This is a genomic window from Psychrobacter sp. H7-1 (genome assembly GCF_904846585.1).
GTDB lineage: Bacteria > Pseudomonadota > Gammaproteobacteria > Pseudomonadales > Moraxellaceae > Psychrobacter > Psychrobacter raelei.
Genome location: NZ_CAJHBH010000004.1, coordinates 57,672 through 115,342, shown reverse-complemented (window position 1 = coordinate 115,342; position 57,671 = coordinate 57,672). Strand labels below are relative to the sequence as shown.

At 45.7% G+C, this 57,671-nt stretch carries 51 protein-coding genes and 2 tRNA genes (2 of these 53 cut by a window edge); 23 read left to right on the top strand and 30 right to left on the bottom strand.

What is annotated here, in order from left to right:
- A protein-coding gene (locus JMX92_RS02770) for a cryptochrome/photolyase family protein (RefSeq protein ID WP_201543790.1) crosses the window boundary here: on the bottom strand, positions 1–293 show its start. The gene continues 1,366 nt to the left of window position 1, outside the view; 293 of the gene's 1,659 nt are visible here — the first part of the coding sequence; the start codon lies at positions 291–293; its stop codon lies off the left edge, out of view.
- A 281-nt stretch (positions 294–574) separates the two neighbouring features.
- Here JMX92_RS02770 and JMX92_RS02765 point away from each other — a divergent pair, with 281 nt between their 5' ends.
- From JMX92_RS02765 to JMX92_RS02715, 11 genes are all read left to right on the top strand, one after another.
- The gene (locus JMX92_RS02765) at positions 575–1,234 is read left to right on the top strand and encodes a phosphoribosylanthranilate isomerase (protein ID WP_201543788.1); all 660 of its coding nucleotides are present in this window, start codon (positions 575–577) and stop codon (positions 1,232–1,234) included.
- Between the two features lie 127 nt (positions 1,235–1,361).
- Positions 1,362–2,609 carry a tryptophan synthase subunit beta gene (gene trpB, locus JMX92_RS02760; protein ID WP_201543786.1) on the top strand — a complete coding sequence of 416 codons (1,248 nt, stop codon included), beginning with the start codon at positions 1,362–1,364 and terminating at the stop codon, positions 2,607–2,609.
- Positions 2,610–2,680: 71 nt separating this feature from the next.
- Positions 2,681–3,508 carry a tryptophan synthase subunit alpha gene (gene trpA / locus JMX92_RS02755; RefSeq protein WP_155586953.1) on the top strand — a complete coding sequence of 276 codons (828 nt, stop codon included), beginning with the start codon at positions 2,681–2,683 and terminating at the stop codon, positions 3,506–3,508.
- Positions 3,509–3,699: 191 nt separating this feature from the next.
- Positions 3,700–4,680 carry an acetyl-CoA carboxylase, carboxyltransferase subunit beta gene (gene accD, locus JMX92_RS02750; protein ID WP_227675236.1) on the top strand — a complete coding sequence of 327 codons (981 nt, stop codon included), beginning with the start codon at positions 3,700–3,702 and terminating at the stop codon, positions 4,678–4,680.
- 134 nt (positions 4,681–4,814) lie between these two features.
- A complete protein-coding gene (locus JMX92_RS02745) occupies positions 4,815–6,170 on the top strand; it encodes a bifunctional folylpolyglutamate synthase/dihydrofolate synthase (RefSeq protein WP_201543830.1) in 1,356 nt (451 codons plus the stop codon).
- A gap of 279 nt (positions 6,171–6,449) precedes the next feature.
- Positions 6,450–8,054 carry a TolC family protein gene (locus tag JMX92_RS02740; RefSeq protein WP_011960034.1) on the top strand — a complete coding sequence of 535 codons (1,605 nt, stop codon included), beginning with the start codon at positions 6,450–6,452 and terminating at the stop codon, positions 8,052–8,054.
- 54 nt (positions 8,055–8,108) lie between these two features.
- Positions 8,109–10,712, top strand: coding sequence for a type I secretion system permease/ATPase (locus tag JMX92_RS02735; RefSeq protein WP_201543784.1), 2,604 nt, complete (start codon positions 8,109–8,111; stop codon positions 10,710–10,712).
- 2 nt (positions 10,713–10,714) lie between these two features.
- On the top strand, positions 10,715–11,884 hold the full coding sequence (locus tag JMX92_RS02730) for an HlyD family efflux transporter periplasmic adaptor subunit (RefSeq protein WP_011960036.1): 1,170 nt from the start codon (positions 10,715–10,717) through the stop codon (positions 11,882–11,884).
- A gap of 214 nt (positions 11,885–12,098) precedes the next feature.
- A tRNA-Val gene (locus JMX92_RS02725) sits at positions 12,099–12,174 on the top strand.
- 38 nt (positions 12,175–12,212) lie between these two features.
- Positions 12,213–12,289: transfer RNA gene (locus JMX92_RS02720), tRNA-Asp, on the top strand.
- Between the two features lie 329 nt (positions 12,290–12,618).
- On the top strand, positions 12,619–14,046 hold the full coding sequence (locus tag JMX92_RS02715) for an aldehyde dehydrogenase family protein (protein ID WP_201543782.1): 1,428 nt from the start codon (positions 12,619–12,621) through the stop codon (positions 14,044–14,046).
- A 155-nt stretch (positions 14,047–14,201) separates the two neighbouring features.
- On the opposite strand, the gene JMX92_RS02710 is transcribed toward JMX92_RS02715, so the two are convergent.
- Positions 14,202–14,729: an Rrf2 family transcriptional regulator gene (locus JMX92_RS02710; protein WP_201543780.1), complete on the bottom strand. Its 528-nt coding sequence runs from the start codon at positions 14,727–14,729 to the stop codon at positions 14,202–14,204.
- Positions 14,730–14,854: 125 nt separating this feature from the next.
- Between JMX92_RS02710 and JMX92_RS02705 the strand changes: the two genes are divergently transcribed.
- A complete protein-coding gene (locus tag JMX92_RS02705; RefSeq protein WP_201543778.1) occupies positions 14,855–15,295 on the top strand; it encodes a CopD family protein in 441 nt (146 codons plus the stop codon).
- 75 nt (positions 15,296–15,370) lie between these two features.
- Here JMX92_RS02705 and JMX92_RS02700 read toward each other — a convergent pair whose 3' ends face one another.
- On the bottom strand, positions 15,371–16,600 hold the full coding sequence (locus JMX92_RS02700; protein ID WP_201543776.1) for an NnrS family protein: 1,230 nt from the start codon (positions 16,598–16,600) through the stop codon (positions 15,371–15,373).
- Positions 16,601–16,816: 216 nt separating this feature from the next.
- Here JMX92_RS02700 and JMX92_RS02695 point away from each other — a divergent pair, with 216 nt between their 5' ends.
- Positions 16,817–16,972: a hypothetical protein gene (locus JMX92_RS02695; RefSeq protein ID WP_201543775.1), complete on the top strand. Its 156-nt coding sequence runs from the start codon at positions 16,817–16,819 to the stop codon at positions 16,970–16,972.
- A gap of 201 nt (positions 16,973–17,173) precedes the next feature.
- Positions 17,174–18,010: a HesA/MoeB/ThiF family protein gene (locus JMX92_RS02690; RefSeq protein WP_227675235.1), complete on the top strand. Its 837-nt coding sequence runs from the start codon at positions 17,174–17,176 to the stop codon at positions 18,008–18,010.
- On the opposite strand, the gene JMX92_RS02685 is transcribed toward JMX92_RS02690, so the two are convergent.
- Together JMX92_RS02685 and aroQ are read right to left on the bottom strand one after the other, a co-directional pair.
- Positions 18,007–19,305, bottom strand: coding sequence for an AarF/ABC1/UbiB kinase family protein (locus JMX92_RS02685; protein ID WP_201543774.1), 1,299 nt, complete (start codon positions 19,303–19,305; stop codon positions 18,007–18,009). The two genes, JMX92_RS02690 and JMX92_RS02685, sit on opposite strands and share 4 nt — an antisense overlap.
- A gap of 300 nt (positions 19,306–19,605) precedes the next feature.
- Positions 19,606–20,109: a type II 3-dehydroquinate dehydratase gene (gene aroQ, locus JMX92_RS02680; RefSeq protein ID WP_201543773.1), complete on the bottom strand. Its 504-nt coding sequence runs from the start codon at positions 20,107–20,109 to the stop codon at positions 19,606–19,608.
- 584 nt (positions 20,110–20,693) lie between these two features.
- Here aroQ and JMX92_RS02675 point away from each other — a divergent pair.
- Complete coding sequence (locus tag JMX92_RS02675; RefSeq protein WP_011960044.1) at positions 20,694–20,909, top strand: cold-shock protein; 216 nt, start codon at positions 20,694–20,696, stop codon at positions 20,907–20,909.
- A 321-nt stretch (positions 20,910–21,230) separates the two neighbouring features.
- Positions 21,231–22,382, top strand: a complete 1,152-nt coding sequence (locus JMX92_RS02670) for a DEAD/DEAH box helicase (RefSeq protein WP_201543772.1) — start codon at positions 21,231–21,233, stop codon at positions 22,380–22,382.
- 27 nt (positions 22,383–22,409) lie between these two features.
- On the opposite strand, the gene JMX92_RS02665 is transcribed toward JMX92_RS02670, so the two are convergent.
- The 8 genes from JMX92_RS02665 to ilvA all read right to left on the bottom strand — a co-directional run bounded on the left by JMX92_RS02665 (position 22,410) and on the right by ilvA (position 29,388).
- Positions 22,410–23,453 (bottom strand): sulfite exporter TauE/SafE family protein, encoded by a 1,044-nt coding sequence (locus JMX92_RS02665; protein WP_201543765.1) that lies wholly within the window; start codon positions 23,451–23,453, stop codon positions 22,410–22,412.
- Positions 23,454–23,504: 51 nt separating this feature from the next.
- A complete protein-coding gene (ccoS, locus tag JMX92_RS02660) occupies positions 23,505–23,747 on the bottom strand; it encodes a cbb3-type cytochrome oxidase assembly protein CcoS (protein ID WP_011960047.1) in 243 nt (80 codons plus the stop codon).
- A 227-nt stretch (positions 23,748–23,974) separates the two neighbouring features.
- Positions 23,975–24,877: a YdcF family protein gene (locus tag JMX92_RS02655; RefSeq protein WP_201543763.1), complete on the bottom strand. Its 903-nt coding sequence runs from the start codon at positions 24,875–24,877 to the stop codon at positions 23,975–23,977.
- Positions 24,878–25,016: 139 nt separating this feature from the next.
- Positions 25,017–26,168 (bottom strand): UDP-N-acetylmuramate dehydrogenase, encoded by a 1,152-nt coding sequence (murB, locus tag JMX92_RS02650; protein WP_201543761.1) that lies wholly within the window; start codon positions 26,166–26,168, stop codon positions 25,017–25,019.
- A 72-nt stretch (positions 26,169–26,240) separates the two neighbouring features.
- Complete coding sequence (locus tag JMX92_RS02645; protein WP_011960050.1) at positions 26,241–26,741, bottom strand: low molecular weight protein-tyrosine-phosphatase; 501 nt, start codon at positions 26,739–26,741, stop codon at positions 26,241–26,243.
- 185 nt (positions 26,742–26,926) lie between these two features.
- Positions 26,927–27,355 (bottom strand): RNA-binding S4 domain-containing protein, encoded by a 429-nt coding sequence (locus JMX92_RS02640; RefSeq protein ID WP_110816321.1) that lies wholly within the window; start codon positions 27,353–27,355, stop codon positions 26,927–26,929.
- A 50-nt stretch (positions 27,356–27,405) separates the two neighbouring features.
- Positions 27,406–27,831 (bottom strand): energy transducer TonB, encoded by a 426-nt coding sequence (locus JMX92_RS02635; protein ID WP_201543758.1) that lies wholly within the window; start codon positions 27,829–27,831, stop codon positions 27,406–27,408.
- Between the two features lie 3 nt (positions 27,832–27,834).
- Positions 27,835–29,388, bottom strand: coding sequence for a threonine ammonia-lyase, biosynthetic (ilvA, locus tag JMX92_RS02630; protein WP_201543757.1), 1,554 nt, complete (start codon positions 29,386–29,388; stop codon positions 27,835–27,837).
- A gap of 344 nt (positions 29,389–29,732) precedes the next feature.
- Here ilvA and rpiA point away from each other — a divergent pair, with 344 nt between their 5' ends.
- Together rpiA and JMX92_RS02620 are read left to right on the top strand one after the other, a co-directional pair.
- Positions 29,733–30,392: a ribose-5-phosphate isomerase RpiA gene (rpiA, locus tag JMX92_RS02625; protein ID WP_201543756.1), complete on the top strand. Its 660-nt coding sequence runs from the start codon at positions 29,733–29,735 to the stop codon at positions 30,390–30,392.
- A 106-nt stretch (positions 30,393–30,498) separates the two neighbouring features.
- A complete protein-coding gene (locus JMX92_RS02620) occupies positions 30,499–31,329 on the top strand; it encodes an alpha/beta fold hydrolase (protein WP_201543754.1) in 831 nt (276 codons plus the stop codon).
- Positions 31,330–31,378: 49 nt separating this feature from the next.
- Here the strand turns inward: JMX92_RS02620 and argF are convergent, their stop codons facing one another.
- The 6 genes from argF to JMX92_RS02590 form a co-directional block, all read right to left on the bottom strand.
- Positions 31,379–32,299, bottom strand: coding sequence for an ornithine carbamoyltransferase (argF, locus tag JMX92_RS02615; protein ID WP_011960056.1), 921 nt, complete (start codon positions 32,297–32,299; stop codon positions 31,379–31,381).
- A gap of 223 nt (positions 32,300–32,522) precedes the next feature.
- Positions 32,523–33,647: an alanine racemase gene (alr, locus tag JMX92_RS02610; protein WP_201543752.1), complete on the bottom strand. Its 1,125-nt coding sequence runs from the start codon at positions 33,645–33,647 to the stop codon at positions 32,523–32,525.
- A gap of 139 nt (positions 33,648–33,786) precedes the next feature.
- Positions 33,787–35,430: an ABC1 kinase family protein gene (locus tag JMX92_RS02605; protein ID WP_201543750.1), complete on the bottom strand. Its 1,644-nt coding sequence runs from the start codon at positions 35,428–35,430 to the stop codon at positions 33,787–33,789.
- A gap of 261 nt (positions 35,431–35,691) precedes the next feature.
- On the bottom strand, positions 35,692–36,414 hold the full coding sequence (locus JMX92_RS02600) for an SCP2 domain-containing protein (protein ID WP_201543748.1): 723 nt from the start codon (positions 36,412–36,414) through the stop codon (positions 35,692–35,694).
- Between the two features lie 73 nt (positions 36,415–36,487).
- Positions 36,488–37,609, bottom strand: a complete 1,122-nt coding sequence (gene ubiE, locus JMX92_RS02595; protein ID WP_011960060.1) for a bifunctional demethylmenaquinone methyltransferase/2-methoxy-6-polyprenyl-1,4-benzoquinol methylase UbiE — start codon at positions 37,607–37,609, stop codon at positions 36,488–36,490.
- A 245-nt stretch (positions 37,610–37,854) separates the two neighbouring features.
- Positions 37,855–38,532 (bottom strand): FFLEELY motif protein, encoded by a 678-nt coding sequence (locus JMX92_RS02590; protein ID WP_011960061.1) that lies wholly within the window; start codon positions 38,530–38,532, stop codon positions 37,855–37,857.
- Between the two features lie 423 nt (positions 38,533–38,955).
- Here JMX92_RS02590 and JMX92_RS02585 point away from each other — a divergent pair, with 423 nt between their 5' ends.
- Together JMX92_RS02585 and JMX92_RS02580 are read left to right on the top strand one after the other, a co-directional pair.
- Positions 38,956–40,626: an ATPase gene (locus JMX92_RS02585; protein ID WP_011960062.1), complete on the top strand. Its 1,671-nt coding sequence runs from the start codon at positions 38,956–38,958 to the stop codon at positions 40,624–40,626.
- A 253-nt stretch (positions 40,627–40,879) separates the two neighbouring features.
- A complete protein-coding gene (locus JMX92_RS02580) occupies positions 40,880–42,487 on the top strand; it encodes an inorganic phosphate transporter (RefSeq protein WP_011960063.1) in 1,608 nt (535 codons plus the stop codon).
- A gap of 103 nt (positions 42,488–42,590) precedes the next feature.
- Here the strand turns inward: JMX92_RS02580 and JMX92_RS02575 are convergent, their stop codons facing one another.
- On the bottom strand, positions 42,591–43,106 hold the full coding sequence (locus tag JMX92_RS02575) for a DUF697 domain-containing protein (protein WP_011960064.1): 516 nt from the start codon (positions 43,104–43,106) through the stop codon (positions 42,591–42,593).
- 221 nt (positions 43,107–43,327) lie between these two features.
- On the opposite strand from JMX92_RS02575, the gene recJ reads away from it, so the two are divergent.
- A complete protein-coding gene (recJ, locus tag JMX92_RS02570) occupies positions 43,328–45,163 on the top strand; it encodes a single-stranded-DNA-specific exonuclease RecJ (protein ID WP_201543746.1) in 1,836 nt (611 codons plus the stop codon).
- A 19-nt stretch (positions 45,164–45,182) separates the two neighbouring features.
- Here recJ and JMX92_RS02565 read toward each other — a convergent pair whose 3' ends face one another.
- The 10 genes from JMX92_RS02565 to mrdA all read right to left on the bottom strand — a co-directional run bounded on the left by JMX92_RS02565 (position 45,183) and on the right by mrdA (position 54,060).
- Entirely contained in the window at positions 45,183–45,818 is a 636-nt protein-coding gene (locus JMX92_RS02565) for a trimeric intracellular cation channel family protein (RefSeq protein WP_011960066.1), read from the bottom strand.
- Between the two features lie 233 nt (positions 45,819–46,051).
- Positions 46,052–46,492 carry a ClpXP protease specificity-enhancing factor gene (locus JMX92_RS02560; protein ID WP_041773291.1) on the bottom strand — a complete coding sequence of 147 codons (441 nt, stop codon included), beginning with the start codon at positions 46,490–46,492 and terminating at the stop codon, positions 46,052–46,054.
- Positions 46,493–46,560: 68 nt separating this feature from the next.
- On the bottom strand, positions 46,561–47,175 hold the full coding sequence (locus JMX92_RS02555) for a glutathione S-transferase N-terminal domain-containing protein (RefSeq protein ID WP_011960068.1): 615 nt from the start codon (positions 47,173–47,175) through the stop codon (positions 46,561–46,563).
- 190 nt (positions 47,176–47,365) lie between these two features.
- The gene (locus JMX92_RS02550) at positions 47,366–48,085 is read right to left on the bottom strand and encodes a cytochrome c1 (RefSeq protein ID WP_011960069.1); all 720 of its coding nucleotides are present in this window, start codon (positions 48,083–48,085) and stop codon (positions 47,366–47,368) included.
- Positions 48,085–49,290, bottom strand: coding sequence for a cytochrome b (locus JMX92_RS02545; protein ID WP_190272750.1), 1,206 nt, complete (start codon positions 49,288–49,290; stop codon positions 48,085–48,087). Before JMX92_RS02545 ends, JMX92_RS02550 begins: the two co-directional genes overlap by 1 nt.
- 23 nt (positions 49,291–49,313) lie before the next feature.
- Positions 49,314–49,898, bottom strand: coding sequence for a ubiquinol-cytochrome c reductase iron-sulfur subunit (gene petA / locus JMX92_RS02540; RefSeq protein WP_201543744.1), 585 nt, complete (start codon positions 49,896–49,898; stop codon positions 49,314–49,316).
- Between the two features lie 307 nt (positions 49,899–50,205).
- Entirely contained in the window at positions 50,206–50,592 is a 387-nt protein-coding gene (gene rpsI, locus JMX92_RS02535; protein ID WP_007393902.1) for a 30S ribosomal protein S9, read from the bottom strand.
- A 21-nt stretch (positions 50,593–50,613) separates the two neighbouring features.
- Positions 50,614–51,042, bottom strand: a complete 429-nt coding sequence (gene rplM / locus JMX92_RS02530) for a 50S ribosomal protein L13 (RefSeq protein WP_007393901.1) — start codon at positions 51,040–51,042, stop codon at positions 50,614–50,616.
- 186 nt (positions 51,043–51,228) lie between these two features.
- Positions 51,229–51,957: a 16S rRNA (guanine(966)-N(2))-methyltransferase RsmD gene (gene rsmD / locus JMX92_RS02525; protein WP_201543742.1), complete on the bottom strand. Its 729-nt coding sequence runs from the start codon at positions 51,955–51,957 to the stop codon at positions 51,229–51,231.
- A gap of 66 nt (positions 51,958–52,023) precedes the next feature.
- The gene (gene mrdA, locus JMX92_RS02520; RefSeq protein WP_155586939.1) at positions 52,024–54,060 is read right to left on the bottom strand and encodes a penicillin-binding protein 2; all 2,037 of its coding nucleotides are present in this window, start codon (positions 54,058–54,060) and stop codon (positions 52,024–52,026) included.
- Between the two features lie 398 nt (positions 54,061–54,458).
- On the opposite strand from mrdA, the gene JMX92_RS02515 reads away from it, so the two are divergent.
- Together JMX92_RS02515 and JMX92_RS02510 are read left to right on the top strand one after the other, a co-directional pair.
- The gene (locus tag JMX92_RS02515) at positions 54,459–55,790 is read left to right on the top strand and encodes a DUF445 domain-containing protein (protein ID WP_011960074.1); all 1,332 of its coding nucleotides are present in this window, start codon (positions 54,459–54,461) and stop codon (positions 55,788–55,790) included.
- Positions 55,791–56,282: 492 nt separating this feature from the next.
- Positions 56,283–57,671, top strand: partial view of a heme lyase CcmF/NrfE family subunit gene (locus tag JMX92_RS02510; protein WP_155586938.1) — the 5' portion only. The gene runs 561 nt beyond the window's last position; 1,389 of the gene's 1,950 nt are visible here — the first part of the coding sequence; it begins with the start codon at positions 56,283–56,285; its stop codon lies off the right edge, out of view.

Here is a 57,671-nt window from a genome sequence, read left to right as displayed (position 1 = left end):
ATACTATCTGAATACGACTCAGCTTGTAATACAGATAGCTTAATACCGAGCGTATGATGTAAGTCACGTGTTAAATGCGTCAGGGTACGCATCATCAAGTCAACCTGTGAGATAGACATGTCATGAGCAAGCCACTGCTTAGGGGTCATCACAAACACAGCTTGAAGACAGGACTCTGTGTGTTGTGAGGCTTGCACAACTTGCTCTAGCAAAAGCGTCAATGCGGTATTGTCATGCAAGCGTAGGTCACGACGAAACCACATAAGCGCCGATACTTTATAAGAGTGAGACATGCTTTTATCCTTGATATTGTGTGGGGCGCAAGTGGAGAGGCGATAGTGGCAGTAGCACAGTCATGGCACAGAATTTAAGCTCAAATTTTGACTGTCTAAGCAGTAACAGAGGGCGTGATAATCGCTATGAAAAGTATGATAGGATAAGTGAGTGATAAAAACCGTTTAATCACGTTAAGAAAACAAGTATATTAAGTCAATTAAGTCTGTTAAATCAATTCAACATACTAATGAATAAAAGATCATCAATTGACTAAAGCAGATAAATCAATGAGGGCGCGATGCAGATAAAGTTTTGCGGATTTACCCAAATACAAGATGTTAAGCAAGCAGTGGCAGTTGGCGCTGATGCTTTGGGTTTTGTGTTTTATCCGCCAAGCCATCGAGCAGTGACCGCCATGCAGGCAAGTGAGCTGATGCAGCATATCCCTGCTTTTGTTAGTGTGGTGGCATTGGTGGTCAATATGAATAAAGACGCGCTGATTGAGCTTGCTAATACTGCTACTTTTGATGTGATTCAGTTTCATGGTGATGAGACGCCAGAGCAGTGTCAGTCACTAGCCCGCGCCGTGAACAAACGCTGGATTAAAGCACTTCGTATTAATAAAGAGCAAGATACGCCTGACTCGATTCGAGCCCAGATTGACGCCTTTGCACAAGCCGGTGCCAGCAGTATCTTACTTGATGCCTATCATAAACAGGAGTATGGCGGAACAGGGGAGCGCTTTGATTGGTCGCTCATTCCAAAAGATGCCAGCCTGCCTATCATTTTGGCAGGCGGGCTAACCCCTGAAAATGTGAGTGAGGTTATTAATCAGAGTTTACCGATACAGGCTGTGGATGTAAGCGGTGGCATTGAGTCGGCTAAGGGTATCAAAGATGCGGGCAAGATGGCGGCCTTTGTTAGGGCGGTTAAAAGTAATCGATGGCAACACGGTTAGTACGATTTGCAGTCGCAGTCATCACCAATATACGCTGCCCATACCCAATAAATAAACACAGTAAGATACAATCATACGGCGCACAGCGTCAGCCAGCTTAATTAAAAAAAACAGGGTGAAAAAAATTATGACAACATTTGATAATATTCCGCACAATGATGAGATTGACGATATCCAAGATTTTAACCAGTATCCAGATGCCAGTGGTCACTTTGGTATCCATGGCGGCCGCTTCGTATCAGAGACCCTAATGGCGGCACTAGAGGAGCTTGAGACCTTATATTATCAAGTCAAACAAGACCCTGCATTTTGGCAGGAGTACCACAATGACTTGGTCAATTATGTGGGTCGTCCAACGCCGCTTTATCATGCCAAGCGTTTGAGTGATGAGATTAGCGGCGCGCAGATTTATTTTAAGCGTGAAGATTTAAACCACACCGGCGCGCACAAAGTAAACAACACCATCGGTCAGGCGCTACTGGCTAAGATGAGCGGCAAAAAACGTATTATTGCCGAGACCGGTGCGGGTCAACATGGCGTGGCAACAGCGACGATTGCAGCACGGTTAGGACTTGAGTGTATTATTTATATGGGCGCAGATGACGTCGAGCGTCAAAAAATGAACGTGTATCGTATGCGTCTGCTTGGGGCCAAAGTGGTGGCGGTTGAGTCTGGTTCACGGACGCTAAAAGATGCGATGAACGAGGCAATGCGTGATTGGGTCACCAATGTAGATACCACTTATTATATTATTGGTACGGTCGCAGGGCCGCATCCATATCCACTATTGGTGCGTGATTTTCAGGCCATCATTGGTAAAGAGGCGCGTCTGCAGCATCTAGAGAAAACCGGCAAACTGCCTGATGCACTTGTCGCCTGTGTGGGCGGCGGATCCAATGCCATTGGTCTGTTCTATGAGTTCTTAAATGATACCGATGTCAAAATGTATGGCGTAGAGGCGACAGGTGATGGTATCGAAACCGGCCGTCACTCAGCGCCGCTAGCGGCAGGCCGCGTCGGGGTGTTGCATGGCAATCGCACTTATCTGATGGCCGATGATGATGGTCAGATCCTAGAGACGCATTCAATCTCAGCAGGTCTTGATTATCCGGGCGTGGGCCCTGAGCACAGCTTCTTAAAAGATGTGAAGCGGGTAGAGTATGTGGGCTGTACTGATAAAGAGGCGCTACATGGTTTTCATGAAGTGACCCGAAAAGAAGGTATTATTCCAGCGCTTGAGTCCTCGCACGCGGTCGCTTATGCCTTACAGCTTGCCAAAACCATGAGTCCTGAGCAGAGCATCATCGTCAATATGTCAGGCCGTGGTGATAAGGATTTGCACTCGGTAATGAAGGCTGAAGGCATTGAGCTTTAAGCCAATTATTTAATACAGCGGGCGTGTTATAGGCCCGCAGCAGTTATCACCTTATATGTTAAGAGACCATCATGACTCGAATTGAAAGCACCTTTGAGACCTTAAAAGCGCAAAACAAAAAAGCCCTAATCCCTTATGTTATGGCCGGTGACCCTTCCCCAAATAGCTTCGTAGACTTACTGCATGATTTAGTAAAACATGGGGCCGATATGATTGAAGTGGGATTGCCATTTTCAGACCCAATGGCGGATGGCCCGACTGTGGCACTGGCTGGTGAGCGCGCCTTAGCAGGCGGTACCAGTACCCATCAGGCGCTGGCTATGGTCAAAAAATTCCGTGAACAAGACAGCAGCACGCCCATTATCTTAATGGGTTATCTCAATCCGATTGAGATTATCGGTTATGAGGCCTTTATTGCCTTGTGTCACGAATCAGGGGTCGATGGGGTGTTGGTCGTGGATCTACCGCCTGCTGAATCAGGTAATTTTGTTGAGCGCTTGGCGGCCCATGATATAAATAAGATTTTCTTATTATCACCGACCACCTTGCCTGAGCGCCGTAAGCAAGTAATGACCCACTGCGGCGGCTATATTTATTATGTATCGCTTAAAGGGGTGACTGGCTCAGCAAGCTTAGATACCCAAGCGGTCGGTGAGCAGGTGCAGGCCATCAAGCAAGAAACCAATTTACCCATCTGTGTCGGCTTTGGTATCCGCGATGGGCAGTCTGCTGCGGCCATTGGTCAGTATGCAGATGGGGTGATTGTGGGCAGTGAGCTGGTGAAGAACTTTAGCGGACTGAGCCACACTTCACGTGCTGAGGATATCGCCACTGCTCAAGCCAACATAATGACCAAAATGGATGAACTGCGTCAAGCGTTAGACGCCCTAAGTGCTTAATGATAACCGCGAAACCTCTTTGAGCGCCAAACCGCTAAGTGTTTGGCGTTATTTACGCCATTTGAAAACCTGATATTTGTTGAGATTTTGTTGACGTTATACTTGATTGTATCAAGGTTAACGGTATACTGCTTGAGGGTAAAACCCTCTTTCTTTTTTTAAACCTTTTTATAACTACATCAGATTTATCTATGATAAAAAATAATAATGACCTATCTAACAGCTCGTCTAACCCTCCCTCTAATAGACCTGTGGCCGGCAAGGAAGCTGAGTTAGAAATTCAACGTGAAACCCATGCCGCTCAATCGGGTCAAAGTGAGTCTTGGCTGTCGCGACCTATACCTACCGTTAAGCGCAATAGTCTGCCGCAATTGACCGCAGTAGAGACTGAGCCCTCCACTGAGTGCCCACAGTGTCACTCGATGATTACCAATACAGCACTTATTTTTAATGCTTATGTGTGTCCTCACTGTGACCATCATTTGGCCATGACTGCCCGTGAGCGTTTGACTGGCTTTTTGGATCATATAGAGACCGAATTGGGTCAAGAGTTTAGTGCCAGTGACCCTTTGAAGTTTGTGGACAGTAAGCCCTATCCACAGCGCATGGAACAAATGCAAACAAAAACTGGGGAAACCGAAGCGCTCATCGTGTTACAAGGTAAGCTGCGTGATATGGATGTGGTGGCTTGTGCCTTTGATTTTCGCTTTATGGGCGGCTCGATGGGCTCGGTAGTGGGCGATAGATTCGTACAAGCGGCTGAAGTGGCGTTGACCAATAAAGCCCCACTGATTTGTTTTGCCGCCTCTGGCGGGGCACGCATGCAAGAAGGCGTACTGTCTTTAATGCAAATGGCGCGTACTTCTGCGGCCATTGAGCGCTTACGCTTAGCCGGTATTCCTTATATCGTGGTATTGACCAACCCAGTTTATGGCGGCGTAACGGCCTCCTTAGCCATGTTAGGTGACATTCATATCGCTGAGCCTAAGGCTATGATTGGTTTTGCTGGTAAGCGAGTGATTGAGCAAACCGTACGTGAGACGCTAGAGGAGCCATTCCAGCGTGCAGAGTACTTGCTTGAGCATGGGGTCATTGATCAGGTGGTACATCGCCATCAGATGAATGACACTGTATATCGCCTATTGGCTAAGCTGACCCACGTGTCAGCTTAGTCAAGTTAGATAGCTTATATGGATGTGTGATATAAGTTATTTAGCACCTAGGATTGTATTCTTATAAGCAGCCCTTAAACGCTAAGGGTTGCTTATCTATTTTTGAGCGAAGAGATATTGTGAGCATACCCTCTATGACCCCACAAATTAACGATGTTAATGCACCCACGTTGACCAGTCCTTTGTCAGATTGGATTTATTATATGCAGCAAATCCATGTATCCGCCATCGATATGGGTTTGTCTCGAGTGCTGCCTGTCGCTGAGCGATTGGGCTTGGTAAAGTCTGCCAAAGAAGATGCCTATGTTTTTATGGTTGCAGGTACCAATGGTAAGGGCTCAACAACTGCGGTTATTAGCGCAGTGTGTCAGCAGGCCGGCTACAAAACCGCGCTTTATCAATCGCCGCATCTAATTGATTTTAATGAGCGGGTGCGTATTGATGGCAAGCCAGTTGGTGACCAAGTACTTATCGATGCGTTTTATCAAGTTGAGCAGGTGCGGCTGGCTTGTGATTTGACCTTGTCATTTTTTGAGATGACCACGCTTGCAGCCATGCTCATTTTTGCCGAGGCCCATTGCGATGTTTGGGTATTAGAGGTGGGACTAGGTGGCCGCTTAGATGTGGTGAATATTATTGATGCTGATTTGGCTGTGATTACCAATATTGGTATTGACCATGTCGACTGGCTGGGGGATACGCGCGAGAAGATTGGCTTTGAAAAAGCAGGTATCTTGCGTGAGGGCGTGCCGCTCATCTATGGTGAGACAGACATGCCACACTCGGTGCGCAGTCAAGTTGAGGCCTTAAATTGTCCTTGTTTTCAGGTGGGCAAAGACTATGACTTTATCCTGCCAGACTCAGGCCGGTCGGGCTTATCACAGTCAGACTTAGAGGCGCACTGGCAGTTTAGTGGTGCTGCTGTGACCATGCAATTGCCTATACCCAAGCTGTCATTGGTAAATACTACCAATGCCGTGGCGGCACTTTTAGCCTCTCCATTAAAAATTGAGGCGGCAGATATTGAGGCGGCATTAGCAAAAGTTACCTTAGCTGGCCGCTTCGATGCTCGCGACTTGCTGGGTCGTCATTGGTTATTTGATGTGGCTCATAATGAGCGTGGTATGAGCTTTTTGCTCAGTCAGTTTGTGCCTTTGTGGCAGCAACATAAAGCCCGTTATCCTACGGCTAAGTTACATTTGGTGTTCTCTATGCTGGCTGATAAAGACATCAGCCATGTGGTTGAATTACTGGTTAACTCAAACCTACCGATTCACACTTGGCATGTGGCTGAGATTGACCATCCGCGGGCAGCACATGTTTCTGAGCTTATTGACGTGCTCAAGCAGCATCAGCAAAGCGCCATTATTACCTATGAGCGTTTGTCCGTTATTGGTGAAGCAGTTGCCGCAACCACTTATCCTGAAGATCTTATCTTGGTTTGTGGCTCTTTTCACACCATAGGAGAGGTGCTACAGCCCTTGGTATAATATCGATAAGTTATGAGTCACTCACAAAAGCGCAGCGCGTCATATAGGCACTGCGCTTTTTTTATCTCCTTAATATCTTAACTATTTATTCCTATTAAATTTCGAAATTAATTTAGAAACAGTTTATAAAATAACTAATATGTGTTGATATAATGTAGTAGTATTGAATTGTTGTGTAAAATAAGTAGGGCTTAAGAGTCGGGGCTTATTACACGACAGTTTTATCCTAAGCATGCCCGCTTGCATCGCTTTATCTTCCAACCAATAAGTTAATACACTATGATGTTCAGTCCGCATAAATACAAAAAAAAATTGTTGGTCGCCTTGTTATTAGTCACCGGATCAAGCTGGTCAGCTCATGCCAATACGGTCATCACGGATGTTCAAATTAACTCATTAATCGCTCAAGCCATTGAGACCCACCCTTTGGTAGGATCAGCTCGAGCTGAGCAGCAGGCGACCCTCGAAGGTATTAATGCCGCCAAGCTTAACCTGCTACCCACACCCAGCTTCTCAACGGGTTACAATACCGATGATGATTTGGTCTCTGAAGTGGGTATTCGCCAGCCACTATGGACCGGGGGGCGCTTAACTGCCAACGTTAACCAAGCAATTTTTGATGACAAAGCGGCAGTTGAAAATATTTATGAGCAGCAAAACCAAGTGGCCAAAACCACCATTGAGGCTTGGCAAACTTACATTAATGCAGTGGCCCAGCAGCGTGTCTATCTCCAAAATATCACCCAATTACGTAATTTTGAGGCGATGATGCAGCGCCGAGTCAATCAAGGGGTCTCAGCGCGTATTGAACTTGACTTAGTCACCAACCGTATTTTGCAAGAAACCAATGCCTATGAAGCCGCGCAGGAACAGCAGCGTATTGCAGAGGCGCGCCTACAGCAGATTACAGGTCATCCGCTGCCACCTGGCAGTGAGCACAGCATTCCACCGCTTAACACCTTGGTTGAGCAGGCCAAAGCGGCCTCGGCAGGCTTTGAAAAAATGGCATTTAATGATGCCAGCTTCTACAACCCATCCGTGGTAAAAGAAATCTTCCAGATTGAGTCGGCCAAACAAGAGGTTAAGGCACAAAACGCCTCAAAATACCCGACCGTGTATGCCGAATATAAGCACACTTATGATTATGATAATAAAGAGGATGATGGGCAGTTTTATGTGGGCTTAAACTATCAGCCTGGAGCCGGGTTTTCAAACTTTGCCTTAACGCGCGCCTCTGAAGCACGTGTAAATAGCTTGGTACAAAATAAAGAAGCCGCGCAGCGTAATGTGATGGAAAATATCCAAGTACAGTATCAGCAGTTTGCCAGTGCACGGAGCCGTGAGTTGTCTTTGGTATCGGCAGTAGCGGGTGCCCAAATTGTACTTGATTCCTACCAGCGCCAGTTTATCGCCGGTCGAAAATCCTGGCTTGAGGTCCTAAATGCTGTGCGTGAACTCAGTGATTATCAGATTCGCTTAGTCCAGACCCGATCAGATATTCTGGGTGCATTTTATAAGCTGCAAGTGGATTTTAGCTTGATGCCTTGGCAGACTTTTGCCAAAAATCGTCAACCGGTAAAAATGTTTAAAGTCAGCGATCCGGTTAAAGACTGGATGAACACTCAAAACATCACTACCCCACAGTCCCAAAAATTCGGCTACGGTCAACCGACAGTGGTTAATGCCGGCCAGCCCGATGAGTATATTCAAATTACCTTGCCGGCTGATGCTCAGCATCAACTCAATCAAGGTGGCTATATTGTACTCAATGACAGTCGTTTATTGGATGAGCCTACGTTCACTGATAAAACCGTGCAAAATGACCCAAGTCCGCCGGATTCAATGAGGGTAGATACCGACTCTAATGCCAACTCCGGCAATTAACAGCAATGTCTGCTCGCATTTTTTAAGATAATAATTTTTTTATAAGTGGTCATTATGAGTACTAATCAAAATCCAGAAAACAATCTAGGCCCCAAAAGCTCGGGAGCGGCACCGGACCATACAGATGGCTTGGGTGAGTTGGTCAGTAGTGACCAGCAGTTAACCACTGCCCAGTCTTTGGCCGATGCACTCAAACATATTTTAAGCCAGCAAGGCTATCCGGTAGACAATATCCGTTTGCAAGACGTTATTAGAAAGCATGATACCTCTCGGGCGATAGAGCAGGGCAGAGGCATCAATACCTTAGGTGGTATTGTCGAGGTGCTCAGAGGTCTAGGTATCGAAGAGTCTCCAGAGATTTTACAGCAGCCAGATGCAGCATTTTTACCGCTTCTGGCGTATCACATCAGATACGGCTGGGGAGTTATTGACGGTAAGAGCCCACAAGGGTCTTGGAATCTGCGCCAAGAGGCTTTTACCCATCCGGTAAGCTTAGATGAGGTCAAACTGGTTTTACGCCTGCGTCTAAAAGAAAATCATATCAAAAAGCGCAACGCCAACTTTAGTGATTTACTAAAAAAGGATTTGTTTCGTTACAAAGGCGTCGTGATAGAAGCCGTTATCGCCTCCTTCTTAATTAACTTCTTAGCGTTAGCGGTGTCTTTATTCTCAATGCAAGTGTATGACCGAGTCATTCCGACCCGAAGTCAATATACGCTGATTATCTTAGCCAGTGGTGTGGCACTGATTATTATCTTTGAATCCTTCATGAAATTTGCACGCTCTAAAATCATGGATAAGGTGGTGGTAGGGCTCGATCAGTATTTATCACGTGAAGTGTTTCAGCGTCTGCTCCGAGTGCGTATCGACCAAATGCCAGGCTCAGTAGGCTCTATGGCGGCACAGTTAAGGGGCTATGAGCAGGTACGTAGCTTTTTTACGGCCAGTACTCTATTTGGTCTGGTTGATTTACCTATGACCATATTATTCATCACGTTGATTGCTTATATTGGCTCACCTTTGGTGGCATTGGTGCCTATTATTGCCGCTATTATTGCCGTTACTATGGGATTAACAGCACGCAAACGTATTGATGCCATTGCCGCTGAAGGTGCTTCTGCCTCCTACTACAAAACCGGTCTATTGGTTGAAACGGTAGAAGGGGTTGAGACCATTAAAGCAGGGGCAGGTAGCTGGAAGTTTTTATCGCGGTGGCTTGATGTGATGAACATCACCATCAAAAACGATTTAAACATGAAACACGCCAATGATAATTTAAGTTATTTTGCGCAGATGCTGCAGCAGTTTAGTTATGTGGGGATTGTGATTGTCGGCTCTTTTGTGGTGATGAGCGGTGATATGACAATGGGTGGCCTAATTGCCTGTTCTATCTTGGGCGGGCGTGTATTGGCACCGGTTATGGCCATTCCAAACTTATTGGTACAGTACTCGCATGCCAAGGCTGCAAAAAGCATGATTGAGTCTATCTTTGCGCTAGAGCAAGATAACCATGGGGTAAATTATCCGTTGTCTCCTACCAAAATCCGTGGCCATTATCAGTGTGATGACTTGGTATTTAATTACACCGGTAATGATCGTCCTGCTGTGAGTGTCAAAAGGCTGGTCATTCAGCCTGGGGAGCGTATCGCTATTTTAGGCCCCATTGGTTCAGGCAAATCTACTTTATTAAAACTGCTCTCAGGTCTATACGCACCCACCTCAGGACGTATCTTGTTAGATGGATTAGATATTCAGCAAATTAGCCGTGAATCGCTGAGCGAGCAGGTAGGCTACTTACAACAAGATCACCGCTTGTTCCAAGGCACACTGCGTGAGAACTTACTTATCGGTATGCCTGCGCCCAATGATGATGTGCTCCATGATGCGCTGCAAAAGACAGGACTGATTAATCTGGTATCGAACCACTCAAGCGGCTTGGATTTGCCGATTAGTGAAGGTGGCCGAGGTCTGTCCGGTGGTCAAAAGCAGCTGGTGGCCTTCACGCGTTTGCTACTTACTAAGCCATCAGTGTTATTAATTGATGAGCCGACCGCTTCTATGGATAACCGTCAAGAACAGCGCTGCTTGCAGGTACTGCGCCATGAGCTGCAGCAAGGTCAGACTTTGGTGGTATCGACTCATAAAACAGCGCTACTTGACTTGGTAGATCGCATTATCATTATGGACAACCATCAGATTGTGATGGATGGGCCAAAAGAGGCCGTGCTTAAACAGTTGATGCAAAATGAGCAAGCCAAACGCCAAGGCAGTAATGAGCAAATTACTCAGCAGCAAGCGCCAAGAGCCGCCATACAGGCTACGGCAAAAGGCCCTAATTCGCCCCAGCCAGGGACACCGCCGAACACGCCTCAGTCTCAAGGTCCTACAGGTCAGCCGCAACATCCAAAGCCAGCGGTTGATGATATAAATGCCGCCAATAGCGGACAAGCGCCAAGCCGTCCTGCCAATCAGCAGATTGTTATTAAACCGGCCTCTGAGATAAAAGCTACGCAGACGCCAAGTACAGATGTTAACGCCACTACCAATCAATCACAGTCAACATCACAGGTCAATCAAGCTGGCGCTGAAGACCAAAGAGCGGCATCAACAGCTATTAAAAGTAGTATTGTCATTAACCCAAAATCTGAAGAGAAGTAGGCATGTCTGATTATCAATATACCCCCACTAAGCCCAAAGTTGGCGGTGCTCGCCTTAGTATCTGGATTGCCTTGATTGGTATCACGGTGTTATTGGTATGGGCTTATTTTGCAAAAATTGACCAAGTTACCCGTGCAAAGGCCACAGTAATAGCCAGTGCCCGTACTCAGGAGGTTCAAGCTTCAGATGGTGGCGTGTTAACTCAGATTTTGGTATCAGAAGGCGATGATGTCAAAAAAGGTCAGCTGCTTGTGGTATTAGAAGAGGAGCGTGCACAAGCCGCCTTTGACAGCTCGGCCTCTAAATCTGCAGCTTTAGAGGCTCAGTTAGCCCGTTTAAATGCTGAAATTTTTGATCGGCCTTTGAGATTTCCAGATAATGTACGCAAATACCCAGAATATGTAGAGAACCAAACTCAACTTTATAATCGTCGCAGACAGGCCATCAATGAAGAGGTTTCTTCCTTAGAGGATATGCTGGTGCTGGCACAAAAAGAGCTGGATATGAATGAGCCGTTATTGGCTTATGGAGACGTCAGTCAGGCAGATGTTATTAAGCTGCGTCGTCAAGTTGCTGATATTAAGGCACAAATTAATAACAAGCGTAACAAATACTTCGAAGATGCTCAGGCCGAAATGACCAAAGCGCAAGAAGATTTAGATGCAGAGCTAGAGCAGTTACGAGATCGCAGTCAAGTGCTACAAGAGAAGCGCCTGCTATCGCCTCAAGATGGTAAGGTGAATAATATTAACATCACCACCATCGGTGGTGTGGTTAAGCCAGGTGAGGTGATTATGGAGCTGCTCCCTACCAGTAGCGACTTGATTGTAGAGGCAAAGGTTAGCCCAGCAGATATCGCTTATGTTCAAGAAGGGCAGGTAGCTTCAGTAAAGCTTGATGCCTATGACTTCTCAATCTTCGGGGCCATGCGTGGTACGGTTACCTATATTAGCCCAGATACCTTGCTAGAAAAAACCCCAAAAGGTGATGAGCCTTATTACCGAGTGCTGATTAAGATTGGTAAAGCTGAGTTTGCTGGCCGCGGCGATGAGATTGTCATCAAGCCCGGTATGACCGCCAGTGTGGATATAAAGGCCATGGAGCGCAGTGTATTGTCATACTTAACCAAACCCATTACCAAAACCTTATCTGAGGGATTAGGTGAGCGCTAACCATCGCTTAGAGTTTCTGATTGTACTTGCTCATCTACGGTATCGTATCTGCGATGCAGGCAGGTGGGTGAGTAGCATAAGAGGCGTGGACAAAGTTATTATCTGGCAGCTCATCTTCTTTGTTGTGGCAAAGCTTTTGAAATCATTTTATTTTTTTTGCAAAAAAAGTTTGACACGCTGTCTTAAATGTATATAATACACATCCACAGAGCGAGGGTGATTAGCTCAGTTGGTAGAGCGTCTGCCTTACACGCAGAATGTCGGCGGTTCGAATCCGTCATCACCCACCACTATATTAGTTAGTGTTTAAACTTACTAATCGACCTAAGCAGCGGTAGTTCAGTTGGTTAGAATACCGGCCTGTCACGCCGGGGGTCGCGGGTTCGAGTCCCGTCCGCTGCGCCATATTTTAAAACTTAGTTAACTTTTTTAGTTAAGCACAAAAGTTTCAACCTCAAGTATTTATACTTGAGGTTTTTTTGTGTCTAAAAAAAGGACATGCTAAACCTCACGTTTTGCTAGTTAATGGTTGCAGTGTAAGTTAAGGGCACTGCACCGCACAATCTACTAGACCGCATTTAGTCGCTTAACAACATCTCTTATAAAATCAACAACAAAAAATAATGGTATCGCGGCTATGCATTCTCTATTCTATAAAACATATATAACATGCCACCCCCAATCTAATAACCCAATCTAATAACAAAATCCAAAAAATAAACCATAGGTGATGTATGCAGCATTTTTACCCTTTATATTTAGCCAATAAAGCCCACGAAGGCAGCGATGATGCGCTTGAAGTGATTAATAAGTACAGTCAAGAGCCTGTCGCCGAGGTGGCCCGTGCCGATGAAGCACTATTGGAGGAGGCCATTGCTGCAGGAATTAAAGCAATTCCTGAGATGCAAGCCTTAAAGCCTTATCAAAAGCAGCGTATTTTGCTGGACTGTGTGGCCAAGTTTACTCAAAGATTTGATGAATTTACTGAAGCGCTAATTGCCGAAGGCGGTAAGCCAGAAGCGGCAGCCAAAGCAGAAGTTAAGCGCTTAATTGCGACCTTCCAGTTCGCTGCAGATGCGGTCACCACTATGCCAGAAGGTGAGGTCATTCCCTTAGATGTGACCGAGGCCAGTGCCGGCTATCGCGGCTTTACCAAAAGAGTGCCTATCGGACTGTGTGGCTTTATTTCCCCCTTTAATTTTCCGTTAAACTTAGTGGCACATAAGATAGCGCCTGCCATTGCAGCCGGCTGTCCGTTTATCTTAAAGCCGGCCAGCTATACCCCCATTGGTGCTTTATTGATCGCTGAGGTATTGGCGCAAACTGAGCTGCCTGAAGGGGCGTTTTCTATTATGCCCATGTCATCGAAGATAGCGGACAAATTAGTCACTGATGAGCGTATTAAGCTGCTCTCTTTTACCGGCTCTGATAAAGTGGGCTGGGATATGAAAGCGCGCGCCGGTAAGAAAAAAGTCGTGCTCGAGCTCGGCGGTAACGCGGCTGTGATGGTAGAGCCTGATGCAGATCTTGATAAGGCACTACCACGGATTATCACTGGAGGCTATAGCCAGGCCGGTCAGGTCTGTATTAGTGTACAGCGGGTACTCATTCACCAAGATATTTATGCCTCTGTAAAAGACAAATTAGTTGAGCTTGCCAAACAAGTCAAATCAGGTGACCCCAGTGAGGCTGATGTGGTGGTAGGCCCTATGATTGATAAAGGAGAGCTTGAGCGTATTCAACAGTGGGTGAAAGAAGCGGTTGATGCTGGCGCGACCATCTTGTGCGGTGGTGAAACCAAGGGCTTGGTGATGGAGGCGACCATTCTTGAGAATGTCAGCCACGAGGCCAAGCTTTATAAAGATGAAGCCTTTGGTCCGGTGATGATTTTAGAGTCCTATGAGGACTTTGAAAAAGGGATGGCGCTGGCCAATGATACCCGTTTTGGCCTACAAGTGGGTGTGTACAGTAGCAATATCAATAAAGCCTTGCAGGCCTGGGATACCCTAGAGGCGGGCGGCGTGATTATCAATGATGTGCCCACTTTCCGAGTCGATAATATGCCTTATGGCGGGGTAAAAGACTCAGGCTTTGGTCGAGAAGGGGTGAAATATGCCTTAGAGGACATGACTGAGCTTAGATTGATGGTTGTTAAAGACTAAATCTATAGGCTTTAATGCTGATGCTTAAATGCGGTCAACACGAACAACAGCCCCATCAATAGATGGGGCTGTTGTTTATTAGGTTTGGCACTATTTAGTGCTGCGGAGCTTGGCGATAAATGAGATGTGATATCTTGTTTAGCGGCGGCTTATCGTTAATTTATGGCTTGAGTCGATGCTACTGTGCCGGTATGAAACTTTAAAATCTGCCACAGCGCCTCTTCATTGGCCACAATATCAGCCAAAGTGTAGTTATCCATGACCTTCAAAAATGCCCCAGTCGCTTCCGCAAAAACAGACTTTAGCTTACAAACAGGGGTGATGGCGCAGTAATCTGCAGGCTTAGGTTGCGCTTTGCTCTTTGAGTTACTGCGGCTTTGGGCATCACAGCCGGGCGCAGGAAAACAGTGCACCACATGAAAATCAGGCTCAGTTTGGCGAATGACTTCTCCTAAGTTGATGTCTTGGGCGGCTTTGGCCAGACGAATGCCGCCATTTTTGCCACGGATACTTTCAATATAGCCAATTTGCGCCAATTGATGAATGATTTTGGTCAAGTGGCTGCGCGAGATTTGGTAGCTGTTGGCAATATCCGTAATAGTGGCTAGGGTATTGCGGTCGGGAATGACCGCCAAATACATCAGTGTACGTAGAGCGTAGTCACTATAATTGGTGAGGCGCATTAATTTTACCCCTTAAGTTAACGTAAAGCAGCAGGATAACTTGTTTTGTCAGTGCCGCTGCGATAGCTGTTATAATTATGTTGGCGAATCTAAAATTATTCTAAAACCCTAAGCAAGGGGGCGATATGCTAAATTACCTATTAATTGCACATCTACTGGGTGCTACTGTCTGGACAGGCGGCCACTTAATCTTATCGTTGGTGATCCTGCCCCAAGCTTTACGTAATAAAGAGCTTGGCGCACTGATGGCCTTTGAAGCACAGTTCGAAAAAATAGGTATGCCCGCTTTTGTATTACAGGCGCTCACCGGCGTAGCGATGATACATAAGATGCTACCAGATGTGTCAATGTGGTTTGATACCCGTAATGACATTGGCCTACTGATCAGTATCAAGCTAACCTTACTATTGCTAACCCTATTGGTGGCGCTGCATGCCCGCTTTCGGGTCATTCCGCAATTAACTGCGGCGCGGCTTAACTTTTTTGCTCTGCATATCGTGGCGGTCACCTTGCTTGGTGTCTGTTTTGTGATAGTCGGCTCTTTATTTCGTACCGGTCTTGGCTAAGCAGCAGCTCTATTTACTCAATGGATGTGTCGTAATCACTAAGCTATTATACCTCTAATTTAGTATTGACTTCTATTATCCAAACAGTCCATCTTCTCTTTGCTTGGCCAGTATTGGCCAGTAGCTGATGCCAAACAGTACAAAGCAAGCTATCCAAGCACTTTGGGCCAGTATAACCCATGTTAAATAATACTCCAGTGCCACCAGGGGCATCACAACCCGAAAGATGAAGGCAAATACCATCAGGATAAAGATAAAGTTGACGGTCTTTGGCGGAGTATGAATGCTACGCCCTGTATGACCTAACGACACTCGAGACATCATTGACACCGTCATCATGCCAACACCTGATAAAGCCAAAGCGTGCACCGCAATGCTGTGCGCAAAGTTGAGCCAAGGCTGCACTGCAAATAATACAAAGCTTAGGCACATGCCCAAAAAAGCCACAAATAGTGACCACAATAGCGGCTTTTGCCATATTCTAGGCTGATACCAGCCTATAAGACGGACACCATTAACCAAAGCCACCACAGCCGCTGAAATACTGATGAGATAAGGTTGAGGGTAGAAAATATCGGCCAACATAAATATTAAGAATGAGCCAAGACTGAGCCCATCTAGTAGTTTGCTGTTTTTTACCTTAACCTCTTGATCACTATCAAAGCTTAAGCCACGTTCAATAAAAAATGGCACCACACGTCGGCCAATGGTGAGCACAATACCCACGACTAAATAGAGGCCCAAATAAATTCCGACTCGAAAATAGCTTTGTTCGCCACTAAAAATGCTCCAGTAGCACAGCATATTACCTAAGGTAAGCAGCACAAGCTTTGAGACAATACCCATTTGTTTGTACTGCTTAACCGCAAGCACAGCCTTGATAACGGCATATGCACTAAGCAGCATAAATCCCATATCACCAACTATGGCTAGGGTGAGCCAGACAGTCTCATTACCTGCCAAGCCTACAGCTGACCAGCCAATACGCGCCAGCAACCAAAAGCCAAAGATGACGCCCAAGCGGTAGCCATAAGGCATCATTATGCCGGTCCAAGTCTTAACCGCAGTCAGCAAAAATCCAGCAATAATGGCCATGGCATAGCCATAGAGCATTTCATGGGCATGCCAATAAAGCGGATTAATATCTGCTGTCTGCATTGAGCTGTGGCCTGTGAACATAAGCATCCACAGCAGCATGGTAATAATGGCAAACACACTGCCACCAACAAAAAAAATGCGAAAGCCTAGGTTTAAAATAGCCAAAGGTGAGCTGGGACGTTGATTGGGAGATTGAATCTGAAGCATAGGGCGCCTCGTTAGATGAAATTGCTCAAAGACAGCAGGCTAACACCAAAAAAATACAGTTATCTATGGACAGATAAGGTGTAAACAACTGAAGCATTGAGCCATAATAACAAAAGATGTATTTATAATGAATGTTTTATTATAGCGGTTTATCTGCGCAATGGATAGCTGAAAATTTAAGCTTTGGATGGTTGCAAGATAAGCTTGGATCTAAGCTTGGAGTTAGGACAACATAAAAAAGAAAACCCCCTATCAGGACTAGGGATGATAGAGGGGGTGGAGAAAGGCGATTATTATTTTATTATTATTATTTTGTTTGGGTTAACCATTATAAAATCAAAAGGTTACCTGTTTTTTACAGCGGGTTATTAATAAATTAAAAGACCGGCGGTAAAGGCAATATTATAGGACAAATTACCTTTAAAGTAAATGATAATTATTATCAAATGGGTGTTTATCTACTGGGTATTTAATCCGATGTCTAAAGGCCGATTATCCAGTTTTTGTAAGGTGTTATAATGGCCCTTTAATCGATAATACATACCCACGGCGTGGGTAAAAAAGAGATCAAATATGGCACAAGATAAGAGGGGCGCAATGGATATGAATTTAAGCGATGCAGAGCTGATGCGTTATTCACGCCAAATTCTACTTGAAAGCTGGGATATTGAGGCCCAAGAAAGATTAAAAGCCAGTACGGTAGTGATTTTAGGTGCAGGCGGACTTGGTTGCCCAGTGTCTGAGACTTTGGCACGCGCAGGTATCGGTGCGATTCATCTTATCGATGATGATGTGATTGAGGCCAGTAACCTACAACGGCAAACCTTATTTACCGCAGAGGATATTGGGAAAAGTAAAGCCAAAACTGCTTGCCAAGCATTGTCGCACATCAACCCTTTTGTAAAACTCAGTTATGCCACCGAGCGGTTACAGGCAGATAATGCCAAGCAGCTATTGCTTATTGAGCAAGCCCAAGCGGCAAGCGGCCCTTATTTATTGCTAGACTGTACCGATAATTTTAGCGCGCGCGACATATTAAATCGGGCGAGTGTCAAGGAGCGCCTGCCATTATTATCCGCCTCAGCCATTGGTATGTCTGGACAATTGGCTTTGTATGAGCCGGCTCAGAAAAGTGGCTGCTATCACTGCGTATTTGGTGAAACCTTAGGCAGCTTAGAGCAATCAGAGACAAGTGATACCCAGACCTGTGCCAATTCTGGGGTGCTGGCCAGTACCACCACTATTATGGGTAATTTGCAGGCCAATGCCGCCTTACAGTATTTAGGGCGGGGCAAAAACCCGCTGGCAGGTCAGCTGCTCATCTGGGAGGGTATTCATATGACGCAGCACAAGCTGCATTACCGCCAAGACAAGCAGTGTGAGGTATGTGCCAAGCCTTATGACATTTAATAATCAATGTAGTGCTTAACCAGAGGGCTTAAGTCAATCTCTACGCCAAGATTAACCAAGTTCCAGTATTGGCCCGAAACCGTACGGTCTATCATCATGGTAGAAGCTGAGGGCTGAAATTGTTTGAAGTATTTAAGCCCCTGCTTGGCTTGAGAGATGGCCTCGTGATGAACTTGGCTGCTACCAAAATCAAAGGGTCCGCTATGATAGGGAGCAATAGATAGGGGTTTTAACCCAATCTCTAGCCACTTTTGATAAAAGCTGCCTGGTACCAGCACCTCATCGACTCGGCGAATATCTAGAGCAATTAAGTCTTGCTCAAGCGCGGTCACATCACCTTTTAGAGCATGCTTAGCAAAGCGTCTAAACAGCTGAATATCAGCATCACTGTACGTACGAATCCCACCAAAATCATAAGCAATCACGCTGCCATCAGGACGAAAAGCGAAGTTGCCAGGATGTGGATCACAGTGCATGCGATACAGCTCAAAGATTTGTCCGGCGCTAAAATGAAACAGTCTTGTGGCAATCTTTTGTTTCACCTCATTGTCCCAGCCAGCAGCTACGCTTAATGGCTCACCAAGCTCCTCGGTCAAGGTTAGGATGCGCCGTGTCGAGTGGCTTTTTATCACTTTGGGAATAATTAAACCTGGATCATCGGCATGAAAAGCGGCAAAAATAGCCAAGTTTTGTGCCTCTTTGATGTAATCTAGCTCATCTTTTAGCGTATCACGTATTTCATTGAAAATTTGATCTTGTAGTTCTTTGCCCATGCTGAGCACACCGGTCATTTTCAGTGCCATTCTGACCTGTTTAAGGTCGCTATCGCAGTTTTTATCGACATCAGGATACTGCACTTTGACCACAACGTGTTGACCTGTGGGTAAAATGGCCTTGTGAACTTGGCCGATGGAGGCCGCAGCAAAGGGCTGCTCTTCAAAGTGCTCATAGGCCTGCTCAATTGGCATGTTAAGCTCACGCTCAACTTGTGACTTAATTTGCGAATAGGGCATGGCAGGCGCATCATTTTGCAGCTTCTCTAGTGCTGCGGCCACCTCGGGGGGAAAGACTTCTTTGTACTGTGAGGCAATTTGCCCCACTTTCATCACCGCCCCTTTCATCTCTCCTAAGGTGTCAGCAATTTGAATGCCGACATCTTGTAGCATTTGCGAGCGGGCTTCTGCGCGCTTATTTTCATCACTAGAGAGACTTTTAAACGAGTTTTTAGCCGCCTTTCCAGCGATACTTGCGGTCATACCGGCAAGCTTCATAAACCGTTTGCTTGATGATGTCATAGTTTGCAATGCCTTAACCCTTAAAAGGGATGTCTAAAGGGGGACAAGTGAGAAGTTAGGCTCACTGTTATGAGCCGATCCCAATGATATATTGTTTGTTTTGCAGCCTATTATAAGCGAAACCAGTAGTTTGTCAGTGTCATTTTGAGGTATTAAATGGTGATGACTGTCCTATGTTGCTCGTGGGTAAGTTATTTTGGTAAACGCTTAAAGGGAGACCAAAGCATAAAGCGTGGTCTACGTTGAGGCGGTGACCTAGGTTTAGGTCATTAGCTGTGCTTAAACGGCTCGATAGTGTGATTAATTATCTTCATCTTGCTGCAATAAATAGCTCAGTGCCATGTCATAACCCAGATGGCCTAAGCCGCAGATAACACCGACCGCTTTGTCACTAAAATACGAGTGGCTTCTAAAGGGCTCACGGCTGTGGATATTGGATAAATGCACCTCGATAAAAGGCTTGTTTATACCAAGTAGCGCATCACGCAGCGTAACGGAAGTGTGGGTAAATGCCGCAGGATTGATAATTACCGCATCAATTAAGTCTTTAGCATCCGCTAAAATACCGTGATGTTGAACGGCATCGACCAGCTCGCCTTCATGGTTTGACTGAATACTAATCAGCTCAATATTTTGAGCATGAGCAGTCGCCGTTAAGCGCTGTTCAATATCTTGTAAGGTGGTGTGGCCATAAATGTGCGGCTCACGCAGACCGAGCAAATTTAGATTGGGTCCATTAATCAGCAAAATACGGCGGTGCTGAAAAAGCTTAGGACTAGCGGCTGTGGAAGGGGAGTGCGACATAAAGTGTTTTTTTCCGTTATTTATTTTTCTGTTATTTAGAGCATATCTGATCACATCGAGTAAAGTGCCATAGACGAACCTATAAAGGCCAACAGTTATCATATGGCATTTTAAGAGATTTTAAAAAGTGATAGTCATTATTTCTTATATCAATACTAAAAGTAGGCTTTTAACTGGGCATTTACTCGATTTTGCCCCAAAATAGGCGCCTACACAGCTATAATAGCACACCTATTAAGTAGATATTAATAGGGCTTAACCCTAGATAATTAAAGACTTGGCGTAAAAATTAGATAAAAATTTTGCGCAGATAGTGTGAAAGTTATGTTAAAACACTTTGTGTTAATAAAAGGGCGTGCTATGATTAGTTTTAGATAACAAACATGTCTGTAGTGTTACAGAGATGAGAAAAGCCTGTTTCTAAAGGCAAATTATCGTTTAATGAGCAATATAGTACATCGGCTTTGTTATTAAGTGGTCAAGAGCCACTTCTTATACCCAGTGTTAGCATTTCAGGCTTCAGCTTATATGCTTTAATTGGGGTTAAATTGAAGTTTTGTTAATTAAGTTTTAGGAAGTAGATTATGTCAGCTCGTGAGCAAGGTACTGTTAAGTGGTTTAATGATGCAAAAGGCTTTGGCTTTATTCAACGTGAAAGCGGTGAAGATATCTTCGTTCATTTCCGCGCTATCCAAGGTGACGGCTACCGTTCACTTCAAGACGGCCAAAAAGTTGAATTTATCGTAACTGAAGGTGAAAAAGGCTTACAAGCTGAAGAAGTTACTAAAGTAGACGCTTAATTCAAATGCCGATGAAGCGTTTGTGAGATTAAGCTGGCAAGCCCCACTTTTATCAAATGCTTTCCCGCTTTTATCAAACGCTTTATAGTTAGACAGCCAATATGCCAAATCTTATAGCCGCCGTGCAGCGTAGGATTTGTTATGTTGGCTTTTTTTTGTTTGTAATAGTTGTGCCAGCAACAGCAGATGTATGGTTAACATAGATCGATTGTTACCGTGCTTAGGCTTAGGATTAGGATTAGGATTAGGATGGGCAATAATTGGGTCAATAGCCTATAATAGATAAAGATAATATTAACCCACAAAGATTAAGGAAGTTTAATGGATGAGTTTATTACCTTTGCTGATTTGTCCTTAAGTGACAGTATCTTACGCTCAGTCAATGACTTAGGTTTTACCGAGTTGACCGGTATCCAAGCGCAGATTTTACCGCATACGTTAGCTGGGCAAGATGCCATTGGTCAGGCACAAACCGGAACAGGTAAGACAGCCACTTTTTTAATTACTATTATTGAGGCATTACTAAAGCGCCCATTTGCAGATGATGAAATGCGTTATATTGGCGAGCCAAGAGCGCTGATTTTGGCACCCACTCGAGAGTTGGCCAATCAGATCTATGACGATGCCATTGCCTTGACTAAACACACCAGCTTACACAGTGTGTGTGTGATGGGTGGGATTGATTATGATAAGCAGATTGCCGCGCTAGATAAAAGCTATACCGATATTTTGATTGCCACCCCCGGGCGCTTGATTGACTTAATTTACAAAGGCCATGTGTTTTTAGATCGTATTGAAGCCTTTGTTTTAGATGAAGCCGATCGTATGCTAGATATGGGTTTTATTCCAGATATTAAGCGTTTGATGCGTTATATGCCGCCCAACACCGATTGTCAAAGCCTGCTGTTTTCGGCCACCTTTAACCAAGATGTGATGAATCTAGCGTATCAATGGCTTATGAATCCGGTGTTCGTAGAGATTGAGCCTGAGCATAAGACCAGTGATTTGGTTGAGCAGCATTTTTACCTGTTGACCGAAGCCGATAAACATCAAGCATTGACCCAGATTTTGGCGCAGCCTGAGACAAAAAAGGTGATCGTATTTGCCAATCGCAAGGATCAGGTAAAACGCTTATATACCAAGTTAAGCACGGATCATAATGTGGTGATGCTCTCAGGTGATGTGGATCAAGCCAAGCGTGAGCGTTACTTGGATAAATTTAAAAATGGCAATGCTAAGGTACTTGTGGCGACTGATGTGGCGGGACGTGGCATTCATGTTGATGACATCAGCCATGTGGTCAATTACACCTTACCGGATCAGCCCGATGATTATGTACATCGCATCGGCCGTACTGGGCGGGCCGGCCAAAAAGGCATCAGTATCAGCTTTGTTAGTGAAGATGATGCCTTTAACCTGCCGGCCATTGAAGCGCATTTAGACCGCCACTTAAAGCTTGAGCAGTGGGGCTAAGCTTTCTTTTAAGTCAAGGTGTTTAAATTAAGGCTGGGTTGATGATGAGGTTGACTCAGCTGGCGGATGTTGGTGATTGCTCATATCTGCCATATCTGTCATGTCTGCCATATTGTGATGGTCATGGCTGGTATCCATCGGCTCATCTGTTAAAGAATGATGGGGCATATCTTGGTGATTCATAGCATGGTAGGCGCTATCATTTTGATGGTTATTCATATCAGACATATCTGACATATCGTGGCCTGAGGGCATGTCTGCCATGTGATGAGCCTCATGCCCACTATCATGATCGGCTGCGTTGTTGATATGCATACTGTGTTCACTGTGCTCTGGCATGCTGCTGTCCATCATTTGATGTTGGCTATGCGCTGCGTGATTACCATGATGATGACCGTCGCCATGCTTCATGGTCAAAGGAATAAAGATAACAGCCAGCCCCGAGAGCAGCATAATAAGGCCATTTAATTGACGCAAACGAAAGCGGCCAATCTGTTTGTGTAGCCAGCCGACGGTCTCATGGGTGGCCACCAGCATCGGCACAGTCCCTAAGCCAAATACGAACATCAATAGCGCCCCTGAGGCCACACCATTACCCACCGCTGCCATCAATAGAGCGCCATATACCAGACCACAAGGTAAAAAGCCCCAAAGCAGACCAGCGGCCAACGCCCGAGGGAAGGTGGTCAGCGGAAATACTTTTTGGCGCAGTGGCGATAATTTTTTCCAGATGCCCATGCCCACTTTTTCAAGCTTATTCAAAAACGGTAAGCCCAGCATATTTAGACCGATAAATGCCAACACTAACCCCAATAAAATCCTAGGTAAGTTGTTGCCCATCATTAAAGGTGCCAAAACTGTGGTACCAATAAGACCGGCTATCACCCCTAAAAAGGCGTAACTGAGCAATCGGCCGAAATGGTAGGTGGCGATAAGCATCCGCTTTTTTGTGGCGCTAACTTCCTGCATCGATAAGCCAAAAGCGGTCACAAGACCACCGCACATCCCTAAGCAATGCGGAGAGCCAAAAAAACCCATGGCCAAAGCGGCAACAAGTAAAGGTGTTGTCATAATACGTATCCAAAAGTTTATTAAGAATAAAAATCTAGGCGTCCATCAAGACTATTTATCGTGGGTCTCTACAGATTCGGCGGGGGCTTTATTGACCTGTTCAGGCTGTGCTTTTTTGGCAGGGGGCGGGGTGGAGAGTGCTTGACGTCGCTCTTGGCGGTCATCGAGAATCACCCGCTGTGATTCGTTATCTAAGTCTTCAAACTGGTTGGATTTTACCGCATAACGCACCGCCCAAATGCCAATAACAAACAGCATAAGGCTCAGCGGTATCAACAAATACATACTGACCATAACGAGATTTCCATTTTAATAGGGCGCTGCTTAATAATGAGGCGTCTATAATGATGAAAAGGAAGCTTATTTTGAGCCAACTATTATACGCTTGTTGGACGCTTAGTGCTGAGGTTTGCTTAAAGATTACTCAAATAAAGTCTTATCATATCGGTTAGCGGTCAAATGAGGGCATGATTGTGGAGATAGGTTTGGGGCAGCTGGTGATGATACAAAGAGTACGTACGCTAAAATACTTTGACATCTTCAGGCTTACGGCTACGTAGTAGGGTGTCAAAGCTGACTTCACTGGCGCGGCGACAGTTTTGTTGTGGCGCAAATACATCACGGGCGTAAGCGGCCAACTCATATAAAGTGCGCCGTGAGTGCTGCGCATTATCTTTAGGATGTAGCCAGCTTTTTTGCATGGGCAAAGGCGCCACTATCGGGCTGGTATGAATGTTATTGAGGGCAAATTGACGGCGGGTACGCGTCATGTGATAGGCGTCTGTAATTAAATAAACGTCAGATAAGTTAAGACGCTTGGCAGTAAAGCGGGCATTCTCGCAAGTATTCATGCTGGCATTTTCGGTAATGATATTATCAATGCCATAGTTCAGCAGCCAGTCACGCATCCAAGGTGCTTCTACCCCTGTTAAGATAATGGGCAGGGGGTTTTTTTTATAATGCCAAATGACCGTCTGCATCCGATTCAGGCTGTATTGATTTAAGACAATGCTATTGGGTGAAAGCTGTGGGGTGTTTTTTTGGGCTGGACTTGATGGCGGCCGATTGGCTACGTGGGTATCTGAGCCCTTATTTGCGATGGCGGATTTTTGACGGTTGGGCTTATGATCGGCTTCAGTGAGCCCACCACCGAGTACCACATAGGCGGTTGGCTCATGCTCTGAGCGCCAGTTTAAGGGCAGCGTAGGCGCAGTGGCTGACTCAGCTTGGTTGGCGTTTAGATCATATATCAGCGGCCGCATGGCATGATTGGCTTCAGGTATAGGCAGGTGATTTAATACCCACAGGCCTATCGTCGAAAACAGCGGGGTAAAAAAGCTGGCCACGCTTAGTATTAGCAGCATAATGACTGCGATAATACCTCGCTGCACTGCCTTTAAACTGCGCTGTAAAGCCTGACCCATGATTTCCACACTAGGTTTGTCGAAGAGAGCTAAGAATTATAGCCAGTTATGGGTGTGATTTGCCATTGTTTTATTGCGATAAAATTATGAAAAAAACAACTTTTGGGCGGGTTAATCCTCTACAAAAAAAGTTGATCACTTAAGGTGCGGCGGTATAACTGGCCTGCTCATCTACCCAGACTGGCTCACGCTCAAGCTCAATACCGAACTTGTCTTTAATGCTGCGCTGAATGAACTGCTGAGTGGCTAAAATATCCGCTTGAGAGGCAGGCGTGGTGCTGTCCAAAGCGCTGTGATTGACCAAGACTAAGGCTTGTTTGGCATGGGTTAAAATCGGATTGATACCTTGGCCTTTAAGTCCGGCAGTATCGATCAGCCAACCGGCTGCCACCTTAGTATGTGCCTCATCAACGCGGTAGCCAACAATGCCAGGATACTCATGTTGTAACTGTGCAAATTGCTCCGTGCCGATGATGGGGTTTTTAAAGAAGCTACCACAGTTAGGTAGAACAGCAGGGTCGGGCAGCTTTGATTGACGAATGTCAATAATGGCATGCATCACATCAATTGGGCCAATAGCTGAGCGATTATCCGCTTGAGCCAGACTCAGTGCTAGGCAGGCCACATCACCATAATCGGCATTAACTTGGGTGGCGTCTTTGTGCAGTTTAAAGCCTACGCGAGTAATGAGCCATTGTCCGGCTTGCTGCTTAAATAGGCTATCGCGGTAATTAAATTGGCAGTCCGCTTTGTCAAAGTCATGCCATTTTTGAGTGGGTAAATGAAACGCTTTAATATGGGTAAGACAGTCCTCTAGCTGCACCCCATAAGCGCCAATGTTTTGTACCGGAGAGGCACCGACCAGACCTGGGATTAAGGCTAAGTTTTCAAGCCCATACCAGCCGTTATTGACGGTGTAGAGTACCAGCTCATGCCAGTTTTCCCCGCCCATAACCTCAAGGCTTACGCTGTGCTCATCTTCGGCCAAAACCTCTATGCCTTTGAATACAGGATGTAATACTTGAGCTTGTAGCTGTTTGGGTAGAATCACATTACTGCCGCCTGAGAGCACGAACAGCGGCACATCACCTTCTTTTAGCTTGGCAATAGCCGGTTCAACTTGCGCCTCTTGCTCAAGGGTTATCAGCTGCATTGCTTGGCAAGACAGGCGCATAGTATTGTGTGCCAATAGTTGGGCAGGGGCAGTTATCAACTTGGCCAAATTAAAATCAGAGTCTGCCTGATTTGAGGCAGTAGTCACAGAGGCGGTAGTGTGAAAAGAGGGGCACATAGGCAGCTTACGACTCAGTTTGGGTGAATAAAAAGGGCAATCAAATAAGGCGGATATTTACAAAACAACGGCTTACATCTGCCATGAGACAATCCAAGCGTCTACCGAAGATTCTAGGCGTTTAATGACCTCTTCAAAGCCCTCTTTACCGCCATAATAAGGATCTGGGACATCTTGCTTAAGGTAGCTGATGTCCACCTCACTCATCAAGGCCAGCTCGGCCAGTTTTGTTGTAGGGGTGCTTTGGGACACTTGATCTTTAATGGCTTGTAAGTCTTTTAGGTTTTGCGCATCCATTGCTAAGATTAAATCAAAGTCGATAAAATCTTGTGGGCTAACTTGACGCGCCACCAGCTTGCTGATGTTGTAGCCGTGCTGCTTAGCATGCAGCTGCGCTCTGGGGTCAGGGTGCTTGCCAATGTGCCAGTCGCCCGTACCTGCAGAGTCGATTTTCATCGTAAGCCCAGCAATGGCGGTACGCTGTCTCATGATACCCTCAGCCGTAGGCGAGCGGCAAATGTTCCCAAGACATACTAGCAATACAGACTTTGGCATAGCATCTGACATCGGCATAATAAAACCTTTAAATTTTTATAAATAAGTAGGTGCCGTGGCTTTGGGCTTACAAATAAGCGCTGCCGGCAATAGGGCGCTATTCTAACAACCTTGACCAAGAAACGATAGGGGCAGAAGCTTAACTGCAAAAAGTGAATAGGTGGTGATGACAAAGAAGCCAACTTGCCCTGCGGGGCGTTAGATTAGTCACCTTGATGTTTAAAGCGTTGTAAGTCTCGGCGCTGCTTTTTATTGGGCTTCGTGTCTGGGCGGGCAAGATTGGCAAGCTTACGCTGCTCGGCATAATATTCGCGGCGCTTAATACTCTCCTCGGTCTCCTCGTAAAGCGCTTGAGCTGCCGTGGCATTACCGCGCTGCACGGATAAGGCTGTCACCACGACGGTCTTTTCGGTCATGGCCGTGGCTGAGCCTTGGCGCAGGGTTAACTCATCACCGATGCTAATCTCTTTGCTGGTCTTAACACGGCTGCCTGCAAAATGCACCTTACCGCCCTCAATGGCCTGTTTAGCAAGACTGCGCGTACGATAAAAACGCGCCGCCCACAGCCATTTATCTAAGCGCACTTTTTGTAAGTCAGTCGTATGCGTATGAGGTTTTTTAGAGGTCGACATAACAAAGAGTATTCCTATAGTAATGACAGTTAACTTACGCTTAAGCCAAATCAGAGCCGCTCATCTGCGCTAGCATCTTCAGGCGTTGTTTCTGGGATAATAAATTGCACCGGCACATAAGCCACACCATTTACCGGTGTGCCATGAATCATAAATGGGTGCAGTTTTGCTTTTTTAAATGCGTCAAGGGCATAATTATCCAGCCTTCGGTCACCACTGCTTTGTGAGAGCTGGGTGTGTGTGATATCACCCTCTGTATCTACCAAAAGTTTGATCACGAGCGTATAGGAGCCGGCTATAGAGCGACTCAAAACCGCCCGTGGCACTTGTAAGTTTGGGCGAGATTTCCATGAGGCATGGCTCATAGAAAAATCATATATTTTGCCATCTGTTAAATCGATAAGCTCTGCTTGGGCCGGCACGAAGCCGGCAGCTAAGGCGATAACAAGACAGGCTTTTGCGGCAGTATTTTGCATGATTTACTTCAAAAACAGCTGGTAGCTGATGTTGTCAGATACTGGCGAGCACTCATAACCAATTTCTTGTAGTGTATCTTGTACGGCTCGTGAGCTGGTGGCCGTTGCCTGAATACCCACTAAGACTCGGCCATCTGCAGCGCCGTGATTGCGGTAGTGGAATAGGGTAATATTAAAGTCAGTGCCAAGCTTTTCTAAGAAGTTAAGCAAGGCGCCTGGACGTTCAGGAAAACTGACTTTAAACAATTGCTCATCTGCTAGGCCAGCATGGCCGCCGATTAAATAACGAATGTGAGATTTGGCAATATCATCATCGGTTAAGTCGTGTGCGTTATAGCCTGCCTCTTGCAAAGAGTTGGCGATGGTATGGCGCTCTTTATCCCCTTCTTTTAGAGCAATACCAACGAAAATCGAAGCCGGCTCTAACGAGTCAGGAGCAGCTATATTGCGTACGCGGTAATTGAATTCGGTGATGTTGCGGCCCTTTAAGTCTCGGCAAAATTCTAAGAATGCACCGGTGCGCTCAGGGATGGTTACCGCAAAGACCGCTTCTTTTTTCTCGCCAATTTCGGTGCGCTCAGCGATATAACGCAAGCGATCAAAGTTCATATTGGCGCCTGAAATAATGGCAACGCAATTTTTGCCGGTCAATTTATGGGTGCTTAAATACTTTTTCATACCCGCCAGCGCCAGTGCACCTGAGGGCTCAACAATACTACGGCTTTCTTCAAACACATCTTTGACCGCAGCGCAGACCTCATCATTACTACAGGTGACCACCTCCTGCTCGATAAGCTTGCCAGAATTATCGTTTTTTTGTAGGCTGACCACCTCAAAGGGTAAGGTGCCAATCTGTGCGACGGCGGTGCCATCGACGAATAAGCTGACTTGGGATAATTTGACCGGTTTATTGGCCGCAATCGCAGCTTTTAAACTCGCAGCGCCCTCAGGCTCGACCGCAATGATTTTCACCTGGGGTGCCACATCACCTAAGAAGGCTGCAATACCAGCCAACAGGCCACCACCGCCCACAGGCACGAACACATACTCGACATCGCGCCACTGCTGATTAAGCTCAAGCGCGACGGTACCTTGACCGGCAATCACCAACTCATCATCGTAAGGCGGGATATAAGTGAGCCCCTCTTTGATGGAGCGCTCGATGGCGTATTGGTTAGACACATCGAAGCTGTCACCATATAAGTCAACTTTACCCCCTAAGGCTTTGACGGCTTGCACCTTGATATCGGGCGTGGTGGTGGGCATGACGATGGTATTGGTAAGGCCTAATTTGGCAGCTGAGAAGGCCACACCTTGCGCATGGTTGCCGGCTGAGGCACAAATTACGCCACGCGCTTTTTGTGCCTCAGTCAGCTGACTAATTCGGTTGTAAGCCCCCCGCAGCTTAAAAGAAAAAACAGGTTGTAAGTCTTCACGTTTTAAACGAATGTCATTGTTAAAACGAGCAGATAGCTTTGGCGCATAGTCTAAAGGTGTCTGAATAGCGGCATCATATACGGTAGCCTGAAGAACATTACGAACCCATTTTGAAAGCATAGATAATCCTAAAGGTTGAGTTGGGGGTTAATTGTGTTGTGCATTGCTTATTTGTTATAAGCTTATAGCTCACACAAGCTTTGACAATGGATTGCCTAGTGTAGATAGACAAAGGCAATAACGTTAAGTAATCATTAAGCCTATGCTGTTTTTTTTAATCGTGCAAGTTTTAGCAGCGAAATTATTGATGATAATAGGTTATTTGACTGATAACTTTTATTATCCTACGAAAAAAATCAACTTTGAGGGTAAAAGTGGCGAAAATACGGGGCAGATTTGATATTATGGCAGCTGATTATTTTCGACATAATATCTTCTTTACTTCATAAACAAAAAGGGCAGTTATGAGTCAGCAACTTAAGCTTAAACAAGAGGTCGCAAAAGCGGCATTGGCTTATATCGATGATGGTATGATTTTGGGTGTGGGCACAGGCAGTACGGTCAACTGCTTAATTGAGCTTTTGCCTCAGGTCAACCTAAAAGGCGCTGTGGCAAGCTCACAGGTGACCCAAGATAAGCTTGAAGCGCTTGGCATTGAAGTTATGGACTTAAACTACGTGGGCGAGCTTGACCTGTATATCGATGGCGCAGATGAGGTCAATCCAAACCTGCAACTGATCAAAGGCGGTGGCGGCGCTTTAACTCGCGAAAAAATTGTAGCCGCCGCTTCAAAACAATTCATTTGTTTAGTGGATGAAAGCAAATGGGTGACACAGTTAGGGCGAGAGTTTCCGGTACCGATTGAGGTGTTGCCCCAAGCGCGCTCTTATGTGGCACGCCAATTGGTTAAAATGGGCGGTGAGCCTGTGTACCGTGAAGATTTCATTACCGATTACGGCAATGTAATTTTGGATACTTATAATCTAGACATCACGAGTGCCAGTGAGTTTGAAGCGCGTTTGAACAATATTGTGGGCGTGGTATGTAACGGTATCTTTGCGGCCAATCAAGCTGATAAGCTGCTAATTGCCAAATCAACAGGTGTTGAGACGTTACAGCACTAATATAAATTGGCTACAGACAGCCAGGCTATTTGTGGTTAAATATAAGGGTGAAGTCAGCATACTGGCTTTACCCTGTTTTTTTTGCTCGCACAAGGAAGTCGTTACCATGCCTTACATTACCCTTAACAACGCCCATATCTATTACGAAGACAGTGCCCCCAATGAAAGCCGCTTTGAGCCGCAGTATCGCAAGCCGGTGATGCTTTTTGCTCATGGTCTGCTGTGGGGCACACCGTTATTTGATAAACAAGTGGCTTATTTTCAATCAAAGTACCGCTGTATTGCTTTTGATCTTCGAGGTCAAGGTCAATCCGAGGTAACCAAAGATGGCTATGATATGGATAGCCTAGCGGATGATGCCATTGCTTTGCTAGAGGCATTAGACATTGATAAGTGCCATTTTATTGGGCTATCAATGGGCGGCTTCGTTGGCCAGAGGGTGGCAATCAGACGCCCAGATTTACTCAAATCTTTGATATTACTTGAGACTTCAGCTGATGCCGAAGACCCCAAAAAGGCGGTCAGCTACAATAAGCTAATGCGCGCCATCTCTTGGCTTGGTATCAGACGAGTCAGCAAAAAGGTTATGCCCATCATGTTTGGTAAAACTTTTTTGTCAGATCGCACGCGCCGCGAAGAGTATCAGTTGTGGCTAAGTCACCTAAATAGCAACAGCAAAAAAGGGGCGATACACGCCACACGCGGGGTGATACAGCGTGAGGAGGTATTGTCAAAGCTTGGTGATATAACAACGCCCACGCTGATATTGGTTGGTGATGAAGATGTCGCCACCCCTTATGATAAGGCGCAGCGCATCCACTTTGCTATTCAAGGCTCAAAACTTGCCGTCATTCAACGAGCAGGGCATACCTCAACGGTAGAAGAGCCTGAGCAGGTCAACCACAATATTGAGTGGTTTTTAAGCCTGCTGGATTAAGGCAGTTGTCTTTACTGAACAAAACGAGCGTCAGTCATGTGACGCTGGCCTAGTTAAGCTTGATTTTATCTTTAAGCAAAAATTCCATTAAGGCTTTTTGGGCATGCAAGCGGTTTTCGGCCTCGTCCCAGACCACAGAGCGGGGGTCATCAAGCATATCATGTGAGATTTCCTCGCCGCGGTGGGCTGGTAAGCAGTGCATAAACAGCACCTCAGGGTCAGCTTTGTCTAACATAGAAGGCGTGACTTGATAAGGCGCAAAGCGGCGAGCCCGAGTATTTTGTTCGCTTTCTTGGCCCATACTGGCCCAGACATCGGTGACAATTAAATGCGCATCTTTGGCCGCATCTTGCACATCATCAACCAAGCTTACGCAGTGCTTGAACTTTTCCATCAGCTCAGGGTTGGGCTCAAAGCCATAAGGTGCAGCCACACGAAGCTCAAAGCCAAACTGATTTGCCGCAGCCATAAACGAGGAGCACATGTTATTGCCATCGCCTACCCAAGTGACAATCTTATCTTTAATACTGCCGCGGTGCTCATAAAAGGTCTGCATATCAGCCAATAGCTGGCAGGGGTGGAAGTCATCGGTTAGCGCATTGATAATAGGTACAGAGGAGTATTGGGCAAATTTTTCTACCTTTTCATGCTCAAAGGTACGAATCATAATAATATCGACCATGCTTGAGATGACCCGTGCTGAGTCTTCAATCGGCTCACCGCGGCCAAGCTGGGTATCTTTGGGGGATAAAAAGATGGCATGACCACCAAATTGTCCCATACCCGTTTCAAATGAAATGCGGGTGCGGGTAGAGGACTTTTCAAAAATCATGCCCAAGGTACGGCCCACGAAGGGCTGATATACTTCGCCTGCATGCTGCATTTTTCGAAGCTCACTTGCACGCTTAATTAAAGCTTCAAGCTCGGCGGGAGACAAATCAAGTAGAGTTAAAAAATGGCGCACGCTCATGGGACTCTCTTTAAATCGGCTATTAATGGATAAGGGGTTTCGCTAAAGATAAATCAGTAAAAGCTAAGTTAACAAATAGATTAGTAAACTCTCAGTATAGCGAACTTTTTGGGGTTGTGAAAACAGTTCAAGGCCATTTATTTCACACACCTCTCATTAAATTCGCTTTAAAAATGGCCTAAGTACAATGTTTTAGTCCGCTAGAGCACCTCGTTTCAGTCCGCTAGAGCACTTCGCGCAGTGGCCGCTGAGTAACCCGGCACAATAATTCATAACCTAAAGTATGTGCAGACTCAGCAATCTCATCGACGCTTGGCGCACCGAGCTCAGGGTCGCCCCACAGCATTACTTGGCTGCCCACTTTGGGGTTTGGGACATCGGTTAAGTCAATGGCAATCATATCCATGGCGACGCGGCCAATGACTGGGCATTTATAACTGCTATGCTCGCCTGCCAACTGAACGCTGACCCAAGCTGAGCCATCTACCACACGCGGATAGCCATCTCCGTAGCCGATACTAACAATGCCTTTTACAATGGGGCGGTTGGCCACGAAGCGGCTGCCATAACCCACAGAGGTGCCCGCTGCAATATTGTGAATGGCCATTAAACTGGCTTTAAAGCTCATCACCGGTTTTAGCTTGAGCGTCTGAGCACTAACGCCTTCAACAGGAGAGCTGCCATACAGCATAATACCGGGGCGCACCCAATCAAAATGGCATGCTTTAAAATTTAAAATACCCGCCGAATTGCATAAAGAGGCCTTAATATTGGGGTCTACTTGCTCACGTAACTGCTGCAATGCTTGGGTAAAGGTGTCAATTTGTTTGGCATTAGAGGGATGGTTTGGTGCATCGGCATTGGCAAAGTGGCTGGTCAATATCAGCTCGTAGCCTGCATCCACTAAGCTTTGGGCCACATCGCCTAATTCATCAGATTCAAAGCCTAAACGGTTCATACCGGTATTTAGCTTAAGCCAGACCGTACGGCAAGGCGAGTTTTCGGGCGGTAAATGATTCAGCGCCCACTGTACTTGGTCTTGATGATGAATGATGCTTTGGCACTGAGCCTCAATGGACTGCTGCCATTCTGTTTCGCTAAATACGCCCTCAATAAGCACCAAAATCTTGTCCCAGCCAAGCTCACGGATATGCTGAGCCTCAGTGAAGCACGCCACGCCGAGGCCATCTGCGTCTTTTAATGCCGGCAAGCAGTGTGCTATACCATGGCCATAAGCATCGGCTTTGACCATCGCCAGTACCTTGGTGGTATCAGGCACAGTATCAATGACACAGTTTAGGTTATGGGTTAAGGCTTTAGAATCAAGAATTATTGAGGCACTACGCATGATTAACACTCACAGTTTAAATAGGGCTTGCTCACCCATTAAAAAATATAAGGCGGCTGAGCCTCAGTGAACGCAAGCTCAGTAGTTTTTTATGTTTAATTTTACTTTTTTATTTTAAGGGGCCAGATGTAGATTGGGATTAGCCCAAAATACGCCACAGCATAAACACAACAGCCACGATATAAAATAGCGGCGACAACCAACCAACAACTTGAGTGGCAATGGCAACACTGATGACAAACCCTGCCAAAGCTATCCAGTCGCGGCGTCTGTCATTGAGCATATCCGCGCGGATTTGTTGTATTTCACGCAGTTGCTCATCTTGCCTAGCACCTTGAGAGGCCAAGCTTTGTAGTCCTTGGTCTAGCAGTTTGGGCACTTGGGCAGTTGACAGTAACAGCTCAGGTAATTGTTCGCGCAGCTGACGCATATTACGCACCGGATCAAGCTGCTCTTTTACCCAGCCGGTTAAAATAGGCTTGGCAAGTGACCAAATATCAAGCTCTGGGTATAAGTCGCGACCTAGACCCTCGACATGAACCAACGTCTTTAACAGCAGCATCAACTGCGGCGGGATACTCATATGATGACGACGGGCGATGTCTAAAATCTGCATCAAGACCCCAGCAAAGTCGATCTCATTAATCGGCTTTAATACCATAGGCGCTACAGTACGGCGCATATCTCGGGTGAGGGCATGTTTATCAGTATTGGGCGGTATCCAGCCAGCGCGGCTGACGATATCGACCAAGTTACTAAAATTGTTGTTCATCACCGCAAGCAGCATACGTGCCACAATCATCTGGTCATCGGGCGACAGCTCACCCATAATGGCACAATCTAGACCAATATATCGAGGATATTGACGATAAGCTTCAGGGGTATCGGCAGGTAGGGTCTCGACAAAGACGTTGCCTGGGTGCATGTCAGCGTGAAAGAAGTTATCACGAAATACTTGGGTAAAAAAGATGGTTAAGCCTTTTTCTGCCAGCGCGGCACGGTCATAGCCAAGCTTATCAAAGACTTCGGTGTGTGAGATGGGCACGCCAACGATACGCTCCATAACCATCACATTTTTTGAAGAGGCATACACTTCAGGCACATACATCATCGATGAGCCTAAGAAGTTGTTGCGCATTTTGGTGGTATTATCTGCCTCAAAGGTCAGATCCAGCTCATTGAGCATAATCTGACGATAGTCTTCGACCACATCAATAATGCGTACTGCTCGAGCCGCTTCAATACGGGCTGAGGCCCATTGAGCCAAGTCGCGCAGCAGCTCAAAGTCTGCCACGATTTGCTCACGGATATCTGGGCGTACCACCTTAACCACCACCTCGCGGCCATCATGTAAGGCGGCTGTGTGCACCTGAGCTATGGAGGCGGCGGCCAGAGGCTTGGTATCAAAGCGGGCAAATAAATCATTGATGCTATCCCCCAGACCCAGCTTAGCATCTTGGATTTGAGTGATAGCAATATTGACATCAAAGGGCTTTACTCGGTCTTGTAGCTGCACCAATTGCGCGATAATCTCGGGGGTGACCAAGTCGCGGCGGGTGGAGAGCAGTTGGCCAAGCTTTAAAAATAAGGTACCCATCTCCTCTAGGGCAAATTTCACCCCATTGGGCTGATGGCTTTTGCCCCAAGCGGCTGGGTGCGACTTAATCATACGGGCCACGGATTGTAGCTGCGGCGCATCTTCTAAAGGTAAGTGGGTATCAAGGCGATAATGTGCAGCGATGCGCCAAAGCTCAAGAAGGCGTTTGCGATGAGATAACAGCATGTAAAGCGGGCCCATTTTAAAAGGTGTGAAAAATATAGCTAAACGTTAACGCTATAAAGGCTCAAATAGTTGACCTTAATGATACCACGGGTCAGTCATTTTAAGAATGGGTTAAGCGCCATTGTGAGCACAATTGTCCGCGCAGATTTATCGACTTAATCTTATATTCAGGACAAAAAAAGCCGCCTTGAGTCAGGCGGCAGTAGTTAGATACAAACCGTGAAGATAGAAGCTGTACACAATAAGCCGATGAATAAAGGATTACTGAGTAGAGTTAGGCTCAGCCCCTGCTTTTAGGCGGGCTTGTTCCGCTTTTATCATCGCCAGGCGTGCCTCTTCACGCTGCACATCAGCACGCAGTTTAAGCAGCTGCTGCTTTAAGTCGTCTACTTCCGCCTCTACCTCAGGGTCCACTGGGGCATTACCAGCTACCTCATTCGCCCAGTCAGCGACATCATTAAAAGCATGCTTGGCGGTATGTGACACATTGCCTTTAAGAGACTTGATTAATAGACCTAACTGCATCGCCGCCGTACTACCAATAATAGGCTCAAGTTGGCCGGCAATATCAGGATTAAACCCTGAGATAAGCTGCTTTAGCTGCATTAATATGCGGTAATCCCCCTCAATAGGCAAGTTGCCACTGGCATCTCGCAATAAGTTTAACAGCTCGGCTAAGTTTTCGACCTTAATGGTGCAATCTGGTAAGCTGCGGCCAAGGGCGGTATATTCTTGCCAAGCTTGGCTGCGCTCATCTTGCACACCGCCTGCGGTCTCAAACAAACCTGCGTGCAGGTGGCTGACCGGCTCAAATCTAATGTGACTGTCATTAAAATGCACATCTATATTAAAGCTCGGTACCGCCATAGTTAAGCGCAGCACTTTACCTGACAGCGGCAACAATCCCGCCTTGGTAATTTGATCGCTTAAGATCGCAAAGTTCACCAGTTTTTCTGCAGCAGTTAAAAGCAAAACTGTTATCATAAAATACCGCCTAATAAAGAGATGTAAGTCTGTTAAGTGGGTGCAGCGCTATAGGTTTTTCTTATCAAACCTGCTATTTTTTGAAGCCGCGATGCACCGCAACAATACCTGCCGTTAGGTTGTGATAGTCACAGTTTACAAAACCTGCATTTTCCATCATACCTTTCAGCGTTTGCTGATCTGGGTGCATACGAATCGATTCTGCCAAATACTGATAGCTTTCAGAATCATTGGCCACGATTTTGCCCATAAGCGGTAAGGCAGTAAATGAATAAAGATCATAGGCTTTTGATAGTGGCTCAAAGATAGGCTTTGAGAATTCCAAAATAAGCAGGCGGCCACCTGGCTTAAGCACACGGTACATAGCGCGCAGCGCTGCATCTTTATCCGTGACGTTACGCAGACCAAAGCTGATGGTCAATAAATCAAAGCTTTCATCTTCAAAAGGTGATAAGGTTTCAGCATTAGCCAATACAAAGTCAACGTTATTACAGCCTGCGTTAATCAAACGCTCACGGCCGACATCGAGCATGGCCGCGTTAATATCAGATAAGACAACGCGGCCATTACGCCCCACCTCGCGGCTAAAGGCTTTGGCCAAATCCCCTGTACCGCCGGCGATATCTAACACTTGCTGACCGGCACGTACCCCAGATAAGCTAATGGTATAGCGCTTCCATAGACGGTGAATACCAAAAGACATTAAGTCGTTCATGATGTCATATTTTTTGGCCACAGAGGTAAAGACATCAGCCACTTTGGCTTGTTTTTCTGCTTTTTTGACTTTTTTATAGCCAAAGTGAGTCTCTTCTAGACCATCGGTGTCTGGGGTGTGCGGGTTGTTGATGTCATCTTTTGGGTTAAAGCGCGGCAAGCCTGATTGACCTGTATATTTTACAAAATCATCTTCAGCAGGCTGATTGGCAGCAGACGCTTTGGGTGTATCTTGGCTAAAAGGGCGGGTGGTTTGTTGACCTTGCGGGGTGCCGGCAGGTAACTCGCTCACATCACTAAACTGGGTGTTTAACACAGTGGTTTTTTGGCTATCCGTGGCAGCACTTGACTGCAACGACTGCTGCACTTTGGCATTGGTATCTTGGTTGTGGCTCAAGCTTTGTTTTACCAAGTCATTTTGTAGGTTGGCTGTGTTGTCTAAGATAGGGTTTGAAGGCGTGGCGTTGTCTGATTGGCTCATTATCGATCCTGATTTTAATAATAAAAATTTAATAATAAAGACATGAAGGGTTTAAAAGGATTGGCGGCTGTGGGTCGCTACATAAGGGGTCGTCTTATATCAGTGCTGACTGTACCCTTAATGATACCTGAAATTAGTGGGGGATGCTTAAGCTGATCCCCCAATTTTGCCGCTTTCTCTGGTTTTGCCAGTCAAAGCACTGTTGACTGGGGCGCTCTTTTTAAAGCGAGTAAGGCATCGCTTAATTATGCGCTGTGTACTTGGTCAATAATCTGTAGTTCACGCTCGCAAAACGGATCAATAAAGCTGCCCACACTTTTTAATGGTTTCATGGCCGCAAAGCCTGAGTCGATGAAATCATATAAAGGCTGAAGATTGCGCTTATAGGCTTGTTTTTTAGCCAGCTTAAAGGTTTTTTGCAAAATAAAAGAGTTTAAATACTTGTCACTGCGGTAACACACCTGCTTTAAATCTTCAATTTGTTGACGGCGTGCTTGCTCATCATTGACCGCCACATAAGCGGCCTGCATATTATCCTCATTCACCTCTAGGTTATTGTCAAGCAGCCACTGCGCCAGTTTCAAATCCAATTTGGTTGAGGTAATCGCAGTCTCTACACCCAAGGTACCGGTCTCTAGGGCTGCAGTAGGCGCAAGTTTCTCAAGCTTTTGCGCTTTGGGTACAATCACCTCAAGCTGACGCACGATCTGATCTAAGCTGTCGCCACCGTACAAGTGATTTAAAAAATACTCAGCCATAGGTTTGTTTTTGGGCTGTGAAAATAGCTCAGCGTGGGTGCGGCGAATACGGTCTTTTTGCCAGTTTTGCACTTGGCTAAGCTTGGTAGTTAGCTCAGGATTATTATGGTGTGGCAACTCCCAATACTGTTTTAGATGGGTATTTAGATTAGATAAAGCAGACATACGATGGCTCCTAAACACTGTTCATTAAAAAAGGGGCAAGTAAAAAATAAAAAAATAGCTTGTTAAAATGCTAAACCGCCATTTGCGTTGTCACAAATTTATGGCATTGTAGTAAAAAATTGATTTATAGTTGGCTTTTTGGATGCCCACTTACATAAGTTACTCAAAGGCTATTTTATCAAACCTTATTTTAATTATGATAATACTATAAGTAAGGGCTAGATAATATCAAAGCCTAGCATGATTAATATGTATAAGGCCTGTATAAGCTGTTTTTCTTCTGAGTGTTGAATAGTTGCATGACAAGGGCTGTGGGTCATACAACAGCAGGCATAGATGCTAGATAAGTTATAAATGACACGTCATAAAAAATAAGACACACTCAATTGATTATTGGACGATTTGAATAATAAGGATTCACTGATGGCTAAGCAAAACCAAATCGACGCTAAAGAGATTCGCATTGACGCTGATCCTTTAAGCACCTTTCATATGGACGAAGAGACACTGCGATTAGAGCTGGTTAAGGCGCAATATGCGCTACGAGAGACCCGTCAGCAAGGGCAAGCCACAGGACTGTTGGTGTTGGTCAATGGTATGGAGCTATCTGGTAAAGGGGCTGCGGTGACTCAGCTGCGTCAGTGGGTCGATCCTAGACTACTAAACGTCGAAGCCAATATTGGCACCTTGCCCAGTGAGTATGAGCCCCTATGGCAAGCGCATGTGGCCAAGCTACCGCGCCATGGCAACATCACCGCCTACTTCGGTAACTGGTATGCCGACTTAATGGAAGGGGTGCTACAAAAAATGAAGCAGGATAAAAACAAATCTCAACACAATGAGCTTGCTGACTGGGAGGCGTATCTGCGCGGTCAATTACAGGTCTTGTCTGAATTTGAAACCGACTTAATCAACAACCATACCAAACTGTTAAAGTGTTGGTTTCATATAGATGAGCGCACCTTAAAGTCGCGCCTTAAAGATAACAAGGCTGATCCTGAGTGGTTATATCACATGGACTGGCAGGATAAAAAACGGGTGAAACAGTTTAATGACATTGCCAAAATCATCTTAAGTCAGCAATCAGATTGGGTCATCATAGATGGCTCTGACCCTGAAGAGGGCGGGGATAAGCATGACAAAAAGTCCCATAAAGACTTGGGCTATAGTGAGGCGGCCAGCTTACAGTTTTGCCATGAAGTGCTGCATGCAACGCAGTCAGCTTTAATCAGCAGTCAACAAAATGACAGCAAACATCCTTTGGTATCGCAAGTCAGCCGCAATATCAATGCCGCTTTTTCATGGGCAGATGTGCCTGATAAGCTCACCGATATAGATGATCCTGATATGGGTAAGTCAGATTACCAAAAAGCTTTGATCAAAAAGCAAGAGCGCTTAGCTGAGCTATTACGAGCCCGTGCCAACTCTGAGGGCAAAGGCGGCAGACAGGGCAAATCTGCTGCCAAAAATCACCATGTGGTGTTTGCTTTTGAGGGCATGGATGCTGCCGGCAAGGGCGGCGCAATCAAGCGTTTGGTGGCACTGTTAGACCCACGTGAATATCAGATTTATAACATATCAGCACCCAACCAGATGGAGCTACAGCACCCTTATTTATGGCGCTTTTGGCGACGGATGCCGGAGTTTGCGCCCAATCTAAAAGAGGAGCGCTTAAGCCGAGTGGCCATCTTTGATAGAACCTGGTATGGCCGAGTATTGGTCGAGCGCATCGAAGGTTTTGCCAGTGAGGCGGCCTGGCAGCGGGCGTATGAAGAGATTAACCGTATGGAGCGGGACTTGGTAGATAAAGGGACCATTGTCATCAAGTACTGGCTGGCCATAGACAAGCAAGAGCAGCTCGACCGCTTTGAGGACAGAAAAGATACGCCGCACAAGCAGTTTAAACTGACCGAAGATGATTGGCGCAACCGAGACAAGTGGCATGAGTATGTACAGGCGGCAGCGGATATGTTGGCGCGTACCAATACTAAGCATGCACCTTGGCATGTGGTGGCCACCAATGACAAGCGAACTGCACGTTTGGCTGTGCTTGATCATGCCATTGCTCAGCTTGAAAAAGTCATTAAAACTTAATCAAAAAAAACAGCGGTTTCAAGTTGCATCGGACAAGGGTATAATATGCAGAATTTATGCCCCAACAGGTATAATTGATAGTTATTAATGCCGACAACTTTCCCATAGACTTTATCAAGTAAGCCTTGATTGCTGGTGCGATCAAGGTTATTACAGTTGTCGTATGTCTCGATCAAACGGACTTGTACTAATTCATTGAAGCCCCGATCTCTCGGGGTTTTACATTTTCACATCCGATTGGCTCAGAAATCTCATGCTTCCAAAGTCAACTACATCAAGTAGCGCCCAGTTTACGGGTTCGAAAAAAGCTAATATACTTTTTGGTCTATTCCTGTTTGTCATGACCGCATATTTTATGTGGTGGGGCTTGGATTATACCAATCACCAGCAGACGCCATTATTTATCGTGGCTACCGTGTTTGGCATATTTATGGCCTTCAACATTGGGGGGAACGATGTTGCGAACTCCTTTGGTACATCGGTAGGCGCGGGTACTTTATCCATTCCGCAAGCCTTGGCCATTGCCGCCATTTTTGAGGTATCTGGGGCGGTGCTTGCTGGTGCTGAGGTAACCGATACCATTCGTAAAGGTATTGTTGATTTAGATGCCTTATCAGTGACGCCCAACCAGTTCATCTATGTGATGTTATCGGCGTTGATTGCCGCAGCGTTCTGGCTATTGTTTGCTACCAAAAAAGGCTTACCGGTTTCTACCACGCACTCCATTATTGGTGGGGTAGTGGGCAGCTCGATTGTTATGGGTATTCAAGTGGGCGGGCCTTCATTGGCATTTTCTACCGTGCACTGGGATCAAATAGGACAAATTGCTTTATCTTGGGTCTTGTCACCTTTATTAGGTGGTATACTGGCGTATGTGCTATACAGCCAAATTAAAGTCAATATTTTGTCTTATAATGACCGTGTTGAAGCCCGAGTTAAAGAGCTTAAAGCGGCCAAAAAAGCACTAAAAAAACGCCATAAAGAATGGATCAATGAGTTGGCTGAGTCGCTACAGGTGTCCTATACGTCAAAGATGGTACGTGACCAAGAGATTTATAAAGACGAGGATACCGAACGAGATGATCTAGAGACAGATTACTATCAAGAGCTTTATGACATCGAGCGTGAAAGAGACAGCATTGATACTCTAAAAGCATTGCGTCAATGGGTGCCTTTGGTGGCCGCATTAGGCGGTGTGGTTATGACTTCTATGGTGGTGTTTAAAGGCCTACAAAACGTTGATATGAGTCTAACCACGTTAAATGGCTTCTTAATCATGATTATGATTGGGGCGCTTATTTGGCTGACGACCTTTATTTATACTAAGAGTATTAAAGGCAAGCAGAAAGAAGACTTGGGCCGTGCTACCTTTATTTTGTTTAGCTGGATGCAGGTATTTACTGCAGCAGGCTTTGCATTTAGCCATGGTGCCAATGATATCGCCAACGCTGTGGGTCCTTTTGCAGCCATCATGGACGTTATTCGTACCAATAGTATCGCCAGCGAAGCGGCGGTACCTAGCGCGGTTATGGTCACCTTTGGTGTCGCCTTAATTGTGGGCTTATGGTTTATTGGTAAAGAGGTTATCCAAACTGTGGGTACCAATTTGGCCGAGATGCATCCTGCGTCAGGCTTCTCAGCTGAGTTATCAGCAGCAGCGGTAGTCATGGGCGCCTCTATGCTGGGTCTACCTGTTTCTAGTACGCATGTGCTTGTGGGTGCGGTATTGGGTATTGGTATGGTGAATAAAAACACCAACTGGGGGTTGATGAAACCAATCGGTTTGGCTTGGGTAGTTACGTTACCTGCTGCCGCTACCATGTCTATGGTCAGCTACTTAATTTTAAGCAACGTGTTTTAAGCGTATAGAGCCCCTAAGCGTCGCTAAATAGACTTAAAAAGCCCTCAATTAGTGTGAGGGCTTTTTTGTGTTTGGCTTAATAGCTTATTAAAAGATAAGGGGCTTAAACGTTTTTACCGTGCTGTTTTTGCTGAATGCTTTTAGCAATTTTATAGCACTCATTGATGTGGTCGTTCGCGATTTTTTTGAAAATCATATAGCCCATGGTAGCGGCCACAAGCTGGCCACCTAGTGGAATGAATTTAGTCACTTGCTTGGCAACAATACGGCCACCATAACCTTGAACTGTCTTTTTCACCACACCACGAGTTGCCATTAGGCCAGCAAAATCAACAGCACGGTTTTTCATCTCATTCCAATGCACTTCTTTGGCATCTAAGTCGATGGCAGATTCACGCTCAGAGATAAGGCCAAAACGCTCACTGATTTCAGGCAGTAATTGGGTCAAAATACCTGCATCAATGGCCACGTCCATAAAAGGAACCGGAATAATGGCGGCGCCCGCTGAGTATTTGGCACGTTTTTTTACCAGTTGCTCACACTCTTTTTTTACTTGCTCTAAGTTTAGATCCGGATCAATGGTTTCAGGGAGTTTTTCTGCTGCAGGAACAGTTATCATAAAGTATCCTTAAATGAAGGGTGAGAAGTTATAAGGTTGCCCATTAAATGGCGTTATGTGCTAATTTTAAAGAATTGCACTTTTGACACAAGTGGCAGTTTGTATCTTTACGCCTGCTGTCGCTAAATTTTGTAAATATATGATTATTTTATTTTAATACCGTTTTTGAGTATTTGACCCCATATTAATATAAACCCAACTAGAGTTGAATAAAGACCACCATGCTAAAGTTAACCCCCAGATTTACCGGCACCTTGCCTGATGATTTACCTGCCTGTTTTACCCAGATGTATCAACAAGCCCCGACCCTGACGCGCCTATTTTTGGCACGTGGCATTCAAAGTGACCAAGACTTAGACTATGGGTTATCTGCGCTACTGCCCGCGCAAGGTCTGAGCGATGTCGATGAAGCGGTGACGCTGATGGATGAGGCCATTGAGGCCCAGCGGCGTATTTTGATTGTTGGTGATTTTGATTGTGACGGAGCGACCAGTACGGCGCTGATGATGCGCATCCTGTCACAGATGGGTGCCGTAGTAGATTTTGTGGTGCCGGATCGTTTTAAATATGGCTATGGCCTGACGCCTGAGATAGTACAGCTGGGTATAGAGCAGTACCAGCCGGATATGATTATTACTGTAGATAATGGCATCTCAAGCCATGAGGGGGTTGATAAGGCCATTGCCAATGGCATTAAGGTAATTATCACCGATCATCACCTCACCACTAAGAGCAAGCCTAATGCCCATGCTGTGGTGAATCCCAATCAGCTGGGCTGCTCATTTGAGAGTAAGGCCTTGGTGGGCGTAGGCGTGGCCTTTTATCTGCTCGGGCGTCTGGCCAAGTACCGCCGAGAAGCGGGGCGATCAACGGCCCAAGTGAGCCGTTATTTAGACTTAGTGGCCTTGGGGACCATCGCCGATGTGGGCGTGCTTGATCACAACAACCGCATCTTGGTCAATCACGGCTTGGCTGCGATAAGAGCAGGGCGCTGCTCGCTGGGTATATTGGCGCTGCTTGAGCTGGCGGGGCGTGATTACCAAAAGATGAGCGTACAAGACTTTGGCTTCGTCATTGGCCCCCGTATCAATGCGGCAGGGCGCATGGACAATATGCGTATTGGTATTGAATGCTTGATGGCCGATGACATGAGTGACGCCAAGCGTTTGGCCTTTGAGCTTGATAAGCTGAACAAGGAGCGCCGCTATGTTGAGGGCGAGATGCGTGAGCAGGCCGATGAGATTTTACGTCAGCTGCAGCCAAACTCAGACCGCAGTCAGGCACAGACGACTGATGAGCAAAGTGATGATAGTGATGATAGTTTAAAGCAACAAGCAGAGTCTTTTACTGATAAGGCACAGCCGCGCAGTTTGATTTTGTATCAAGACAACTGGCATCAAGGGGTTATTGGTATTGTGGCCGGCCGTCTTAAAGAAAGCCATTATCGACCTGCCATTGTATTTGCTCCGGCAGATGATACTCAGCTTGACGGGCAAGATGCGATTAAAGGCTCAGCACGCTCCATCCCAGGCATTCATATTCGTGATGCCATAGAGCGCATCGCAGAGAGCCATCCTGAGCTGATTACCCACTTTGGTGGGCATGCTATGGCAGCGGGGCTTACGCTTAAAAGAAAGGATTTTAAGGCGTTTGCTGAGGCATTTGAGCTGCAAATGCAAAGTGTGGAGGCTTCGGTATTTGAGGAGCAGCAGTTCACCGATGGTCAACTGCTGGCAGAAGACTTTAGATTACAGTTCGTTGAGGCTTTGACACAAAACCATATCTGGGGTCATGGTTTTGTGCCACCGCAGTTCGATGGTGTGTTTGATGTGGTGCAGGCGCGAATTTTAAAAGACAAGCATTTAAAGCTATCGCTAAAATACCCTGGGGTGATGTATCCTATTGATGCCATCTGGTTTAACTATGACCCCAAAAAGTGGGATTACCGTGCCCAACAAGTACATGTATTGTTTGAGCTTAGTATTAATGAGTGGCAGGGTAATCAAAATATTCAGCTGATGGTAAAGGACGTAGCGGTCACCCAAATTAGCCCCTAAGCCGCTATGAATTAAATGACTATTTGACCAAGCGGATAGAAGGCAAATGCCAGTCAAAGCGCAGTGCCAACACGCGAATAAAGAAAATAACGCCGAGGGTGATCAAATCGTTCATACCGGTTTGCACCCCAAGCGCATCTAATAAAAAGTAAAAGCAGGAGCCAATCACGCTGGCGGTAATATAAATCTCTTTTTGTAATACCAGTGGAATTTCATTACAAATAATATCACGAACCAAGCCGCCAACAATGGCCGTACAGACTGCCATTAAAATGGCAATGACCGGTGCCACGCCTTGTGATAACGCTACCTTAAGTCCAATGACGCTAAAAGCGGCCAGACCCACAGCATCAAAAAGCTTCAAGGCAGTATCAATCTTGTGATACAAATGAAAAAATATTTGTAGTGCCAATGAGGTAATGGTAATCACAATCACATAGTTCAAATCTGTCATCCAAAATAAAGGATGGCGATTGAGCACCACATCACGGATAGTTCCGCCGCCAATGGCATTAGCCATAGACACCAAAATACAGCCAGCGATATCGAACCCTTTGTGCTGGGCAAGTAAGGTGCCCGCGATGGCACACGCAATTACTCCGATCATATCGAAGATATAAATTAAGATATCGGGACTAACAATATAATTTGGCATGGCATCATCACATAAAATTAAGCAAAGACAGTTGAGAGGGGGTATAAGTCGCTTATTATTCGGGGCGTATTATATAGTTAAAGTCTAACTAAAGGCAGTGTAAGCAAAATTAAAAACCATTATTGTCATAAATAGCAGCGCCTAACTTTTTTATGCTGCAAATTAAAAGGCCTCTGAGTAAGAGACCTTTATCATTAATTGCCATGTGTTGTGAGCGTATTGCTAAAATGGCGTTATTTTAACACTCGAAGACCGGCTTTATTTTCACGTTTGGGCTTGTCACTTGTGGCAGGTTTGGACTTAGTAGGCTGAGGTTCTTGCTCCAAAGGGGTGTAATTATCATATTCACTGGGGTCAAAAGGCATGCCCACGGTCTGATCTTCTTTGGCAAAAATGGCCATAACTGCCTGCATAGGAATCCAAAGCTCACGTGACACACCACCAAAGCGGGCATTAAAGCTGATGTAAGTGTTGTCCATATTCATATTACCCGTAGCGCGACTGGCAATATTCAGCACAATCTGACCATTTTGTACATGCTCAGTAGGAATGACTAAATTGTCTTGGGTGGCATCTACTAAGATGTAAGGGGTTAATGCATTGTCCTCCATCCATTCATAAAAGGCACGAATCAGATAGGGGCGAGTGGGCGTTAAAGTCGGCTCTTGTGACATAGTCATCTCTTTTTATTTATTTGATTTACTGGGGTTATGAATAGGCTGACAGTATAGCCAGCCACAAGCTACTCGATAGACCTCAAAAAGCTTTCACGCTCAAAAATACGCTTTTGATACTCAAGCAGCGGCCGGATTAAATGCGCTGGCAACTCAATTTGCATCTCTTCTAAGCGGTATAGCATAGCGCCAAGCAGCACATCACACCAGCCAAAATCATCGGACATAAAATAGCTACTATTGCCAAATACTGGCGCTAATGTGACCAGTGCATCAGACAGTTTGCGACGGGCAATTTTGGCCTGATCAGGATTGAGGCTGTCTTTATGGGTTAATAAAATACGCCCAAGCTTTAGCCAATCATTTTGAATGCGCCACGCCAATTGACGTTGTAAGGCTTTTGACTTAGGCGTATCAGGCAGAAGCTTGTGTCCGTGGTATCTGTCTTCAAGATACTCAAAAATAACGTTTAGCTCATAGAGGCTAAAGTCGCGATGTACCAATACGGGTAGGGTATTGTAAGGATTGAGTTGACGCAAATCCTCGGGACGTTCGCTGTCTAATAAAGACAAATAATACTTTAGCTGTTTTTCAGCCAACAAAAACCTGACAACGTGGCTATCGTAGCCATCATCGGCATACAGGACAAGCTGGCTATCAGGGATATCTCTAGGATCAATCATGGACTACAAAAGGCAATAAATAGACTAGCATCGTAACCAAACTGCTCAAGTTAATCAATAGTAGAATCTTTAATGCCAGCCTGCAAGCATTCAACGCCATCCCTTAGATTTATAAAGTATAGCCATAAAAAAAGACGATAGAGAATCTATCGTCTTTTTTGGTTTACTGAGCTATTTAGGCTTAGGCAGACTATTTTACGTCTTTCCAGAACTCTTTATTTAGTAAGTAAACTGGGATTAATAAAATTAGCAAGAAGATAATCACGAAGAAGCCATAGCGTTGACGGTCTTCACGAACAGGCTCTGCCATCCAAGCCATAAAGTTGACGAGGTCACCCACACGGCTGCGGTATTCTTCTTCGCCCAACTGGTTTTGTAAGTTCATCAAAACGTGAGGCATAGCAGCATTGTGCAGCACTAGGTTGTTCGCGCCCCAAGGACGGCTAGGATCTTCATAGAAGCTAAGTAGGTATGTGTATACCCAGTCATCACCACGTAGACGTGTCTCTAAAGATAAATCAGGTGGTGGCGCGCCAAACCAAGAGGCTTGAATTTCAGGGTCAATACCGTTGTCAATTTGATCACCGATTTGATCTGAAGTAACCAATAAGTACTTCTCAACCAATTCAGGTGGAATCTCTAAGTCTTGAGCAATACGTGAATGACGCACGTATTTAGCCGTATGACAGCCTGCACAGTAGTTCATGAACATGGTAGCACCACGCTGCAAAGAACCTTTGTTAGCAAAGTCGATAGGGGCTGTGCTACACGCTAAATGCTCTTCCACACCATCTGCGTTGGTAAAGGTGCCGCAGCCTTCACCACCTGCTGCTTGAGCAGAGGTAGTGGCGGCTAGTGTTAAAGCAACACCAAATCCGAAGCCGGTCAATGATTTAGTTAAAGCACTCATTAGTGACCTCCAGTAACGCGTTCAGGTGGCTGCTTACATGTCTCAATTGATGTATAAATAGGCATCAATAAGAAATATAAGAAGTACAAGATAGTAAAGATACGGCCTAGGATAGTGTTCACTGGAGTAGCAGGTGCCACACCTAAGTAACCTAGTACTAAGAAGCTAACTACGAAGATACCTAGCGCAATCTTAGATAAAATACCTTTGTAACGAATAGACTTCACAGGTGAACGGTCTAACCATGGCAATAAGAACAACATGGCAATCGCACCACCCATCGCAATAACACCACCTAACTTATCAGGAACTGCACGTAAAATTGCATAAAATGGCGTGTAGTACCAAACTGGGGCAATGTGTGGCGGAGTCTTCAATGAGTTAGCCACTTCGAAGTTTGGTTTTTCTAAGAAGAAACCACCACCTTCTGGGAAGAAGAAGATAACAGCAAAGAAGATGATAAAGAATACCACTATACCCACTAAGTCATGCACAGTGTAGTAAGGGTGGAATGGAACACCGTCTAAAGGTACGCCGTTTTTATCTTTTAGCTTCTTAATATCAACGCCATCAGGGTTGTTTGAACCCACATGGTGTAGCGCCACTAAGTGAATGAATACTAAGCCTACTAATACCAATGGAATGGCCACAACGTGTAGGGCGAAGAAACGGTTAAGGGTAATACCAGAGATTAGGTAGTCACCACGAACCCATTCAGCAAGGCCGTCACCAATGACAGGAATAGCTGCAGGTAAGTTAAGAATAACCTGAGCACCCCAAAATGACATGTTACCCCAAGGAAGTAGGTAACCGAAGAAGCCTTCTGCCATTAGACATAGGTAGATACCCATACCAATTAGCCAGATAAGCTCACGAGGCTTCTTATATGAGCCATAGAGCATACCGCGGAACATATGCAGGTAGACCACTACGAAGAAGGCAGAAGCACCGGTAGAGTGCATGTAGCGAATCAACCAGCCGCCTTTAACATCACGCATGATGTATTCAACAGAAGCAAACGCGCCTTCAGCACTTGGGTTAAACATCATGGTCAGCCAAATACCAGTCACTAACTGGTTGACCAACACAATCATTGATAAAACACCGAAGAAATACCAAAAGTTGAAGTTCTTTGGTGCGTAGTACTTCGACATATGGTATTCATACGTCTCAGTCGCGGGGAAGCGGGCATCAACCCAGCTCATCATCTTTTTACCAAAACTCATGATCATGCCTCCCCAATAGTTAAGATAGGACCATCAACACTGTAGTCAGGTATTGGTAGGTTTAGTGGGGCAGGTACACCGCTGTACACGCGTCCAGCTAGGTCGTATTTTGAACCATGGCATGGGCAGAAGAAACCACCGAACCAATCACCACCACCTAAGTCAGCTGCACCTACTTCTGGGCGATAGTTTGGTGCGCAGCCCAAATGGGTACAAACACCTTCTACTACCAAGACAGTAGGCTCACGTGAGCGGGTTTCGTTTTTGGCGTATTCAGGTTGCACTGAAGCCTCAGATTGTGGGTCACTTAATAAAGGCGTTACTTTAGTTAAGTTTTCCAACATCTCAGGAGTACGCTTGACGACGAAGATTGGTTTACCACGATATTTCACCACAATCATTTGACCATCTTCAATGGCACTAATGTCTTGGGTAACGGCAGCACCTGCAGCTTCAGCCTTCGCACTTGGATACCAAGAGCGAACAAATGGCGTGGCCACCGATGCAACTCCTACTGCGCCAATAGCGGCAGTTGAAGCGATCAGAACTCTACGGCGTTTTATGTTGACGCCTTCGGCATGGCTCATTAAAAACTTCCTCCAGATAAAAGTCATGAAATGACGGCACCTAGTATATAAGTAACTCGTACAGTTTCATACTGGTATGTAAAACCCAATGCAATAAGAAGACAATAACTTTTACTTCCGCTGTGTTATTTGTCATTAATAATATATGTTGGGTTACATTGGCTTTGCCTAATATTACTAATTGTGTCTATTCTAAGCTATTTTAGTAATAAAATAAATTCGCATCTGTAAAAATAAAAAAACCCTTGAGTCAACAAGGGTTTTTTTGATATTAAATAAGCAAGTACAACTCTGCCTATAAAATAAATTAACGTTTAGAGAATTGAGGACGTTTACGCGCTTTGCGTAGACCCAATTTCTTACGTTCAACTTGACGTGAGTCACGAGTAACAAAACCAGCTTCTTTAAGAGCAGGTTTTAAAGTTTCGTCAGACTCGATTAGCGCGCGAGTGATACCATGACGGATAGCACCGGCTTGACCATTGATACCACCACCTTTAACAGTAGCATAGATATCATAAGTTTCAGCTGAATCAAGTAATTCTAGTGGCTGACGAACAACCATACGTGAAGTTTCACGACCAAAATACTCATCAAGTGGTTTGCCGTTTACAACGATGTTACCAGTACCTTTTGATAAAAAGACGCGGGCAGTTGACGTTTTACGACGACCAGTTCCGTAATTGCGTTCCATAACTTACTCCTGATTATGCGATTAGATGTCTAGTTCTTTAGGCTGCTGGGCGGCATGTGGATGCTCTGTACCAGCATATAGCTTCAACTTCTTAATAGTAGCATAACCAAGAGGGCCTTTAGGTAACATGCCTTTTACGGCTTTCAAAAGAACTTCTTCTGGTTTATGAGCGATTAACTTAGTGAAGTTAGTCTCTTTAATGCCGCCAGGATAGCCACTGTGACGATAGTATTTTTTGTCTTGGGCTTTCTTACCAGTTACAGCAATCTTGTCAGCATTGATAACAACGATATAATCGCCAGTATCGACATGCGGAGTGAAAGAAGGCTTATGCTTACCGCGTAGGCGAGCAGCAATTTGAGTGGCAAGACGACCTAAAGTTTTACCTTCAGCATCGACGATATACCAGTCGTGAGTAACCTCAGCGGGCTTTGCACTTTGTGTTTTCATGATTAAACCTTAAGTTATCGAGTGAAGCAGTTGTCTGTGAAACAGCTAAACTGCTTCACTGTCGTTGAGAGTGTTGGGGGAAACGGGGCTCTCAAAAAACAGACGCACATTGTAGTCATTGGCTACAAAAAAAGCAACATAAGAATGTAATTAGCACAGATTATTTATTTTAACTAACCTGCGCATTTAGGCTTCTATTTGTACTTGAATTAAACTGGCAAAAATCTGCCCCATTTTTGTCTCTTTTAAAAGGGTGTAATTATACGCTAACCCTTGCAAGGTTTGGGAAATCTCTCGCCTATCTTCTAAATAAAATAAAGTATGTTTATTGACCAATTTATTTTCTATAAGGGAGGTTAATAAAGGTACCCATAGCTCTAAGTCGTAAGGCGGATCGACAAACACCAAATGATAGCCAAAAGCGTTGTCGCTACTTTGCAAGTTTGTCTGCTCCGCTACGCTTGCTGCACGGTGCTTGAGCGCTAAGGTAGGTATTAGGCTTAGGGCATCACCCACATGTACGGCTAGGCTCGATGCCGGCAGCTTTAAGCGCTCGGCAGTTTGCCCAAGTAAAGCGGCCTGCTTGGGTTGTAGCTCAATAAAAGTGACATAATGAGCGCCTCGTGATAAGGCCTCAAAGCCCAATGCGCCGCTGCCGGCACACAGATCTAACACAGTGGCATCATGGAGCTCAAATTGCACCCAGTTAAATAAAGTCTCGCGCAATCTATCTGGGCTAGGCCGTAGACCATCGGCATCAATAAAAGGCACCAATTGGCGTTTAAATTGACCGCCAATAATGCGCACCTGACCGGTAACGCCACTTTTGCTAGATTTTGCAGCAGTGTGTTTAACAGGCTGTTTGCTCATTTTCGAGCGGGCTGTCTTAACAGGGCGTTGGCGCTTGGCACTCATAAGCAAGACTCTCACATCTTTATAGTAGATTGACGGTATACAGGCAAATTTTACTCAATAGATCCGTTAATTGCTTTGGGCCGGTTTTGGCTTGTCGGCAGATTTTTCAACAGGCTTGTCGCCAGGCTGAGTAGTGCCGCTCTGCTTTTGCTGCTCTTTTAGGGCTTCTTCTAGCGCAGCTTGGGCATCACGTTCGGCATCTAGGCGTGCTTTTTCTTCAGCCTTTTGCGCTTTTATAATAGCCAGTTCGTCTGGTGTAGGTGGTACGATTGGGTCGCTTTTACGGCGCAGTATCCAATAATCAAACAAGGCGCGGCCAATCGGTGCGGCTGTTGAGCCACCACCGCCACCGTTTTCGACCAAGACGGCCACAGCAATCTCAGGGTCTTCTACCGGTGCAAAGCCGGTGAACCACGCGTGGTCCCAGTGGCGCTTATCTAAAGCGGCCTTGTTATAGCTTTTGCCCTGAGCAATGGACTTGACCTGAGCGGTACCGGTTTTACCAGCGATGCGATACCGCGGAGTATAAATACCGTGACCGGTTCCTCTTTTAACGGTCTCCTCCATCGCATCGCGCATTTTTAGCCAGTCCGCTTGGGTGCCATTAAATTCAATTTGACCTGTCGGCCGATCAATAGGATGTACCTCTGCAGCACCTTCAGATCGCTTAAGCATGTGCGGGGTAAGCTTCTTACCTAAATTTGCGGTCATGGCTGTGGCATTAGCAACCTGAAGCGGCGTCGCCAAAAAGTAACCTTGGCCAATACTGACCGAAATAGTCTCACCCGGTAGCCAGTCTTTATCATAGGTGTCTTTTTTCCACTTAGGGGAGGGCATAACGCCAGATTTCTCACCTGGCAAATCAATACCGGTAGGGCTGCCAAAGCCAAAGCGGATCATCCAATCATGCAGTCGTTGAATGCCCAATTGATACGACAATTTATAATAGTAAGTATCCACAGACATGACGATAGATTTGGTGAGGTTAACCGTACCATGACCGCCTTTTTTCCAGTCACGAAAGCGGTGACTGTCGCCCGGTAGGGTAAAGTAGCCGGGGTCATAAATGGTATCATTCCAGCCCATTACCCCATAATGAATAGCGCCCAAACCCTCAAAAGGCTTGATGGTAGAGGCCGGAGGGTACATGCCCTGAAGCGCTCGGTTATAAAGAGGCTGATCGGGGTCATCGCGCAGCGCCCCATAATCTTTAAAAGAGATGCCCGAAATAAAAGGGTTAGGGTCAAAGCTTGGATTACTAACGAAGGCTAAGACATCGCCATTTTTAGGGTCAATGGCGACAATAGCACCGCGGCGGCCATTAAGTTGTTCTTGAGCTACCTTTTGTAGGCCGTAATCTAGGCTTAAATAAATGTCATTACCTGGAACAGGCGGCGTGCTATCAAGTTTGCGCAGCACATCGCCATGGACGTTGGTCTCGACCGCTTGATGCCCAGGCTTACCGAGCAATAAATCCTCATAGTAATTCTCGATACCAATCTTGCCAATTAAATCAGTGCCTGCATAACGCTCTTTGTCTATTTTCTTAGACTCTTTATCATTAATACGACCCACATAGCCGATAACGTGCGCAAATAAATCATCATAAGGGTAGCTGCGCGTTAGTTTGCTTTGGATGCTCACGCCTTTAAAAAATGGCTTACGCTCACTAAACTGCGCCATTTGCGCATCAGTGATGTCAATTTTTACCGTGACCGGATCATTTTTATTTTTGTCAATGCGTGCCAAGATATCGGTAATGTCCTCTTCAGTTAAATCGAAGATAGGCGCTAACAGATGCAACGTACGTGCCGGATCCTTAATCTCATCTGGGCTAAGCATGGCTGTAAATACCGGCTTATTATCGGCCAGCAAATAGCCATTACGGTCATAGATATAACCGCGAGAGGGCGGATCTGAGATGAGCTTAACCCGGTTGTTGTCTGCTTGAGTGATGTATTTTTCGTGAGAATACACTTGCAAGTACCAATAGCGGGCCATAAGCACCGAAAGGCCTAAGAAGATAAATAGCGCAGCAAAAAAAATACGGCTGATAAACACCCGATTTTCTTGTCGAATATCTGAAGAGATAGGTTGTTTCATTAAGTGTATATGCTTAGCAGGCAAAAAGATTGGAAGGTGAGGGCTTAGTATGCGGGTAAAAAAACCAATATTTCTAATTATATCATACCAAACTGTGCTGCATGGTAATTGAGCGCAAATATTCAAAGACAGTTTTTAATGTTATTTATCTGAGTAGAAAATTTTTAATCAGCTCTTTTATTGAGCAAAATTAAACAGTGACTTATAAGATTAGGGGTTAACTATTGCACAATTTGATGATATCAAGCTATTATCAGTGCCTGCTATGATTTGCGAGTACGCTTAAGTAAATCAGTGGTGGGTGTGTTAGAATTTGGCACACAAAATGACCGATATACGGAAGTGGGTGTTTAACCTAAGTCTATAAAGAACAATAAAGAATAAGTGATATATCCAACATGTTCTCTTCTATTTGGCAAGTCTTAACCGCACATCCTGAATTTTTAGCGATGCTCACTATCCCGTTTGTGACGGCATTTGTGACTTGGGCGCATGTTTGGATGGCATTAAAAATGCTGTTTTATCCCATTAAGTTTTGGGGGATAAAAATTCCTAACCTACCGTTTGGCTGGCAGGGTATTGGCTGGCAGGGTATTGTGCCGCGTAAGGCAGGTAAAATCTCAGGGGTCATTGTTGATCAGACCTTATCTAAGCTTGGCTCACTTGATGAATTTTTTAAGGCGATGGAGCCTGAAGAGATGGCTGACTTTATTACTAAAACAGTCGATGCCAATCTTGAGCATCTTATTGATGAGATTATGAATGAGCGCTCTGCCTCTTTGTGGAGCAATTTGCCGTATGCATTAAAGCGCCGCATCTACGCGCATGCCCATGAGCAGCTTCCCATTATCATGCGTGAGCTTGTGGTAGACTTAACCCACAACGTAGAAGACTTGGTAGATATGCGCCAAATGATTGTGCGCACTATGGAAAATGACCGCCGTTTGATGGTCAATATGTTTTTGAAGGTGGGCCAAAAAGAGATCAACTTTATTTGGCATATTAGTGCGCTTATAGGCTTTGTGTTTGGTATCGTGCAGATGTTTATTTATCTGTTGGTGCCACAGCACTGGACAGTGCCATTTTTTGCTGCCATCTGGGGCTTTTTGACTAACTGGATTGCCATTTGGATGGTGTTTAATCCAGTAGAGCCGGTACCGGTTAAGTATTTAAGACTGTTTAAAAAGGTCAAAGGCTTTCCTTTTGTGGTGCCAGTTATCCCTCGTATGGACACCTACTATTGGCAAGGCGGCTTTATGAAGCGTCAGCCTGAGGTGTCGGAGGTGTTCGCCGGCATCGTGGTGCAAGAGCTGGTAACCCTTGAGAACATCATGAATGAGATGATGTATGGCTATAAAGCGGCTGAGACCCGCAATCTAATGAAGCGCCATTTGTATGGGGTGTTAGAGTCACCTGTGGTCAGCACCACTTTGCGTGTCGGCTTGGGGCGACGAGAGTTTGGTCAGCTCAAAAATACCATTATCGATAAGTCTATTGATGCCACTATGGTGCCTATCCGTGATCCGGGGCTTAATGAAAGCCGTGCTAGCAAGATTTATGGCCTGTTTTGTGAGCGTATTAAAGCGTTAACACCCAGAGAGTTCCAAAACTTGCTGCGTCCCGCCTTTAGAGAGGATGAAACCACATTAATTATCTTGGGTGGGGTGACGGGTTTTTTGGCCGGTTGGCTACACTTAATACTGGTCTTTTTCCCCATCAGTGGCGGTTAGATTTATAATTAGACCCATGACCGCTATAAGCCGCATCCTTATGCAGGGCACAAGCTATCTCTGTCTTAAGCGGCGTCTTAGGCAGGTTTTTCGGGTTAAGTGGTTTGTTACCAAGGCTGTTTATATGGCCCGTAACTCTATATAATAGCCGCTATAAATTGTCTTTGATAAAGCCACTCTATTGACTGAGTGGCTTTATTCGTCAAGAGCGCATAACTTACTAAAAAGGTTATCAATAGAGACTACATAATTAGTGATGTCATGTATGTCATGCGTGCTGATAGACCAAGCGCAGTTAAGTTAAGCGTGGCCAATTAGGCAAAGACAAATGCTATTAAAATATGAGTAACACAAATATCAGTGTTCACCATGCCTTGAGTGATGGTCGACAATTTAAAGTTTCATGAGTATTCACACGCTTATTTTGATGGGGCAAAACCTGCCTCATGATGATAAATAAGCAACAGCGTAGTAGTTTTAGGGCGAGCGAATATGGTAATTACTGAGCTAGGGTATTTTGCTTTAGTGGCATCAATGGTATTGGCGTTACTGCAAGTGGTGCTACCAACTTTTGGCATTGTCCGGCAGCAGCCTCATTTGCAGCGTTTGGCTCCAAGCTTAGCTTGGGCACAGTTCGTGGCAGTAGGATTGTCCTTTTTGGCACTGATGGCTGGGTTTTATTATAACGACTTTACTTTAGTGTATGTCGCCCAGCACTCCAACTCTTTGCTGCCTTGGTACTATAAGCTATCTGCCACTTGGGGTGGTCACGAAGGGTCTTTACTATTGTGGGTAACCATTTTGGCTGGCTGGTCATCCATGGTGGCGTGGTTTAGCCGCGGCTTACCACTCAATATGCGTGCTCGCGTTTTAGTCATCTTAGCGGCCGTACAGTTGATGATGTTGGCCATGCTGATTTTTACCTCATCACCTTTTGATCGCACCTTACCCAATGTTCCTGTGGATGGGGCGGATCTAAACCCCTTACTACAAGACCCCGGCTTAATTTTCCATCCACCTATGCTATATATGGGCTATGTGGGAATGGCAGTGCCGTTTGCATTTTGTATGGCGGCGCTTTGGGCCGGTCGTTTGGATGCGGTATGGACGCGTTGGTCTCGCCCGTGGGCGCTAGCGGCATGGGGCTTTTTGACCTTGGGTATCGCTTTGGGCTCTTGGTGGGCTTATTATGAGCTTGGTTGGGGCGGTTGGTGGTTCTGGGATCCGGTTGAGAATGCATCCTTGATGCCTTGGCTGGCATGTACGGCCTTAATTCATTCGTTGGCGGTAACTGAAAAGCGTGGGGTGTTTAAAGCGTGGACCATTATGCTGTCTATCTTCGCCTTTGCGCTAAGCTTACTGGGAACCTTCTTGGTGCGCTCAGGGGTGATTACCTCTGTGCATTCTTTTGCTGCTGATCCCACGCGTGGTTTGGCCATTTTAGCCATCTTAGGGGTGGTGATTGGCTCAGGGTTATTTGTGTTCGCTGTGCGCGGATGGCGCTTGACCGTTGAGAGTCATTATGGTCTAAAATCACGTGAGACCTTATTAGTAATCAACAACATAGTAATATTAGTGGCCACCTTAGTGGTTCTACTAGGAACCTTGTATCCCATCATTGCTGACTCCTTTAATTTGGGTCAGGTATCGGTGGGCCCTCCTTACTTTAACGCCTTGTTCGTGCCTTTGGCGTGGCTGATTTTATTGACTATGGGTATGGGCTCAAACTTGCGCTGGAAGCAAGACAAACGCCCGCTGCTGGGTGCTGCTACCACCATTTTGGTAAGCAGTGCATTGTTAGCCGGTATTATTACCTACCTCATTACCAAAAGTCTTAATGTCCAAATTATTATCACCGGTTTATTGTGTTTGTGGGTGCTG

Excerpts from the sequence above, each read along its gene's own strand:
- JMX92_RS02605 (WP_201543750.1), bottom strand. The coding sequence starts at position 35,430 with ATGCTGTTATCTCATCGCAAACGCCTTCTTGAGCTTTGGCGCATCGCT.
- JMX92_RS02560 (WP_041773291.1), bottom strand. The coding sequence starts at position 46,492 with ATGTCACAAGAGCCGACTTTAACGCCCACTCGCCCCTATCTGATTCGT.
- JMX92_RS02685 (WP_201543774.1), bottom strand. The coding sequence starts at position 19,305 with ATGACATCATCAAGCAAACGGTTTATGAAGCTTGCCGGTATGACCGCA.
- trpA (WP_155586953.1), top strand. The coding sequence starts at position 2,681 with ATGACTCGAATTGAAAGCACCTTTGAGACCTTAAAAGCGCAAAACAAA.
- argF (WP_011960056.1), bottom strand. The coding sequence starts at position 32,299 with ATGAGCGTGCGCCATTTTTTAACTCTACTTGATTTGTCTCCCGCCGAG.
- JMX92_RS02740 (WP_011960034.1), top strand. The coding sequence starts at position 6,450 with ATGATGTTCAGTCCGCATAAATACAAAAAAAAATTGTTGGTCGCCTTG.
- rsmD (WP_201543742.1), bottom strand. The coding sequence starts at position 51,957 with ATGAGTGCCAAGCGCCAACGCCCTGTTAAGACAGCCCGCTCGAAAATG.
- ubiE (WP_011960060.1), bottom strand. The coding sequence starts at position 37,609 with ATGAGCCAATCAGACAACGCCACGCCTTCAAACCCTATCTTAGACAAC.
- ccoS (WP_011960047.1), bottom strand. The coding sequence starts at position 23,747 with ATGGTCAGTATGTATTTGTTGATACCGCTGAGCCTTATGCTGTTTGTT.
- recJ (WP_201543746.1), top strand. The coding sequence starts at position 43,328 with ATGCTAAAGTTAACCCCCAGATTTACCGGCACCTTGCCTGATGATTTA.
- JMX92_RS02575 (WP_011960064.1), bottom strand. The coding sequence starts at position 43,106 with ATGATAACTGTTCCTGCAGCAGAAAAACTCCCTGAAACCATTGATCCG.
- trpB (WP_201543786.1), top strand. The coding sequence starts at position 1,362 with ATGACAACATTTGATAATATTCCGCACAATGATGAGATTGACGATATC.
- JMX92_RS02545 (WP_190272750.1), bottom strand. The coding sequence starts at position 49,290 with ATGAGCTGGGTTGATGCCCGCTTCCCCGCGACTGAGACGTATGAATAC.
- JMX92_RS02675 (WP_011960044.1), top strand. The coding sequence starts at position 20,694 with ATGTCAGCTCGTGAGCAAGGTACTGTTAAGTGGTTTAATGATGCAAAA.
- JMX92_RS02565 (WP_011960066.1), bottom strand. The coding sequence starts at position 45,818 with ATGCCAAATTATATTGTTAGTCCCGATATCTTAATTTATATCTTCGAT.
- JMX92_RS02590 (WP_011960061.1), bottom strand. The coding sequence starts at position 38,532 with ATGTCTGCTTTATCTAATCTAAATACCCATCTAAAACAGTATTGGGAG.
- JMX92_RS02745 (WP_201543830.1), top strand. The coding sequence starts at position 4,815 with ATGACCCCACAAATTAACGATGTTAATGCACCCACGTTGACCAGTCCT.
- ilvA (WP_201543757.1), bottom strand. The coding sequence starts at position 29,388 with ATGCTTTCAAAATGGGTTCGTAATGTTCTTCAGGCTACCGTATATGAT.
- JMX92_RS02765 (WP_201543788.1), top strand. The coding sequence starts at position 575 with ATGCAGATAAAGTTTTGCGGATTTACCCAAATACAAGATGTTAAGCAA.
- aroQ (WP_201543773.1), bottom strand. The coding sequence starts at position 20,109 with ATGTCGCACTCCCCTTCCACAGCCGCTAGTCCTAAGCTTTTTCAGCAC.
- JMX92_RS02710 (WP_201543780.1), bottom strand. The coding sequence starts at position 14,729 with ATGCGCCTCACCAATTATAGTGACTACGCTCTACGTACACTGATGTAT.
- JMX92_RS02715 (WP_201543782.1), top strand. The coding sequence starts at position 12,619 with ATGCAGCATTTTTACCCTTTATATTTAGCCAATAAAGCCCACGAAGGC.
- rplM (WP_007393901.1), bottom strand. The coding sequence starts at position 51,042 with ATGAAAACACAAAGTGCAAAGCCCGCTGAGGTTACTCACGACTGGTAT.
- JMX92_RS02735 (WP_201543784.1), top strand. The coding sequence starts at position 8,109 with ATGAGTACTAATCAAAATCCAGAAAACAATCTAGGCCCCAAAAGCTCG.
- JMX92_RS02700 (WP_201543776.1), bottom strand. The coding sequence starts at position 16,600 with ATGCTTCAGATTCAATCTCCCAATCAACGTCCCAGCTCACCTTTGGCT.
- JMX92_RS02585 (WP_011960062.1), top strand. The coding sequence starts at position 38,956 with ATGGCTAAGCAAAACCAAATCGACGCTAAAGAGATTCGCATTGACGCT.
- petA (WP_201543744.1), bottom strand. The coding sequence starts at position 49,898 with ATGAGCCATGCCGAAGGCGTCAACATAAAACGCCGTAGAGTTCTGATC.
- JMX92_RS02645 (WP_011960050.1), bottom strand. The coding sequence starts at position 26,741 with ATGCCGATGTCAGATGCTATGCCAAAGTCTGTATTGCTAGTATGTCTT.
- JMX92_RS02600 (WP_201543748.1), bottom strand. The coding sequence starts at position 36,414 with ATGATAACAGTTTTGCTTTTAACTGCTGCAGAAAAACTGGTGAACTTT.
- JMX92_RS02705 (WP_201543778.1), top strand. The coding sequence starts at position 14,855 with ATGCTAAATTACCTATTAATTGCACATCTACTGGGTGCTACTGTCTGG.
- JMX92_RS02690 (WP_227675235.1), top strand. The coding sequence starts at position 17,174 with ATGGCACAAGATAAGAGGGGCGCAATGGATATGAATTTAAGCGATGCA.
- rpsI (WP_007393902.1), bottom strand. The coding sequence starts at position 50,592 with ATGGAACGCAATTACGGAACTGGTCGTCGTAAAACGTCAACTGCCCGC.
- JMX92_RS02580 (WP_011960063.1), top strand. The coding sequence starts at position 40,880 with ATGCTTCCAAAGTCAACTACATCAAGTAGCGCCCAGTTTACGGGTTCG.
- JMX92_RS02550 (WP_011960069.1), bottom strand. The coding sequence starts at position 48,085 with ATGAGTGCTTTAACTAAATCATTGACCGGCTTCGGATTTGGTGTTGCT.
- rpiA (WP_201543756.1), top strand. The coding sequence starts at position 29,733 with ATGAGTCAGCAACTTAAGCTTAAACAAGAGGTCGCAAAAGCGGCATTG.
- JMX92_RS02620 (WP_201543754.1), top strand. The coding sequence starts at position 30,499 with ATGCCTTACATTACCCTTAACAACGCCCATATCTATTACGAAGACAGT.
- JMX92_RS02515 (WP_011960074.1), top strand. The coding sequence starts at position 54,459 with ATGTTCTCTTCTATTTGGCAAGTCTTAACCGCACATCCTGAATTTTTA.
- mrdA (WP_155586939.1), bottom strand. The coding sequence starts at position 54,060 with ATGAAACAACCTATCTCTTCAGATATTCGACAAGAAAATCGGGTGTTT.
- JMX92_RS02655 (WP_201543763.1), bottom strand. The coding sequence starts at position 24,877 with ATGGGTCAGGCTTTACAGCGCAGTTTAAAGGCAGTGCAGCGAGGTATT.
- JMX92_RS02670 (WP_201543772.1), top strand. The coding sequence starts at position 21,231 with ATGGATGAGTTTATTACCTTTGCTGATTTGTCCTTAAGTGACAGTATC.
- JMX92_RS02555 (WP_011960068.1), bottom strand. The coding sequence starts at position 47,175 with ATGATTGATCCTAGAGATATCCCTGATAGCCAGCTTGTCCTGTATGCC.
- murB (WP_201543761.1), bottom strand. The coding sequence starts at position 26,168 with ATGTGCCCCTCTTTTCACACTACCGCCTCTGTGACTACTGCCTCAAAT.
- JMX92_RS02665 (WP_201543765.1), bottom strand. The coding sequence starts at position 23,453 with ATGACAACACCTTTACTTGTTGCCGCTTTGGCCATGGGTTTTTTTGGC.
- JMX92_RS02640 (WP_110816321.1), bottom strand. The coding sequence starts at position 27,355 with ATGTCGACCTCTAAAAAACCTCATACGCATACGACTGACTTACAAAAA.
- alr (WP_201543752.1), bottom strand. The coding sequence starts at position 33,647 with ATGCGTAGTGCCTCAATAATTCTTGATTCTAAAGCCTTAACCCATAAC.
- JMX92_RS02635 (WP_201543758.1), bottom strand. The coding sequence starts at position 27,831 with ATGCAAAATACTGCCGCAAAAGCCTGTCTTGTTATCGCCTTAGCTGCC.
- JMX92_RS02730 (WP_011960036.1), top strand. The coding sequence starts at position 10,715 with ATGTCTGATTATCAATATACCCCCACTAAGCCCAAAGTTGGCGGTGCT.
- accD (WP_227675236.1), top strand. The coding sequence starts at position 3,700 with ATGATAAAAAATAATAATGACCTATCTAACAGCTCGTCTAACCCTCCC.